This window comes from Micromonospora echinaurantiaca (assembly GCF_900090235.1).
Lineage (GTDB): Bacteria > Actinomycetota > Actinomycetes > Mycobacteriales > Micromonosporaceae > Micromonospora > Micromonospora echinaurantiaca.
Window position 1 is genome coordinate 4059554 of sequence record NZ_LT607750.1, and the last position, 54947, is coordinate 4114500.

At 74.5% G+C, this 54947-nt stretch carries 56 protein-coding genes and 1 pseudogene (2 of these 57 running past the window's edge); 27 read left to right on the forward strand and 30 right to left on the reverse strand.

The features are described from left to right. A protein-coding gene (gene pgsA, locus GA0070609_RS18260) for a phosphatidylinositol phosphate synthase (RefSeq protein ID WP_088994899.1) crosses the window boundary here: on the reverse strand, positions 1-383 show its 5' portion. The gene continues 250 nt to the left of window position 1, outside the view; 383 of the gene's 633 nt are visible here — the first part of the coding sequence; the start codon lies at positions 381-383; its stop codon lies off the left edge, out of view. 241 nt (positions 384-624) lie between these two features. Between pgsA and GA0070609_RS18265 the strand changes: the two genes are divergently transcribed. After that, on the forward strand, positions 625-2784 hold the full coding sequence (locus tag GA0070609_RS18265; RefSeq protein WP_088994900.1) for an elongation factor G-like protein EF-G2: 2160 nt from the start codon (positions 625-627) through the stop codon (positions 2782-2784). Positions 2785-2838: 54 nt separating this feature from the next. On the opposite strand, the gene GA0070609_RS18270 is transcribed toward GA0070609_RS18265, so the two are convergent. After that, complete coding sequence (locus GA0070609_RS18270) at positions 2839-3897, reverse strand: aldo/keto reductase (protein ID WP_088994901.1); 1059 nt, start codon at positions 3895-3897, stop codon at positions 2839-2841. Positions 3898-3946: 49 nt separating this feature from the next. Then, positions 3947-4459, reverse strand: a complete 513-nt coding sequence (locus GA0070609_RS18275; protein ID WP_172899528.1) for an HIT family protein — start codon at positions 4457-4459, stop codon at positions 3947-3949. A 173-nt stretch (positions 4460-4632) separates the two neighbouring features. On the opposite strand from GA0070609_RS18275, the gene GA0070609_RS18280 reads away from it, so the two are divergent. Then, positions 4633-5367 carry a D-Ala-D-Ala carboxypeptidase family metallohydrolase gene (locus tag GA0070609_RS18280; protein ID WP_088994903.1) on the forward strand — a complete coding sequence of 245 codons (735 nt, stop codon included), beginning with the start codon at positions 4633-4635 and terminating at the stop codon, positions 5365-5367. Positions 5368-5427: 60 nt separating this feature from the next. Here GA0070609_RS18280 and thrS read toward each other — a convergent pair whose 3' ends face one another. Further along, positions 5428-7437, reverse strand: a complete 2010-nt coding sequence (gene thrS / locus GA0070609_RS18285) for a threonine--tRNA ligase (protein ID WP_088994904.1) — start codon at positions 7435-7437, stop codon at positions 5428-5430. A 359-nt stretch (positions 7438-7796) separates the two neighbouring features. On the opposite strand from thrS, the gene GA0070609_RS18290 reads away from it, so the two are divergent. Then, entirely contained in the window at positions 7797-8804 is a 1008-nt protein-coding gene (locus GA0070609_RS18290; RefSeq protein WP_088997814.1) for a YcnI family protein, read from the forward strand. 210 nt (positions 8805-9014) lie between these two features. Here the strand turns inward: GA0070609_RS18290 and GA0070609_RS18295 are convergent, their stop codons facing one another. Continuing rightward, the gene (locus GA0070609_RS18295; RefSeq protein ID WP_088994905.1) at positions 9015-9935 is read right to left on the reverse strand and encodes an ADP-ribosylglycohydrolase family protein; all 921 of its coding nucleotides are present in this window, start codon (positions 9933-9935) and stop codon (positions 9015-9017) included. Positions 9936-10008: 73 nt separating this feature from the next. On the opposite strand from GA0070609_RS18295, the gene GA0070609_RS18300 reads away from it, so the two are divergent. After that, on the forward strand, positions 10009-10698 hold the full coding sequence (locus tag GA0070609_RS18300) for a response regulator transcription factor (RefSeq protein WP_088994906.1): 690 nt from the start codon (positions 10009-10011) through the stop codon (positions 10696-10698). A 29-nt stretch (positions 10699-10727) separates the two neighbouring features. Further along, the gene (locus tag GA0070609_RS18305) at positions 10728-12125 is read left to right on the forward strand and encodes a HAMP domain-containing sensor histidine kinase (protein ID WP_172899364.1); all 1398 of its coding nucleotides are present in this window, start codon (positions 10728-10730) and stop codon (positions 12123-12125) included. A gap of 501 nt (positions 12126-12626) precedes the next feature. Here the strand turns inward: GA0070609_RS18305 and GA0070609_RS18310 are convergent. Continuing rightward, complete coding sequence (locus tag GA0070609_RS18310; protein ID WP_088994907.1) at positions 12627-13652, reverse strand: adenosine deaminase; 1026 nt, start codon at positions 13650-13652, stop codon at positions 12627-12629. Next, positions 13649-14443, reverse strand: coding sequence for a trans-aconitate 2-methyltransferase (locus GA0070609_RS18315; protein ID WP_088994908.1), 795 nt, complete (start codon positions 14441-14443; stop codon positions 13649-13651). Before GA0070609_RS18315 ends, GA0070609_RS18310 begins: the two co-directional genes overlap by 4 nt. 84 nt (positions 14444-14527) lie before the next feature. On the opposite strand from GA0070609_RS18315, the gene GA0070609_RS18320 reads away from it, so the two are divergent. After that, positions 14528-15511, forward strand: a complete 984-nt coding sequence (locus GA0070609_RS18320) for an aldo/keto reductase (RefSeq protein ID WP_088994909.1) — start codon at positions 14528-14530, stop codon at positions 15509-15511. A 46-nt stretch (positions 15512-15557) separates the two neighbouring features. Next, positions 15558-15752 carry a hypothetical protein gene (locus tag GA0070609_RS18325; protein ID WP_088994910.1) on the forward strand — a complete coding sequence of 65 codons (195 nt, stop codon included), beginning with the start codon at positions 15558-15560 and terminating at the stop codon, positions 15750-15752. Between the two features lie 234 nt (positions 15753-15986). Here GA0070609_RS18325 and GA0070609_RS18330 read toward each other — a convergent pair whose 3' ends face one another. From GA0070609_RS18330 to GA0070609_RS18360, 7 genes are all read right to left on the reverse strand, one after another. Then, positions 15987-16190: a cold-shock protein gene (locus GA0070609_RS18330; protein ID WP_007075740.1), complete on the reverse strand. Its 204-nt coding sequence runs from the start codon at positions 16188-16190 to the stop codon at positions 15987-15989. A 285-nt stretch (positions 16191-16475) separates the two neighbouring features. Then, complete coding sequence (locus tag GA0070609_RS18335; RefSeq protein WP_393350764.1) at positions 16476-16736, reverse strand: DUF4235 domain-containing protein; 261 nt, start codon at positions 16734-16736, stop codon at positions 16476-16478. 8 nt (positions 16737-16744) lie between these two features. Further along, positions 16745-17089: a DUF3618 domain-containing protein gene (locus GA0070609_RS18340; RefSeq protein WP_088994912.1), complete on the reverse strand. Its 345-nt coding sequence runs from the start codon at positions 17087-17089 to the stop codon at positions 16745-16747. Further along, positions 17086-17520 carry a phage holin family protein gene (locus GA0070609_RS18345; RefSeq protein ID WP_088994913.1) on the reverse strand — a complete coding sequence of 145 codons (435 nt, stop codon included), beginning with the start codon at positions 17518-17520 and terminating at the stop codon, positions 17086-17088. Before GA0070609_RS18345 ends, GA0070609_RS18340 begins: the two co-directional genes overlap by 4 nt. 316 nt (positions 17521-17836) lie before the next feature. Further along, the gene (locus GA0070609_RS18350) at positions 17837-19033 is read right to left on the reverse strand and encodes a mechanosensitive ion channel family protein (protein ID WP_088994914.1); all 1197 of its coding nucleotides are present in this window, start codon (positions 19031-19033) and stop codon (positions 17837-17839) included. A gap of 79 nt (positions 19034-19112) precedes the next feature. Next, the gene (locus GA0070609_RS18355; protein ID WP_088994915.1) at positions 19113-19934 is read right to left on the reverse strand and encodes a DUF1206 domain-containing protein; all 822 of its coding nucleotides are present in this window, start codon (positions 19932-19934) and stop codon (positions 19113-19115) included. A 61-nt stretch (positions 19935-19995) separates the two neighbouring features. After that, positions 19996-20361 carry a hypothetical protein gene (locus GA0070609_RS18360; protein ID WP_088994916.1) on the reverse strand — a complete coding sequence of 122 codons (366 nt, stop codon included), beginning with the start codon at positions 20359-20361 and terminating at the stop codon, positions 19996-19998. A 119-nt stretch (positions 20362-20480) separates the two neighbouring features. Between GA0070609_RS18360 and GA0070609_RS18365 the strand changes: the two genes are divergently transcribed. Both GA0070609_RS18365 and GA0070609_RS18370 read left to right on the forward strand, forming a co-directional pair. Beyond that, complete coding sequence (locus GA0070609_RS18365) at positions 20481-21707, forward strand: cysteine desulfurase-like protein (protein ID WP_088994917.1); 1227 nt, start codon at positions 20481-20483, stop codon at positions 21705-21707. Beyond that, the gene (locus GA0070609_RS18370; protein ID WP_088994918.1) at positions 21704-21991 is read left to right on the forward strand and encodes a GNAT family N-acetyltransferase; all 288 of its coding nucleotides are present in this window, start codon (positions 21704-21706) and stop codon (positions 21989-21991) included. The genes GA0070609_RS18365 and GA0070609_RS18370 overlap by 4 nt, the downstream gene beginning before the upstream one ends. Positions 21992-22035: 44 nt before the next feature. Here the strand turns inward: GA0070609_RS18370 and GA0070609_RS18375 are convergent, their stop codons facing one another. Beyond that, on the reverse strand, positions 22036-23532 hold the full coding sequence (locus tag GA0070609_RS18375) for a glycoside hydrolase family 3 protein (RefSeq protein WP_088994919.1): 1497 nt from the start codon (positions 23530-23532) through the stop codon (positions 22036-22038). 138 nt (positions 23533-23670) lie between these two features. Here GA0070609_RS18375 and GA0070609_RS34905 point away from each other — a divergent pair, with 138 nt between their 5' ends. From GA0070609_RS34905 to GA0070609_RS18390, 4 genes are all read left to right on the forward strand, one after another. Next, positions 23671-23793 carry a hypothetical protein gene (locus GA0070609_RS34905; RefSeq protein WP_255562330.1) on the forward strand — a complete coding sequence of 41 codons (123 nt, stop codon included), beginning with the start codon at positions 23671-23673 and terminating at the stop codon, positions 23791-23793. A 97-nt stretch (positions 23794-23890) separates the two neighbouring features. Next, the gene (locus GA0070609_RS18380) at positions 23891-24841 is read left to right on the forward strand and encodes a TIGR03557 family F420-dependent LLM class oxidoreductase (protein WP_088994920.1); all 951 of its coding nucleotides are present in this window, start codon (positions 23891-23893) and stop codon (positions 24839-24841) included. A gap of 100 nt (positions 24842-24941) precedes the next feature. Continuing rightward, positions 24942-26573: a RecQ family ATP-dependent DNA helicase gene (locus GA0070609_RS18385; protein WP_088994921.1), complete on the forward strand. Its 1632-nt coding sequence runs from the start codon at positions 24942-24944 to the stop codon at positions 26571-26573. A gap of 70 nt (positions 26574-26643) precedes the next feature. Then, the gene (locus tag GA0070609_RS18390) at positions 26644-27147 is read left to right on the forward strand and encodes a hypothetical protein (protein ID WP_088994922.1); all 504 of its coding nucleotides are present in this window, start codon (positions 26644-26646) and stop codon (positions 27145-27147) included. Between the two features lie 62 nt (positions 27148-27209). Here GA0070609_RS18390 and GA0070609_RS18395 read toward each other — a convergent pair whose 3' ends face one another. Then, positions 27210-27974 (reverse strand): ABC transporter permease, encoded by a 765-nt coding sequence (locus tag GA0070609_RS18395; protein ID WP_088994923.1) that lies wholly within the window; start codon positions 27972-27974, stop codon positions 27210-27212. Next, on the reverse strand, positions 27967-28929 hold the full coding sequence (locus GA0070609_RS18400; protein ID WP_088994924.1) for an ATP-binding cassette domain-containing protein: 963 nt from the start codon (positions 28927-28929) through the stop codon (positions 27967-27969). Before GA0070609_RS18400 ends, GA0070609_RS18395 begins: the two co-directional genes overlap by 8 nt. A 96-nt stretch (positions 28930-29025) precedes the next feature. Here GA0070609_RS18400 and GA0070609_RS18405 point away from each other — a divergent pair, with 96 nt between their 5' ends. The 3 genes from GA0070609_RS18405 (at position 29026) to GA0070609_RS18415 (ending at position 32044) form a co-directional block, all read left to right on the forward strand. After that, on the forward strand, positions 29026-29778 hold the full coding sequence (locus GA0070609_RS18405; protein WP_088994925.1) for a TetR/AcrR family transcriptional regulator: 753 nt from the start codon (positions 29026-29028) through the stop codon (positions 29776-29778). 136 nt (positions 29779-29914) lie between these two features. Beyond that, on the forward strand, positions 29915-30919 hold the full coding sequence (locus GA0070609_RS18410) for an AraC-like ligand-binding domain-containing protein (protein ID WP_088994926.1): 1005 nt from the start codon (positions 29915-29917) through the stop codon (positions 30917-30919). A 90-nt stretch (positions 30920-31009) separates the two neighbouring features. Next, complete coding sequence (locus GA0070609_RS18415; RefSeq protein WP_088994927.1) at positions 31010-32044, forward strand: AraC-like ligand-binding domain-containing protein; 1035 nt, start codon at positions 31010-31012, stop codon at positions 32042-32044. Positions 32045-32220: 176 nt separating this feature from the next. On the opposite strand, the gene GA0070609_RS18420 is transcribed toward GA0070609_RS18415, so the two are convergent. From GA0070609_RS18420 to GA0070609_RS18455, 8 genes and pseudogenes are all read right to left on the reverse strand, one after another. Further along, positions 32221-33204, reverse strand: a complete 984-nt coding sequence (locus GA0070609_RS18420; protein ID WP_088994928.1) for a DNA topoisomerase IB — start codon at positions 33202-33204, stop codon at positions 32221-32223. Then, a complete protein-coding gene (locus GA0070609_RS18425) occupies positions 33188-34141 on the reverse strand; it encodes a glycosyltransferase family 9 protein (protein WP_088994929.1) in 954 nt (317 codons plus the stop codon). Before GA0070609_RS18425 ends, GA0070609_RS18420 begins: the two co-directional genes overlap by 17 nt. Next, positions 34138-34839, reverse strand: a complete 702-nt coding sequence (locus GA0070609_RS18430) for an SDR family oxidoreductase (RefSeq protein ID WP_088994930.1) — start codon at positions 34837-34839, stop codon at positions 34138-34140. The genes GA0070609_RS18425 and GA0070609_RS18430 overlap by 4 nt, the downstream gene beginning before the upstream one ends. 184 nt (positions 34840-35023) lie before the next feature. Beyond that, positions 35024-36434, reverse strand: a pseudogene (locus GA0070609_RS18435) (PfkB family carbohydrate kinase); the annotation flags it as partial. Positions 36435-36445: 11 nt separating this feature from the next. After that, a complete protein-coding gene (locus GA0070609_RS18440) occupies positions 36446-37129 on the reverse strand; it encodes a D-sedoheptulose-7-phosphate isomerase (RefSeq protein ID WP_088994932.1) in 684 nt (227 codons plus the stop codon). Beyond that, entirely contained in the window at positions 37129-38346 is a 1218-nt protein-coding gene (locus GA0070609_RS18445) for a glycosyltransferase (RefSeq protein ID WP_088994933.1), read from the reverse strand. The genes GA0070609_RS18440 and GA0070609_RS18445 overlap by 1 nt, the downstream gene beginning before the upstream one ends. After that, complete coding sequence (locus tag GA0070609_RS18450; RefSeq protein ID WP_088994934.1) at positions 38331-39308, reverse strand: glycosyltransferase family protein; 978 nt, start codon at positions 39306-39308, stop codon at positions 38331-38333. The genes GA0070609_RS18445 and GA0070609_RS18450 overlap by 16 nt, the downstream gene beginning before the upstream one ends. After that, positions 39305-41113, reverse strand: coding sequence for an HAD-IIIA family hydrolase (locus GA0070609_RS18455; RefSeq protein WP_088994935.1), 1809 nt, complete (start codon positions 41111-41113; stop codon positions 39305-39307). The genes GA0070609_RS18450 and GA0070609_RS18455 overlap by 4 nt, the downstream gene beginning before the upstream one ends. A gap of 153 nt (positions 41114-41266) precedes the next feature. On the opposite strand from GA0070609_RS18455, the gene GA0070609_RS18460 reads away from it, so the two are divergent. The 3 genes from GA0070609_RS18460 to GA0070609_RS18470 all read left to right on the forward strand — a co-directional run bounded on the left by GA0070609_RS18460 (position 41267) and on the right by GA0070609_RS18470 (position 43593). Continuing rightward, positions 41267-41695 carry an SRPBCC family protein gene (locus tag GA0070609_RS18460; protein ID WP_331716879.1) on the forward strand — a complete coding sequence of 143 codons (429 nt, stop codon included), beginning with the start codon at positions 41267-41269 and terminating at the stop codon, positions 41693-41695. Further along, a complete protein-coding gene (locus GA0070609_RS18465; RefSeq protein WP_088994937.1) occupies positions 41692-42693 on the forward strand; it encodes an SDR family oxidoreductase in 1002 nt (333 codons plus the stop codon). The genes GA0070609_RS18460 and GA0070609_RS18465 overlap by 4 nt, the downstream gene beginning before the upstream one ends. Positions 42694-42825: 132 nt before the next feature. Next, positions 42826-43593, forward strand: a complete 768-nt coding sequence (locus tag GA0070609_RS18470) for a polyprenol monophosphomannose synthase (RefSeq protein WP_088994938.1) — start codon at positions 42826-42828, stop codon at positions 43591-43593. 191 nt (positions 43594-43784) lie between these two features. On the opposite strand, the gene GA0070609_RS18475 is transcribed toward GA0070609_RS18470, so the two are convergent. After that, positions 43785-45389 carry a phytoene desaturase family protein gene (locus GA0070609_RS18475; RefSeq protein WP_088994939.1) on the reverse strand — a complete coding sequence of 535 codons (1605 nt, stop codon included), beginning with the start codon at positions 45387-45389 and terminating at the stop codon, positions 43785-43787. Between the two features lie 72 nt (positions 45390-45461). Here GA0070609_RS18475 and GA0070609_RS18480 point away from each other — a divergent pair, with 72 nt between their 5' ends. Next, positions 45462-46895 carry an aldehyde dehydrogenase family protein gene (locus tag GA0070609_RS18480; RefSeq protein ID WP_088994940.1) on the forward strand — a complete coding sequence of 478 codons (1434 nt, stop codon included), beginning with the start codon at positions 45462-45464 and terminating at the stop codon, positions 46893-46895. Positions 46896-46953: 58 nt separating this feature from the next. Here the strand turns inward: GA0070609_RS18480 and GA0070609_RS18485 are convergent, their stop codons facing one another. Beyond that, the gene (locus tag GA0070609_RS18485; protein ID WP_088994941.1) at positions 46954-47373 is read right to left on the reverse strand and encodes a ChaB family protein; all 420 of its coding nucleotides are present in this window, start codon (positions 47371-47373) and stop codon (positions 46954-46956) included. 173 nt (positions 47374-47546) lie between these two features. Between GA0070609_RS18485 and GA0070609_RS18490 the strand changes: the two genes are divergently transcribed. From GA0070609_RS18490 to GA0070609_RS18505, 4 genes are all read left to right on the forward strand, one after another. After that, on the forward strand, positions 47547-48527 hold the full coding sequence (locus GA0070609_RS18490) for a YihY/virulence factor BrkB family protein (RefSeq protein ID WP_088994942.1): 981 nt from the start codon (positions 47547-47549) through the stop codon (positions 48525-48527). Positions 48528-48573: 46 nt separating this feature from the next. After that, positions 48574-48990 carry a DUF2795 domain-containing protein gene (locus tag GA0070609_RS18495; RefSeq protein ID WP_088994943.1) on the forward strand — a complete coding sequence of 139 codons (417 nt, stop codon included), beginning with the start codon at positions 48574-48576 and terminating at the stop codon, positions 48988-48990. 52 nt (positions 48991-49042) lie between these two features. Beyond that, a complete protein-coding gene (locus tag GA0070609_RS18500) occupies positions 49043-49504 on the forward strand; it encodes an SRPBCC family protein (protein WP_088994944.1) in 462 nt (153 codons plus the stop codon). Positions 49505-49673: 169 nt separating this feature from the next. Then, positions 49674-49934: a hypothetical protein gene (locus GA0070609_RS18505; RefSeq protein ID WP_088994945.1), complete on the forward strand. Its 261-nt coding sequence runs from the start codon at positions 49674-49676 to the stop codon at positions 49932-49934. A gap of 72 nt (positions 49935-50006) precedes the next feature. Here the strand turns inward: GA0070609_RS18505 and GA0070609_RS18510 are convergent, their stop codons facing one another. Further along, positions 50007-51254 carry an MFS transporter gene (locus GA0070609_RS18510; protein WP_088994946.1) on the reverse strand — a complete coding sequence of 416 codons (1248 nt, stop codon included), beginning with the start codon at positions 51252-51254 and terminating at the stop codon, positions 50007-50009. Between the two features lie 152 nt (positions 51255-51406). On the opposite strand from GA0070609_RS18510, the gene GA0070609_RS18515 reads away from it, so the two are divergent. Continuing rightward, positions 51407-51619 (forward strand): hypothetical protein, encoded by a 213-nt coding sequence (locus GA0070609_RS18515; RefSeq protein ID WP_088994947.1) that lies wholly within the window; start codon positions 51407-51409, stop codon positions 51617-51619. Here the strand turns inward: GA0070609_RS18515 and GA0070609_RS18520 are convergent. Then, a complete protein-coding gene (locus GA0070609_RS18520; protein WP_088994948.1) occupies positions 51616-52065 on the reverse strand; it encodes a hypothetical protein in 450 nt (149 codons plus the stop codon). The two genes, GA0070609_RS18515 and GA0070609_RS18520, sit on opposite strands and share 4 nt — an antisense overlap. A gap of 162 nt (positions 52066-52227) precedes the next feature. On the opposite strand from GA0070609_RS18520, the gene GA0070609_RS18525 reads away from it, so the two are divergent. After that, positions 52228-52605, forward strand: a complete 378-nt coding sequence (locus tag GA0070609_RS18525) for a DUF6401 family natural product biosynthesis protein (protein WP_088994949.1) — start codon at positions 52228-52230, stop codon at positions 52603-52605. 141 nt (positions 52606-52746) lie between these two features. Here the strand turns inward: GA0070609_RS18525 and GA0070609_RS18530 are convergent, their stop codons facing one another. After that, the gene (locus GA0070609_RS18530; protein WP_088994950.1) at positions 52747-53589 is read right to left on the reverse strand and encodes a mechanosensitive ion channel family protein; all 843 of its coding nucleotides are present in this window, start codon (positions 53587-53589) and stop codon (positions 52747-52749) included. 189 nt (positions 53590-53778) lie between these two features. On the opposite strand from GA0070609_RS18530, the gene GA0070609_RS18535 reads away from it, so the two are divergent. Then, positions 53779-54947, forward strand: the 5' portion of a protein-coding gene (locus GA0070609_RS18535; RefSeq protein ID WP_088994951.1) for an ATP-binding SpoIIE family protein phosphatase. Its footprint extends 961 nt past the window's final position; only the first 1169 of its 2130 coding nucleotides appear in the window; the start codon lies at positions 53779-53781; its stop codon lies beyond the right edge, outside the window.

The window sequence follows — 54947 nt, forward strand, 5'->3', positions numbered from 1 at the left end:
CCGGCGGCCAGGCAGAGCAGCGCGGCGGCGACCCCGGAGTACTGGTGCTCGGTGGCCAGCCAGTACGCCACGGCGCCGAAGACCGCGCTGTCGGCGACCCGGTCCATGCTCGAGTCGAGGAACGCGCCGAACCGGGTGGAGCCCCCGCTCATCCGGGCCATCGTCCCGTCGAGCAGGTCGGTGAGCGCGAAGACGGTGACGATCAGGGCCCCGGCGACCAGATGACCGCGGGCACCGAAGCCGAGTGCGCCGACGAGCACCCCGAGGGTGCCCGCCACGGTGACCGCGTTGGGAGTTACGCCCGCTCGGAGCAGGCCGCGTGCGACCGGCTCGACGACACGGGCCATCCCCGCGCGAGCCGACACTTGGAAGATCTTCGCCATGGCGGTCCCACGATAACGGTCCGGCCAGCACCGGCTCTACGGCCGGTCAGGCGAGCCGCCCTTGTGCCGGCCGGGCATCGGGTGTGAGATCGAGCCGGGAGGTGAGCCAACTCACCCGCCCGCCCGTCACGTACCCGGAATCCAGCAGACAGCGGAGGATATCGCCGCGGGACCCGCCCCGGGCCGCTTCCCCGTCGCGCGCGGCGGTCGCCACCACCACCGGCTGAGGGAGGTGCGCCCCATGGCGCAGAAGAATCAGGAGAAGGGGATCACCGGCGCGCCGGTGGTGACCGAACCCGGCAGGGTCCGCAACGTGGTGCTCGTCGGGCACTCCGGCGCGGGCAAGACGACCCTGGTCGAGGCGCTGCTCACGGCGAGCGGCACGATCACCCGGGCCGGCACGGTCACCGACGGCACCACGGTCTGCGACCACGACCCGGCGGCGGTACGCCAGCAGCGCTCGGTGAGCCTGGCCTGCGCGCCGCTGCTGCACGACGGCATCAAGGTCAACCTGCTGGACACCCCCGGTTACGCCGACTTCGTCGGTGAGCTGCGCGCCGGCCTGCGGGCCGCCGACGCCGCGCTCTTCGTGGTCTCCGCCGTGGACGGGATGGACGCCGCCACCGCCGCCCTGTGGGAGGAGTGCGCCGCGGTCGACATGCCCCGGGCGGTCGCCGTGAGCCGGCTCGACCACCCCCGGGCCGACTTCGACGAGGCGGTGGCGCTCTGCCAGCGGGTGTTCGGCGACAACGTGCTCCCGCTCTACCTGCCGATGCTCGGCGACGACGGCGTCTCCACCGTCGGTCTGCTGGGCCTGATCACCCGGCGGGTCTTCGACTACACCGCCGGCCACCCGCCGGTGGTCCGCGACCCGGACCCGGAGCACCTGCCGGCCATCGCCGAGTCCCGCAACGAGCTGATCGAGGGGATCATCGCCGAGAGCGAGGACGAGTCCCTGATGGACCGCTACCTCGGCGGCGAGGAGATCGGCACCGAGATCCTCATCGAGGACCTGGAGAAGGCGGTCGCCCGCGGCCACTTCTACCCGGTGGTGCCGGTCTGCGCGGAGACCGGCGTCGGGCTGGACGCGCTGCTGGAGGTGCTCACCGCCGGCTTCCCGTCGCCGCTGGAGCACGAACTGCCGGCGGTGAGCGGGGTGGACGGCTCGCCCCGCCCGCCGCTGACCTGCGACCCGGACGGCCCGCTGGTGGCCGAGGTGGTCAAGACCACCATCGACCGGCACGTCGGCCGGGTCTCCCTGGTCCGGGTCTTCTCCGGCACCCTGCGGCCCGAGCAGACGGTGCACGTCTCCGGGCACGGCCTGGCCGAACGCGGTCACCCCGACCACGACGCCGACGAGCGGGTCGGGCACATCTACACCCCGCTGGGCGCGAGCCTGCGCGAGGTGGCCAGTTGCGTGGCCGGCGACATCTGCGCGATCACCAAGTCGGGCAGCGCGGAGACCGGCGACACCATCTCGGCCAAGGACGAGCCGCTGCTGATCGCCCCCTGGGAGATGCCCGAACCGCTGCTGCCGGTGGCGATCGTCGCGAAGAGCCGGGCCGACGAGGACGCGCTGGCCCGCAACCTGGCCCGGCTGGTCGCCGGCGACCCGACCATGCGGCTGGACCGCAACGCCGAGACCCACCAGCTGGTGCTCTGGTGCATGGGCGAGGCGCACGCCGACGTGGTGCTGGAGCGGCTGCGCGCCGGCGGGGTCGAGCTGGACACCGAGCCGGTCCGGGTGTCCCTGCGGGAGACGCTGACCGCCCCGGCCAAGGGGCACGGCCGGCACGTCAAGCAGTCCGGTGGGCACGGCCAGTACGCCGTCTGCGACATCGAGGTGGAGCCGCTGCCGCGCGGCGCCGGCTTCGAGTTCGTCGACCGGGTGGTCGGCGGGGCGGTGCCGCACAACTACATCCCCTCGGTGGAGAAGGGCGTACGCGCCCAGATGGAGCGCGGCCTGGTGGCCGGTCACCCGGTGGTCGACCTGCGGGTGACCCTCTTCGACGGCAAGGCGCACAGCGTCGACTCCTCCGACGCGGCCTTCCAGACCGCCGGCGCGCTGGCCCTCAAGGACGCGGCCGAGAAGGCCCAGCCGGTGCTGCTGGAGCCGGTCGACGAGGTGGTCATCCGGGTACCCGACTCGGCGGTCGGCTCGGTGATGGGCGACCTGTCCGGTAGGCGCGGCCGGGTGCTCGGCACCGAACCGGACCCGGACGGCGAGGGGCGCACCCTGGTGCGCGCCGAGGTGCCCGCCACCGAGCTGCTCCGGTACGCCGTCGAGCTGCGCTCGATGACCTCGGGCACCGGCACCTTCCGCCGCGAGTTCGCCCGCTACGAGCCGATGCCCAGCCACCTGGCCGACCAGATCCGCAAGGAACACGCCAACCGCACCTGACCCGGACCATCCGCGCCCGCCCCGGCGGCTCCGGCGCTCGGGGCGGGGGTGGGGTCACGGGTGGGTGGCGGGGAGGGTGGGGCTGGGCCAGTAGGGCCGGTCGGCGGAGCGCAGCGCCGCCGCGCGCAGGGCCGCCAGCTGGCGTTCCACCTCGGCGAACTGGTCCGGCGGCAGCGGCCCCCAGCGCAGCGCGCCGGCGTTCTCCTCGACCTGGGCGACGGTACGGCAGCCGGGGATCGGCACGCTCCGGCCGCTGCGCGCCCAGATCCAGCCCAACGCGCCCTGGGCCAGGGTGCGCCCGTCGCCGGTGAGCGCCGCCCGCACCGCGGTGACCCGGCGCAGCCACTCCGGCGCCGGCCGGCCGCCGCGGAACCACTCCAGCCAGCCCGGCGCGACCCCGCGCACGTCGTCGCGGGGCAGCGTGGAGCCGGCGGTGTACTTGCCGGTGAGCAGCCCCATCCCGAGCGGCCCCCGGACGACGCTGGCCAGGTCGTACTTGTCGCAGACGGCGAGCAGCTCGGGGGCGTCGCGGAGCACCGAGAGGGCGTGCTGCACGGCGGTGGCGCGCGGGGCGCCGTGGCCGAACGCGGCGGCCCGGTCGGGGCGGTCGGTGCTCCAGCCGTACGCCCGGATCAGGCCGTCGGCGACCAGGTCCTCCAGGGTGCCGACCAGCGCCTCGGCCCGGGGCACCGGCAGGTCGGCCAGGTGCAGCTGGTAGAGGTCGATCCGGTCGGTGTCCAGCCGGCGCAGCGAGTCGTGCACGGCCCGCCGCAGGTACGCCGGGGAGGCGTCCTCCCCGGTCGCCTGCCGGGTCGCCTCGTCGAAGGTGTAGCCCCACTTGGTGGCGATCACCGCCTCGTCCCGCCGGCCGGCGAGCGCGCGGCCGAGGATCCGCTCGCCGTGGCCCGCCCCGTACGTGTCGGCGGTGTCGAAGAGGGTGACGCCGAGGTCGAGCGCGCGCCGTACGGCCCGGACCGACTCCTCGTCGTCGACCGCGCCCCAACCCAGCGGCTGGCTGCCCTCGGCCCACGGGCCACCGATCGCCCAGCACCCCATGCCGAGGGCACTGACCTCGATGCCGCTGCGGCCCAACGTCCGCGTGCTGACTGCCATCGGCAGATCGTGCCACCCGGCGGGCCCGGACGGGTGGTACGCGGCCGATTCAGGACGGCCAGGCGCGGGCCAGCAGTTCCCGGGTGTCGCCGAGCAGTTGGGGCAGCACCTTGGTGCGGCCGATCACCGGCATGAAGTTGGCGTCGCCGCCCCAGCGCGGCACCACATGCTGGTGCAGGTGCGCGGCGATCCCGGCCCCGGCCACGCCGCCCTGGTTCATCCCGAGGTTGAACCCGTGGGCGTTGCTGACCTTGCGGATCACCCGCATCGCGGTCTGCGTGTAGGTCGCCAGCTCGCCGGTCTCCGCCGCGTCCAGGTCGGTGTAGTCGGCGACGTGCCGGTAGGGACAGACCAGCAGGTGACCCGGGTTGTACGGGTAGAGGTTGAGCACCACGAAGACGTGCTCGCCCCGCGCCACCACCAGGCTCTCCTCCGGCGGCCGCCCCGGCGCCAGGCAGAACGGGCAACCGGTGGGCTTCTCGTAGCCGCCCTCGGGTCGGTCCTCGCCGGAGATGTAGGTCATCCGGTGCGGCGTCCAGAGCCGCTCCAGGCCGTCGGCCATGCCGCTGTCCGTGTGCCGTTCCGCCCCTGTCACAAGCCGATCCTACGGACCCGGCCCGGCCGGCGGCGATGCCCGCCGGCGGGATGTCCGTTCCTGCAAGTTGTTGACGGATCGAAGCGCGCCCCTGAAAATTCCATGCATTCAGATACTTCCATTTACCGATGGAGGGCTCCATGATCCGACGGCTCGGCAGGTTCTTCGCGGCGCTCGCGCTGGCCGCCGCCACCACGGTGGTCGGCGTCACCCTCACCCCCGGGGCGGCGCACGCCGACGGCTGCTACACCTGGGGACGCACGCTGTCCCAGGGGATGTCCGGCGAGGACGTCCGGCAACTCCAGATCCGCGTCTCCGGCTACCCCGGCTACGGCGCGGTGATCGGCCTCGACGGCGCGTACGGCCCGGCCACCGCGGCGGCGGTGACCCGCTTCCAGCAGGCGTACGGCCTGAGCGCGGACGGCATCGCCGGCCCGCAGACCTTCAACAAGATCTACGCGTTGCAGGACGACGACTGCACCCCGGTCAACTTCAGCTACGCGGAATGGAACAAGTGCAACAGCACCTGGTCCGGCGGAGCGGTCTCGGCCAGCACCGCCAAGTTCAACGCGCGGGTGTCGATGTGGAAGCTCCAGGCCATGCGGCACGCCCTCGGCGACGTGCCGATCTACCTCAGCAGTGGCTTCCGCAGCTACACCTGCAACAGCGCGGTCGGCGGGGCCTCCAACAGCCGGCACCTCTACGGCGACGGAATCGACCTGACCGGGTCTCCCTCGTTCTGCCGGCTGGCGCAGCAGGCCCGCTACCACGGCTTCACCAACATCCTCGGACCCGGCTACCCGGGTCACAACGACCACACCCACCTGGGTAACAGCCCGAGCCGGTCCTGGTCCGCGCCGACCTGCGGGATCTGACGGCTGACTATTCGTCGACGAAGGCCCCCCGCGGCGCGGGGGGCCTTCGTCACGCCAGGGTCAGGCGGCCGACGGCCCGATGTTGCTCCGCGTGGTGACCACGTCCAGCACGTGGGCGACCGCCTCGGCCATCGGCACCCCGTTGCGCTGCGAGCCGTCCCGGTAGCGGAACGAGACGGTGCCGACCGCCACGTCGTCGTCGCCGGCGATCACCATGAACGGGATCTTCTGCTGCTGGGCGGTGCGGATCTTCTTCTGCATCCGGTCGTCGCCGGTGTCGACCTCGGCCCGGATCCCCTCGGCACGCAGCGCCGCGACGAACCCGTGCAGGTAGTCGGCGTGCTCGTCGCGGATCGGGATGCCGACCACCTGCACCGGGGACAGCCAGGCCGGGAAGGCGCCGGCGTAGTGCTCGGTGAGCACCCCGACGAACCGCTCGATCGAGCCGAACTTGGCGCAGTGAATCATCACCGGCTGCTGCCGGGTGCCGTCGGCCGCCTGGTACTCCAGCCCGAAGCCCTTGGGCTGGTTGAAGTCGTACTGGATGGTCGACATCTGCCAGGTACGGCCGATCGCGTCCTTGGCCTGCACCGAGATCTTCGGGCCGTAGAAGGCCGCGCCGCCCGGGTCGGGGACGAGTTCCAGCCCGGTCTCCTTCGCGCACTGCTCCAGCACCGCGGTCGCGGTCGCCCAGTCCTCCTCCGAGCCGACGAACTTGTCCGGGCGGGACTCGTCCCGGGTCGACAGCTCCAGGTAGAAGTCGGTGATGCCGAAGTCGCGCAGCAGGCCGAGCACGAACGCCAGCAGGTGCTTGACCTCGGCCGGCGCCTGCTCCTTGGTGCAGTACGAGTGCGAGTCGTCCTGGGTGAAGCCGCGCACCCGGGTGAGCCCGTGGATGACGCCCGACTTCTCGTACCGGTAGACCGACCCGAACTCGAACAGCCGCATCGGCAGCTCACGGTAGGACCGCCCGCGCGACCTGTAGATCAGGTTGTGCATCGGGCAGTTCATCGCCTTGAGGTAGTAGTCGCTGCCCTCCATCTGCATCGGAGGGAACATCGTGTCCTTGTAGTAGGGCAGGTGGCCCGAGGTGTGGAAGAGGCCTTCCTTCGAGATGTGCGGCGTCCCGACGTACTGGAAGCCCTCCTCGATGTGGCGGGCCCGGACGTAGTCCTCCATCTCCCGCTTGAGCACACCACCCTTGGGGTGGAAGACCGCCAGCCCGGAGCCGATCTCGTCGGGGAAGCTGAACAGGTCGAGGTCCGCACCGAGCTTGCGGTGGTCGCGCCGGGCGGCCTCCTCCAACAGCTTCAGGTACGCCTTGAGCTCGTCCCGGGTCGGCCAGGCGGTGCCGTACACCCGCTGCAGCTGGGGGTTCTTCTCCGACCCACGCCAGTACGCGGCGGCCGAGCGCATCAGCTTGAACGCCCCGATCAGCCGGGTGTTCGGCAGGTGCGGGCCGCGGCACAGGTCCGACCAGCAGACCTTGTCCTCGTTCGCGGCCAGGTTGTCGTAGATGGTCAGCTCGCCGCCGCCGACCTCCATCACCTCGGACGAGTCCAGGCCCTCGCCCTTGACGTCGATCAGCTCCAGCTTGAACGGCTCGGCGGCCAGCTCGGCCTTCGCCTCGTCCAGGCTGCGGAACCGCCGCCGGCGGAACCGCTGGCCGGACTTGATGATCTCCTGCATCCGCTTCTCGAGCCGGGTCAGGTCGTCCGGCTGGAACGGCTTGTCGACCGCGAAGTCGTAGTAGAAGCCGTTCTCGATCGGCGGGCCGATGCCGAGCTTGGCCTCCGGGAAGATGTCCTGCACGGCCTGGGCGAGCACGTGCGCGGTGGAGTGGCGCAGCACGTTCAGCCCGTCCGGGGAGTCCAGGCTGACCGGCTCGACCTCGGTGTCGACGGCCGGCATCCAGTCCAGGTCGTGCAGCACGTCCTGCGGGTCGCGGACCACGACGATCGCCTTCGGCCCGGCGGCGGGCAGCCCGGCCGCGGCCACCGCGTCGGCCGCCGTGGTCCCGGCGGCGACGACGACGGGGTCGGCCACGGCGGGGGTACGGGGTGCGGACACGGTGACTCCTCCAGCAGACGGAACGGATGTACGCCGACACGCGGCTCCTGCCGATGCTATCGGTCGTGCTCGCCGGCACGGTCGGCGACGCCCACCGCCCGACGGTCGGTCGTCGACCCGCCCGACGCCCGGCGAGTGGCGGCCGGCGGCCGGCGTGCGGCAGCGGCAACGGGCGGTCGGCCCACGGGCGCGCCCCGGGCGATCGGTGGGCGGACGCGCCCGGGCTGTCCGGGCGCCGGTCGCCGCAGGGGAACCGTGGGCGGCAACCGGGCGGTTGAACCATTTCGGCGCGGGATCCGAACTACCGGGTGTGGCCGGAAACCGGTGCCGGCCGCGTGGAGACGGATGGGGACCCGAAGATGGCGATGACACGCGGCCTGGGCCGTCGGGCCGGGGCGGTGGCCGCCCTGGCCGCGGCCGGCGTGCTGGTCTGGCCCGCCACGGCGGACGCGGCGGACGTGACGACCAACCCGACGCAGGCCCGGCAGGGCGACGCGGTGAAGCTGGAGTTCGTGGTGCCCGAGGAGCGGCCCGGCACCCGGACCGACCGGATCGAGGTCCGCCTGCCGGCCGACGCGCCGATCGCCGAGGTGTACCCGATGTCGGTCGACGGCTGGGCGCCCCGGATCGTCACCCGCCGGCTGGACCAGCCGGTGACCGACCTGCACGGTATCCGGCTCGACACGGTCACCAGCGCGGTGACCTGGACCCGGATGCCCGGATACGGCGCCGCCCCGGCTCGGCTCACCCTCTCCATGGGGCCGCTGCCGCAGGTCGACCGGCTCACCTTCCAGGTGATCCAGACGTACGCCGACGGCACGGTGGTGCGCTGGGCCGATCCGGCCGGTGCCCACCGGGCGCCGGTGCTGGCCCTGTCCCCCGCCGCGCCCGGAGCGGTCGCCGGGCACGCCGGCCACGGAGCCCGACCGGCCGGCGGCACGGACGCCGGAGGCGCGGCGCCCGGGTTGGCCGCCGGCGGTGGCGCGCCCGCGCCGGGGGCCGGGGCGGACGACGGCGGAAACGCCGACGCGCTGCTCGCCGCGGGCCTGCTCGCCGGGCTGGGCGGCGGGGCGGCGATCGGTTGGCTGGCCAGCCGGTGGCGCCGCCGCGAGCCGGCCGCCCCGATCGACCGGTCCGTGCTCGACGAGGAGCCATCCGCGCCGGCCGGCACCCGAGCGGTGGCACCCCTGGGCGCCGACCCGACCCCGGAGGTCCCGGCCACCGACAGCCCGACCCCGGCCGGCGGCAGTCCGGCGCCGGCCGGCGACGACGGTCCGGCACCCCGACCGGCGGAGTTGCCGCAGGACGAGACGGCTGCGGGATCGCGGCCGCCGGTCGGTGCGGTACGCGGTTCGGCCCCGATCTGAGCCGACCCGCACCAGGCCGGCCAGCGTCACCCACCCGCGGTCGACCTGTCCGCACAGCCCGCGAGCCGCGCGCAGCAGCCGGTCTCGGCCAGGCCGAGCGGCACGGCCCAGCCGAGCGGCACCGGCCCAGCCGAGCGGCACGGCCCGGCGAAGCGACACCCGCCCGCGGCGCGACACCGGCCCGGCGGACCGACCCGGCCAGCCGCACAGTCAGTCCAGCCAGTCCGGCAGCGGCTCGCGGGCGGCCAGCCACTCCGAGGGCACGCCACCCGGGGTGCCGACGCCGGTGTGCGCGGCCACCACCGCGCCGGCGATCGCCGCCGTGGTGTCGACGTCGCCGCCCGCCTCGACGCAGGCGCGGATCGCCGCCGGGTAGTCGTCCAGGTGCACCGCGGCCACCCAGAGGGTGAAGGCGACGGTGTCCTGGGCGGTCACCCGGGAGCCGTTGCCGAGCGCGTCGACCACCGCCGGCAGCGGCCGGCCGAGCAGTTCCACCGCGCGGCGTACGCCCCGGTGCACCTCGCTGCCCGGGTCGAGCAGCGCGGCCACCGCGGCGAGCAGCCGGTCCGGCGCCGGCCGGTACCCGTCCAACCGGGCGCGGGTGGCCAGCGCGGCGGCCACCGCCACCGCGACCGCCCCGGCGATCCCCTCCGGATGGGCGTGGGTCACCTCGGCCGACGCCCGGGCCTGGGCGGCCGCCCGGGTCGTCGAGTCGGCGAACCACGCGCCCAGCGGGCCGACCCGCATCGCCGCGCCGTTGCCGCACGAGCCCTGCCCGTCGAAGGCGGACGCGGCGGCCACCGGCCACGGCGTGCCGGTGCGGATCAGCCGCAGAATCGTCACCGCGCCCGGCCCGTACCCCCGATAGGGCTCGCACCGCTCGGCGAAGGCCGCGGCGAGCGCGTCCCGGTCGATCCGGCCGGCGTCGGCCAGGGCGGCCACCACCGAGCAGGCCATCTCGGTGTCGTCGGTCCACTCCCAGGGCGGCGGGGGCAGCTTCCCGGCGGCCAGGTCGGCCGGGTGCCGGCCGGGGACGAAGAACTGCGAGCCGAGCGCGTCGCCGACCGAGAGACCGGCGAGGCTGTCCCGGGCGAGGGCCAGGCGGGTGTCGGAAAAGAGGGTGAAGGACATCGTTGTACCAGCTTGCCGGGTTGGCAGGAGCGCCGCAACGCGATCAACTTGCCACGGGCAGTACCGTCTTGGGGTGGCCACCGTGCTCCTGGTCGAAGATGATCACGTCGTACGCGGCGCGATGCTGCGGTCCCTCGCCGACCGGGGGCACGCCGTGCACGCCGTCGGCACCGCGCTGGACGCGCTGCGCCGGGTCGCCGCCGAGACACCCGATCTCGTCGTGCTCGACCTCGGCCTGCCCGACCTGGACGGCTCGGACGCGCTGCGGATGCTGCGCGGCATCACCGACGTACCGATCATCATCGCCACCGCCCGGGACGACGAGCAGTCGGTGGTCCGCCTGCTGCGCGCCGGCGCCGACGACTACATGGTCAAGCCGTTCACCGGCGCGCACCTGGACGCCCGGATCACCACCGTGCTGCGCCGGGCGGGCCGGGCCAGCCGGAGCGTCCAGCCGGCCGTGCACGTCGTCGGTGGGCTCCGGGTGGACGTCGGGGAGCGCAGCGCCCACCTCGACGGTGAGCCGCTGGCGCTGACCCGCAAGGAATTCGACCTGTTGGCGTATCTCGCCGCACGTCCGGGCCGGGTAGTGTCCCGCCGGGAGCTCTTGGAGGAGGTATGGCGGCAGCCATCGGTCGGCGAGGATCAGACCATCGACGTTCACCTGTACTGGCTGCGCCGCAAAATGGGCGAGTCCGCGGCGAAGCCGCGCTACCTGCGCACCGTGCGGGGGGTCGGCTTCCGGCTGGTGGCGCCGGACTGAGGATCACGCTGGCCCTGCTCACGGCCGGCATGTGCGCCCTGGCGGCGCTCGCCTTCCTGATCCCCCTCGGTGCGGTCCTCGGCGACCGTACCCAGGACGAGGCGGTGGCGGACGCCGCCCGGCGCGGCGCGCTGGTGACCGGGGCGCTCGCGGTCAGCACCGACCCGGCGGTGGTGCTCCGGGCCGTCGAGGCCAGCGGCGACGACCCGGCGACCCGGCCGGTGGTGCACGGGCTGGGCCTGAACGAGTCGGCGGGCCGGGCCCGCCCGGCGGACCTGGACCGGGCCCGGTCCGAACGCCGCTCGCTGGTCGTCGACGTGGCCGGCGGCGTGGTCCGGCTCGACCCGGTGGTGCTCGGCGAGCGGACGGCCGTGGTCGAGGTGTTCGTGCCCGAGTCGGACGGCGGCCTCGGCGGACGCTGGCTGCTGCTGTTCGGAGTGGCCGCCGCGCTGACCGGTGCGGCGGTGCTGGTGGTCGACCGGGTCGCCGCGCGGGCCGTCGAGTCGGCCCAGGGCCTGGCCAGGGCGGCGCTCGCGGTGGGCGACGGCGATCTGGGCGTACGCGTCGAGCCGAGCGGGCCGCGCGAGCTGGCCGAGGCCGGGCACGCCTTCAACCGGATGGCCGACCGGCTGGTGGTCTCCCGCACCGACGAGCGGGAGCTGGTGGCGGACCTGTCGCACCGGCTGCGCACCCCGCTGACCGTGCTGCGCCTAGACGCCGAGGCGTTGGAGTCCGACGACACCAGCGTGGGCACGTTCAGCGAGGCGGAGCTGGACCGCCGGCGCACCATCCGCCGGATCCGGCAGGCGATCGTCACCCTCGAGGGCGAGATCGACGTACTGATCAAGACCACCCGCAAGGCGGTCACCCACGAGACCGGGCCGGCCATGTGCGACGTCAGCGAGGTGGTCCGGGACCGGATGGTGTTCTGGGCGGCGCTCGCCGGCGACCAGAACCGCCCGCACCGGGTGATCGGCGCCCAGCTGCGCATCCCCGCCCCGGTGCCGCGGGCCGAACTGGCCGCCGCGCTGGACGCGGTGATCGGCAACGTGTTCCGGTACACCCCCCAGGGCACCGCGTTCGAGGTGGCGGTCTCCCGGCGGGACGGCTACGTGGCGATCCGCATCGACGACGCCGGGCCCGGGATCGCCAACCCCGACCGGGCGCTGCGCCGGGGCGCCAGCGACCAGGGCTCGACCGGCCTCGGGCTGGACATCGCCAAGCGGGTGGCGTTGCAGGCCAACGGCTCGGTGAGCATCGACCGGGCCCGGCTGGGCGGAGCCAGCGTGGTGATGCTCCTCGCCGACCCGGAGGCGGCGCCGCGTCAGGTCAACCGGTTCGGGCTGGTCGGCCGGATGGCCCGGGAGGCGCGGGAGCAGAAGAGCGCCGGCCGCCGCTGGCCCTGCCAGCGCCCCTCCGCCGGCTGAACGCCTCGGCTACCGAATCGCCGCACGAACGCGGTCGCCGGCCGCGGCCGGGATTGGCCGGTGGCCGGCTGTGGGCCGGCGCAAGTCTTCCTTAGGTCTCGGTTAACGACGCCGCGGCGCCGGCCTGGGACTGCCACGATTCAGGTACGAACCCATCAGTTCCACCGGATGTTGCCCCGTGCACCCACCGCCGGTGGAGCCGTGCGCGCGGCGGGAGAAACGGTCCCCCCACACCTGCTCCCGCCGCGCGCCCACCTCCTCCCCGTTCCACCCGGCCGTCCCGCGCCGGCCGTGCCGAGGAAGATCGCGCTCGAACATGGATGTAGTGGCCTCCCGTCGGGAGGCCACTACATCCTGGTTGTAGCGCGATCTTGGCCGGGATCCGGGCAAGTTCTCCCGCTCTTGGCCGGCGTCCGGGCAGGATGTCGCTCGGTCCCGGCTGGGACCGCAGGGGTTCGGACGACCGCCGCGGCGGGCGGTGGAGGGTGCGGCGGGGGCCGGTCAGTGACGGTGGGTGGCCAGGTAGGCGTCGATCTCGGCGTCGATCCGCTGCTTTCCGGCCGGGTCGAGGAACGAGGCGGTCACCGCGTTGCGGGCCAACGCGGCCAGCCCCTCCGGGCCGACGTCCAGCAGCCAGGCCGCGACCGCGTACTCGTCGTTGAGGGTGGTGCCGAACATCGGCGGGTCGTCGGAGTTGATGGTGACCAGCAGCCCGGCCTCGACCAGCTGCCGCAGCGGGTGCTCGTCGAGGCTGGCCACGGCCCGGGTGCGGACGTTCGAGGTCGGGCAGACCTCCAGCGCGATCTGCCGCTCGGCCAGGTGGCTGAGCAGCTCCGGGTCCTGCGCGGCGGAGATGCCGTGCCCGATCCGCTCCGCGCCGAGGTCGCGCAGCGCGTCCCAGACGGTCTGCGGGCCGGTGGTCTCCCCGGCGTGCGGCACCGACCGCAGCCCGGCCGCCCGGGCCTGGTCGAAGTACGGCTTGAACTGCGGCCGCGGCACGCCGATCTCGGGGCCGCCCAGGCCGAAGCTGATCAGCCCGTCCGGCTTCTCCGCCAGGCTGATCCGCAGGGTCTCCTCGGCCGCCGGCAGGCCGGCCTCGCCCGGGATGTCGAAGCACCAGCGCAGCTCGATGCCGAAGTCCGCGGCGGCCCGCTTGCGGGCGTCCTCGATCGCCTCGCAGAACGCCGGCGCCGGGATTCCCCGGTGCACGTGCGAGTAGGGCGTGACGGTCAGCTCGGCGTAGCGGACCTGCTGGCGGGCCAGCTCCCGGGCCACCTCGTGGGTGAGCAGCCAGACGTCGTCCTGGTCCCGGATCAGGTCCACGACGGTGAGGTAGACCTCGATGAAGTGGGCGAAGTCGCGGAACGCGAAGTAGTCGGCCAGCGCCGCCGGGTCGGCCGGCACCGGGCTGCGCCCCTCGTGGCGGGCGGCCAGCTCGGCGACGATCCGGGGCGAGGCGGAGCCGACGTGGTGCACGTGCAGCTCCACCTTGGGCAGTCCGGCGATGAACGTGGGCAGGTCGGTCACAGGTTCTCCTCGGCACGGGCGCCGGTACGGGCCACGACGAAGACGCGGCGGAACGGGAAGTACACCTGACCCTGCCGCACCGGGTACGCCTGCGCGAGGCGTACCCCCAGCTCGGCCCGGAAGTCCGCCCACCCGGCGGCGTCCAGGGCGGCCCGGACGGGGCGCAGCGCGGTCCCCTCCATCCAGGCCAGTACGGGGTGGTCCGCGTCGGCGCGGGCCGGCAGCAGGTGCACGTAGGTAGTCTCCCAGGCGTCCACCGCGCAGCCGGCACCGGTCAGCAGCCGGGCGTAGTCGACCGGGTCGTCCACCGGGGCCTCGCGCAGTAGCGGGGCCAGCTCGGCGCGCCAGGCCGGACGGCCGGCGACCTCGCGCAGCGCCCGGTGCGAGGGAGCGTCGAAGTTTCCCGGCACCTGTACGGCCAGCCACGCCGCGGCGGGCAGTTCCCGGGCCCAGCGGGTGAGCAGCTCCTGGTGGCTGGGGACCCACTGGAGCACCGCGTTGGCCACCACCACGTCCACATCCGGGTCGGGACGCCAGTCCCGCACGTCGGCGACGGCGAAGCCGACCGGGGCGGCCAGGTCGGCGGCCCGTTCGATCATCTCGGGCGACGAGTCCAGCCCGACCACCCGGCTGGCCGGCCAGCGGGTGGCCAGGGTGGCGGTCAGCCGGCCGGGCCCACAGCCGAGGTCGACCACCGCACGCGGCCGGTCGGCCGCCACCCGGGCCAGCAGGTCGTGGAACGGCCGGGAGCGCTCGTCGCCGTAGCGCAGGTACGTCGTCGGATCCCACATGCCAGCCTCCCAAACCGTACGTCCGTCTTGTTAACGGTACGGGTGGTTGAGCGGGCCGGCAAGAGTCTCACTAGGCTCTCCGGTATGGAGCAGCGCACCTTCCACCGGCTCGGCCGGGACGTCGGCGTGATCGGCCTCGGCGCCTGGCAGCTCGGCGCCGACTGGGGCACGGTCAGCGAGGACGACGCGATGGGTGTGCTGACCGCCGCCGTCGAGGCCGGCGTGACCTTCCTGGACACCGCCGACGTCTACGGCGACGGGCGCAGCGAGCAGCTGATCGGCCGGTTCCTGCGCGACCACCCGGACGCCGGGCTGACCGTGGCCACCAAGATAGGCCGGCGGGTGCCGCAGACGCCCGAGGCGTACACCCTGGCGAACTTTCGCGCGTGGACCGACCGGTCTCGGGCCAACCTCGGAATGGACACCCTCGACCTGGTGCAGTTGCACTGCCCGCCGACCGCCGTCTTCGCCGACGACAAGGTCTTCGACGCGCTGGACACCCTGGTCGCCGAGAAGCGGATCGCCGGCTACGGGGTCAGCGTGGAGACCTGCGACCAGGCGCTCACCGCGATCGCCCGGCCCGGCGTGGCGAGCGTGCAGATCATCCTCAACGCGCTGCGGCTCAAGCCGCTGGAGCGGGTGCTGCCGGCCGCCGCAGCCGCCGGGGTGGGCATCATCGCCCGGGTGCCGCTGGCCAGCGGGCTGCTCTCCGGCCGCTACGACGAGCACACCACCTTCGCCCCCGACGACCACCGCAGCTACAACCGGCACGGCGAGGCGTTCGACGTCGGCGAGACGTTCTCCGGGGTCGACTTCGAGCTGGGGCTGGAAGCCGTACGCCGGCTGGTGCCGCTGGTCGGCGCGGACCGCACGATGGCGCAGTTCGCGCTGCGCTGGGTCGTCGACCAGCCCGGGGTCACCGTGGTCATCCCCGGTGCCCGGGACGCCGGGCAGGCCGGGCGCAACGCCGCCGTGGCCGGCCTGGCGCCGCTGTCGGCGGCCGAGCAGGCCGCCGTACGGGAGGTCTACGACGAGCTGATCCGGCCGCGGGTGCACGACCGGTGGTGAGCACGGCGGGCACCGACCGGAACCGCGTCCGGGCAGGGGTACGGCGGTGAGGGGCTGGTTCCGGCTCACCCTCGGGCTGCTCGCCGTGGTCGTCGGCGCGGTCTGGACGGTGCAGGGCCTGGGGTACGTCGAGGACAGCGTGATGACCGACCAGCGGGTCTGGGCGGTGGCCGGCCCGGTGGTCGTCCTGGTTGGACTGGTCGTGCTCTGGTTCGGCCTGCGCGCCCGCCGCCGGCGCTGACCCGGCGCGCGACCCGGCCAGCCCGCGCCGCCCACCGCGATCCGGCAAGCCGCGCCGCCCACCGCGACCGGGTCAGGCGCGACCCGGCCAGCCGCGATCCGACCGAGCGCGCACGAGCCGCCGACGCAACCGCGCCGGAGACGCGGAAAGCCCCGTATCCCTGGGGATACGGGGCTTCACGTCGATCCGAGGGGCCGGATCACCCACTGGCCGACGGGCGCCGGCCGGCGCTGCTCAGATCGGGCGGACCTGCTCAGCCTGCGGGCCCTTCTGGCCCTGGGCGATCTCGAACTCCACCCGCTGGTTCTCCTCCAGCGTGCGGTAGCCGCTGGTCTGGATGGCCGAGAAGTGGACGAACACGTCAGCACCCCCGCCGTCGACGGTGATGAAGCCGAAGCCCTTGTCAGCGTTGAACCACTTCACGGTTCCCTGCGCCATGTGTATCTCCTTCTAAAACTGGCGGCCGAGCACGCCGTGCGGCCGGTTGGCCGTTTTCGAGCAGCGGTGCCTGAGGCGGCCCCCACGAAGGAGACTTCTCTCAACCCACGCCATCTCTCAACAGCGTGGAACAGCAAACCACGTACGCAAAAACTCTGCACAGCCTACCCGACGAAATTCTCCGACATGTGACCTGACGGATGCCGGAGATCCGCTGGGTGGGCGCTTACCGCCATGCGAAAGGCCCCCTCACCGACCGGCTCGGGGGCCCCACGCGAACTCGTCTCAGTCCGGCCAGTGGCCGGTCAGCCGGCGTACGCCGACCGCGCCGCCACGGTCCACTGCGGCCCGGACGACCGCGAAGATGGCGCCCTGCAACGCCGCCGCGGCCAGCACCTCGCCCCAGCCGCGGTCCTCGTCGGTGGCGCTGGGCGCCTCGCCGTCGCCCGCGGTCAGCTTCCAGACCTGCCGGAAGATGGCGCCGGCGACGGTACCGGCGGCGAGGCCCAGCAGGACCCCGACCGGCTTGTACGCGGCCCTGTTGATACTCCTGCTCACCTACGCCTCCCCCGGATGATCAACAACACGATCGCGGCGGCCACCGCGCCGGCCGCCAGCGCGGCGAGCGGCGCCGGGTTGCGGCGTACCGCCTGGCTCCGCTCCTGCGCCTGGGTCCGGGCGACCTGCGCCTTCTGGGTGGCCTGCCCGCGCACCCGGGCCATGGTCTGCGCCGCCTGCTCCCGCATCCGCTCCTTCGCCTGGTCGGCCGAGGACCGCAGGCGGGCCTTGACGTCGGCCTTCGCGGCCAACGCCTCCATTGTCTCGCCCAGCTCGACCCGGGTCCGCCGGATCTCCTCGCGGAGCGCCTCGGTGTCCGGGCCCCTGCCGTTGCCGGTCATCCCCGTCCCCTGTCCTTCACCGCTGCGGCGACGGTGTCCACGTCTGCCCGGACGCTGCGCACCGTGGCCGCGGGCACCGGCGGGACCGCACGGCTGACCTGCTTCTTGCCGATCAGGGCGAGGACGCCGGCCACCAGGAACAGCGCCACCGCCACGATCAGGGCGGCGAGCCAGGCGGGCATGGCCAGGTCCAGCAGCAGGATCGCGGTGGCGACCAGGGCACCGAGACCGTAGAGCGCCAGCGCCCCGCCACCGCCGAAGAGGCCGATGCCGATGCCGGCGTGCTTGCCCTTCTGGGCCAGCTCCGCCCGGGCCAGTGCCAGCTCGTCGCGGACCAGCCGGGAGACCTGCTCCGCGGCCCGCTGCACCAGCTCGGCGGTGGACGGCTCGCTCCCGTTGCGGGATGTGCGGGCGTTCGCCACGTCAGCCATGCTGTCCTCCTTTCATCATCACCGCGCTGTATGCCCGGAGTCGCCGCCCGTCAATCCTGGGTGCGACCGCCGGAGGGCCCGGACCACCGCGTCCCGGGAACCGGCCGGTGCCGGCGCGGGATCAACGGCGTCGCGCAGCGTCCCCACGAATCGCCCGGTCAAACTTCCCGAGCCGGCGGGATGGACGCGCTCCGCGCAGGCGGCACCATCCATGCCCACCCCTCCCAACGCCCCCCACCCCGTCAGGTCACGACCGGGCCGCACGGACGAGCCCCCGGCCGCGGGGCGGCCGGGGGCTCGTCCGGATCGGTGGCGGTCAGCGGCGGGCGTCGACCGGTTCCTCCGGGCCGACGAACGCCTCGCTGCGCGCGTCGCCGTCGTCGCTGCCGCCGAACACCCGGGCGTCGTCGGGCGGGTCACCCTCCACCCGGCGGCGGACCGGCCGGCGCGGCTGCACCCACTGCCACGGCAGGCTGCCGCCGGCGTCGCCGACCTCGGCGCGCATCCGGGGCAGGGCGGTCGGGCGCTGGTCCCGCACCCAGGCGACCAGGTGCTCGCGCACCAGGCAGCGCAGGTCCCAGAGGCTGCCCGCGTCAGCGGCGCTGACCAGCGCGCGGACGGTGATCGTGCCGCCGGTGGCGTCGGTCACCTGGAGGACACAGACCCGGCGGTCCCACAGGTCGCTGCTCTCCACCAGCCGGCGCAGTTCCTCCCGCATCGCCTGCACCGGGATCGCCCAGTCCACGTCGAACTCGGCGGTGCCCAGCACCGCCGCCTCGGTGCGGGTCCAGTTCTGGAACGGGGTGCTGGTGAAGTACGAGGTGGGCAGGATGAGCCGCCGGTCGTCCCAGATCTGGACCACCACGTAGGTCAGCGTCAGCTCCTCGATCCGGCCCCACTCCCCCTCGACGACGACCACGTCGTCGAGGCGTACCGCGTCGCTGAAGGCGAGCTGGAGGCCGGCGAAGACGTTGCCCAGCAGGCTCTGCGCGGCCAGCGCGGCGACCACACCGGCGACACCGGCCGAGGTCAGCACGCCGGCGCCGATGCCGCGCACGCTGGGGAAGGTCATCAGCATCACGCCGACGGCCAGCACCACGATCACCGCGATGGTCAGCCGGCGCAGCATCACCACCTGGGTTCGCACCCGGCGGGCGTGCCGGTTGTCCGGCACGTCGACCCGGAACCGGGCGAGCGCGGTGTCCTCCACCACCACCAGCAGCGCGGCGACCAGCCAGGCCACGCTGGCGATCACCGCGAGCACCAGCAGGTGCAGCAGCACCTGCCGCCAGTCGGTGCCGACCGCGTACCCGGTGCTGAACCGGACGGCGAACTGGACCGCGAGCACCGTGGCGACCACCTGGAACGGTCGGTGCGCGTGGTCGGTGAGTTCGGTCATCAGCAGCGAGCGCCGGCCGAGCCGGCGGATCACCCGGTGCACCACCTCGACCAGGGTGAGTGCGATCGCCGCCGCGGCGAGCGCGGCGACGATCGTACCGAGGTAACTCTGCACAGGTACTGCTCCCTCCAACCGGGCGGTGGTGCTACGGGCAAAGGCCCAATGGTGCCCGGCTGACCCGGAATCGACCAGTTCAGACCTTCCGGTAGCGGGACTGGAGGAAGCAGAAGATGCCGAAGGCGGCGATACCGAGGGCGACCAGGGTGAGGAGGACCTGGCCGTACGACTGCTCGCGCAGCGTACGCAGCGCGGCGTCCAGGCCACGGGCCTTCTCCGGGTCGTAGTTCACCGCGGCCACGATCACCAGCAGGCCCGCGATGCCGTACGCGATGCCCTTGGCGACGTAGCCGGCGATGCCGAGTCGGCGCGCCAACTGCCGGGTGCGGGGCCGCATCTCGCCGAGCTTGAGGTGCTTCTCGAAGCGCTTGACGAGCCCGTAGATCACCAGACCGACGCCGATCGCGGCGAGCACCAGCCCGGCCAGCCCGACCAGCCAGCGGCCGCCGCTGGACTCCATCGCCCGCCCGGTGAGCGCCTCCTGCTGGTCGGCGCTGTTCGAGCCGGCGTCGGAGAACACCTTGTAGGCGGTCCAGGCGAAGTAGAGGTAGACGAGGGTCCGGCCGAGCGACGCCAGCCGCTCCCAGACCCGTTCCTTGCCCCGCTCGACGCGGTGCCCGACGGCCGCCTCCAGCGCCTGCCAGATGGCCATGGCGAGCAGGCCGACGGCGATCGCGACGACCAGGAACCTGCCCAGCGGCTGGGCGGCGAGGGTACGCAGCGCGCCGGACTGGTCGCCGTCGTCGGCGGAGTTGCCGAACGCGATCTGCAGCGCCAACCAGGCGAAGAGCAGGTGCACGATGCCGTAGCCGATGAAACCGACCCGGGCCAGTAGTTCGAGCCACCGGCTGTTCGCCGTGCGGGCGGCGGTGGCTTCCGCGTTCCAGGTGAGTGACATGGCGCCACAATCTCCGAACGCGAAGATTTCCAAACGTCGAGCCACCGCCGCCCCGGCCCGGTCAGCTCCCCGGGTTGCGGGAAACGCGGATCTTGACCTCCTGGTCGGTGACGCTGTCCACGGTCACCCCGAGGCCGCCGACCTCGGCGGCCTGCTGGCCGACGGTGAGCGTCAACTGCTCGCCGGCGACCTCGACGGTCACCTGGTCGCCCTGTGCGCCGATCAGCTTCGCCTCGACGCCGAGGATGGTGGCGCTGGCGTCGACGCCGCGGTCGAAGGTGACCGTGCAGGCGTCCAGCCCGCAGTCGGTGGAGGCGCCGTCGGAGCTGCAACCGGCCAGCACGGCGACGCCGAGCGCCAGGCCGGCCAGCAGGCCGGCGGCCCGGCGGGTGGGGGTCAGCGGAAAGTCAACGCGTCGGTTCGTCACCCGGCCAAGGGTACGAGACACCGGCGACCCCGGCCGCCCGCGGTGATCAACCCGCCGGCCCGCCGGCCCCGCTCCGGTCGGCGCGACCGCTGCTCGCGGGTCGGGTTAGGGTCCCGGGCATGCCGTTCGACATCGCCCGGACCCGGGCCGCGTACCCCGCACTGGCCGAGGGCTTCGTCCACTTCGACGGAGCCGGAGGCACCCAGACCGCCGGCCCGGTGATCGACGCGGTGAGCGCGGCGATGCGGGCGGCGACCGGCAACCGCAGCGCCGCGTTCACCCCCGGCCGGCGGTCGCTGGAGCAGGTGGCGACGGCCCGCGCCGCGGTGGCCGACCTGCTCGGCGCGGAACCCGACGGGGTGGTGCTCGGCCCGAGCGCGACCGCGCTCACCTACACCCTGGCCCGTACGCTCGGCGCCGGCTGGCGACCGCGCGACGAGGTGGTGGTCTCCCGGCTCGACCACGACGCGAACGTGCGCCCGTGGGTGCAGGCCGCCGAGGCGGCCGGCGCCACCGTGCGCTGGGCGGAGTTCGACCGGGACACCGGCGAACTGCCCGCCGGCCAGTACGCCGACCTGGTCGGCGAGCGGACCCGGCTGGTCGCGGTGACCGCTGGCAGCAACGCCGTCGGCACCGTCCCGGACGTGGCCGCGATCGCCAAGACCGCGCACGCGGTGGGGGCCCTGGTCTGCGTCGACGGGGTGCACGCGGTGCCGCACGGCCCCACCGACCTCGCCTCGCTGGGCGCCGACTTCCTGGTCACCAGCGCCTACAAGTGGTCCGGGCCGCACCTGGCGGCGATGGCCGCCGACCCGGCCCGCTGGGAGCGGCTGCGCCCGGCGAAGCTGGTGCCCTCCTCGGACGCCGTGCCGGACCGCTTCGAGTTCGGTACCCCCAGCTTCCCGTTGCTGGCCGGGGTCGCCGCGGCGGTGGACCACCTGGCCGGGCTGGACCCGGCCGCCACCGGCACCCGCCGGGAGCGGCTGCGGGCCAGCCTCGCCGCCGCTCAGGCGTACGAGGAGTCGCTGCTGGACCGGCTGCTGGCCGGCCTGGCCGCACTGCCCGGGGTGCGGGTGCTCGCCGCGCCGGCCCGCCGCTGCCCGACGGTTTCGTTCCGGGTCGACGGGCTCTCCCCCGCGCGGACCCAGGCCGCCCTGGGTGCGGCGGGCTGCTGCCTCTCCGCCGGCGACTACTACGCCTACGAGTACTTCCAGGCGCTCGGGCTGCGCGACAGCGGCGGGGCGGTGCGGGCCAGCATCTACCACTACAACACCGCCGACGAGGTGGACCGGTTGCTCACCGAACTGGGCCGGCTGGCCGACGGCGGGGGCAGAATGGCCGGGTGAGCACCCTGGTCGAGGACAATCCCGCCAAGCACCGTTTCGAGATCCTGGTCGACGACGCGCTGGCCGGGTTCACCGCCTACCTCCCGCGCGGCGAGGTGCTGCTCTTCAGCCACACCGAGGTGGAACCGCGGTTCCAGAACATGGGTGTCGGCGCGGCGCTGATCCGGGCGACCCTGGACCAGGTGCGCGAGCGCGGCGGCCGGGTGGTGCCCCAGTGCCCGTTCATGGCCGCCTTCATCGACCGCCACCCCGAGTACAACGACCTGGTCGTCGCCCGCCCCTGACCGGCTCCACTCCGCCCCGTCGGCGCGGCCGTCCGGGCGGCTGGTCAGCGGCCGGCGAGCAGGTCGGCGGCGGCGCGGGCACCGGCCCGGGTGGCACCGTGCGTGGCGACGTGCACCGCCCCGGCGACCAGGGCGGGCACCCCCAGCTCCACCACCACCGCGTCCGGCCGGGCGGCCAGCGCCCGGTCCACCGCGGCCCGCATCCAGCCGTGCCGGTGCAGGTCGCGCACCACCAGCACGACCGGCCGGTCAGCCGCGGCGGCGGTCGGGTCGGCGGGCACGGTGGCCTCGGCGTAGCGGACGGTGGTGGTGCCGGGCAGCAGGTCGGCCAGCGGGGCGCCGATGCCCCAGGGGGTCTCGGCGCCGATGGCGATGTTGCGCGGCGGCTCGAGCTCCACCACGTACGCGGCGGCGGCCAGCGGCAGCGCGCCCCGACCCGCCGGGGTGGTGGTGACCCGCAGCGCCCGGCGGGCGGCGGCCAGCCCGACGGCCGAGCCCTCGGCGCCGGTGGCGGTCCGGGGCGGCCGGTCGGCGCGGGCCGCGACGGTCCAGGCGGCGAGCTGGCCGACCCGCTTGGCCGCCTCGGCGAGGCGCTCCTCGGGTAGCTCGCCGGAGACCACCGCGGCGACGATGGCGTCCCGCAGTTCCCGGGCGGCGGCCTCGTCGGCCCGCTCACCGCCGATGCAGATCGCGTCGGCGCCGGCGGCGAGCGCGCGGACCGCCGCGCCGGCGAAGCCGTACCGGTCGGCGACCGCGCGCATCTCGACCGCGTCGGTGACCACCACGCCGCTGAAGCCGAGCTCGTCGCGGAGCAGGCCGCTGAGGATCCGGTCGCTGAGGGTGGCCGGCAGCTCCGGGTCCAGCGCGGGAACCAGCAGGTGACCGGTCATCACCGCCTGCACCCCGGCGGCCACCGCGGCCCGGAACGGGGCCAGCTCCACGGCGTCCAGCCGGGCCCGGTCGCCGGTGATCCGGGGCAGGTCGTGGTGCGAGTCGACCCGGGTGTCGCCGTGCCCCGGGAAGTGCTTCGCGCAGGCGGCCACCCCGCCGGACTGCAGACCCCGGACCCAGGCGGCGGTGTGCCGGGCGACCAGTGCCGGATCGGCGCCGAACGACCGGACACCGATCACCGGGTTCGCCGGGTTGGAGTTGACGTCCGCGTCCGGGGCGTAGTCCAGGGTGATCCCGAGCCCGGCCAGCTCCCCGCCCAGGTCGCGGGCGACCTCCTCGGTCAGCGCCGGGTCGTCGACCGCGCCCAGGGCGTGGTTGCCCGGCCGGGAGCTGCCCCGACCGGACTCGATCCGGGTGACGTCGCCGGCCTCCTCGTCGATCGCGACGATGACGTCCGGCCGCTCGGCGCGCAGGGTGGCGGTGAGCGCGGCGACCTGCGCCGGGTCGACCACGTTGCGGGCGAAGAGGACCACCGAGCCGAGGCCCTCGCCGAGCCAGCGGCAGATCCAGGGGGGTGGGGTGGTGCCGACGAATCCGGGCTGCAGGACGGCGGATGCCAGTGCCGCCAGGTTGCCCGTTCGCTCGATCATGCAGCCCCCCGTTACCCCCGTCCGCACCGCCCGTGGCGGCCCCGCCACCCGGCGGTGCTGCCATGGTCACACCGGTCGGTCAAATAGTCAATAAACCTTACAGTTGCCCTCCGGCCGCGGGCTGGGGAGAGTGCGGGGATGGATCCCGCGCTGCTGGCCGACGCGACGAGCCCGGCCGACGTCCCCGGCGTACGCCTGCTCGGCGTGGTGGTGGGCGGCCTGCTGCTGCTGGCCGCGATCCGGGCGATGTTCCGGCGCTGACCGCCGGCCGCGGGCGCCACGGGTGTGGGCGGCGACCGCCGGGGTACCGGTTCCCTCGTTGACCAGGTGCGCGACCGCGACGCGGCGAGGGGGAACCATGAAGATCGGATACTTCCTGTCCTGTGAGGAGTTCACGCCGGCCGAGCTGCTGGAGCAGGCGCGCGGCGCCGAGCGGGCCGGCTTCGAGGGACTGTGGATCTCCGACCACTACCACCCGTGGGTGGACGCGCAGGGGCAGAGCCCCTTCGTCTGGTCGATGATCGGCGCGCTCAGCCAGGTCTGCCGGCTGCCGGTGACCACCGCGGTCACCTGCCCGACCGTGCGCATCCACCCGGCGGTGCTCGCCCAGGCGGCGGCGACCAGCGCGGTGCTGCACTCCGGGCGGTTCGTGCTCGGCGTGGGCTCCGGCGAGGCGCTCAACGAGCACATCCTCGGTGACGCCTGGCCGCAGACCGACGTGCGGCTGGAGATGCTGGAGGAGGCGGTCGCGGTGATGCGCGAGCTGTGGCAGGGCGGCTTCGTCAACCACCACGGCCGGCACTACACCGTCGAGCACGCCCGGATCTACACGCTGCCGGAGACCCCGCCGCAGGTCTACGTCTCCGGTTTCGGCCCGAAGGCGGTCGACCTGGCGGCCCGGATCGGCGACGGCTACGTCAGCACCATGCCCGACGCCGAGCTGGTCCGCCGGTTCCGCGACGGCGGCGGGGGCGCCAAGCCGTGCCAGGCCGGCTTCAAGGCCGCGTACGCGGACAGCGAGGAGGAGGGGATGCGCATCGCGTACGAGCGGTGGCCGAACGCCGGGGTGCCGGGCGAGCTGTCCCAGGTACTCCCCTCGCCGCGGCACTTCGAGCAGGCCGCCCAGCTGGTCAAGCCGGAGATGATGAAGGAGTCCTTCGTCTGCGGCAACAGCGCCGAGGCGCACCTGGAGATGATCGACCAGTACGCCAAGGCCGGTTTCGACGAGGTCTACGTGGCCAACACCGGCCCGAACTCCGCCGGCCTGTTCGACCTCTACCAGCGCGAGGTGCTCCCCCGGCTGCGCTGACCCGCGGCCACCCCGGTCCCGGACCGGTCGTAGACCCGCCGCTCACGCCACCCCGGACCGGCGTTTCGCCGGTGATCAGCCCGGGTACCTCCGGCCCTCGATGAAGCTGACCACGCACTCGAGGACGTTGCGCCGCGCGGCGCGCAGCCTGTTCGGCTGGACCGCGCTGCGCCCCAACCAACTGGCCGCCATGCGCGCGGTGATGAAGCGACGCGACGCCCTGGTGGTGCTGCCCACCGGGGCCGGCAAGTCGGCGATCTACCAGATCCCGGCGAGCCTGATCCCCGGCCCGACGGTGGTGATCTCCCCACTGCTCGCCCTGCAGCAGGACCAGATCGCGGCGCTCAACGAACGCCAGCGGCCGGAGCTGCGCGCGGTGCGGATCAGCTCGGACGAGTCGCCCGCCCAGCAGGCGGAGGCGATCGCCGAGATCCGCGCCGGCCGGGCGGAGTTCCTCTTCATCACCCCGGAACAGCTCGCCAACCCGGACCGGATGGCCGAGGTGCGGTCGCTGCGCCCCGGCCTGGTGGCGATCGACGAGGCGCACTGCATCTCCGCCTGGGGCCACGACTTCCGCCCCGACTACCTGGCGCTCGGCCACCTCGTCGAGGGCATCGGCCGGCCGCCGGTGGTCGCGCTGACCGCCACCGCCTCACCGCCGGTACGCGACGACCTCGTCACCCGGCTGCGGCTGCGCGACCCCGAGGTGGTGGTCTCCGGGCTGGACCGGCCCAACCTGTTCCTGGAGGTTGCCCACTGCCCCACCGAGGACTACCGGTGGCGGCGGTTGATCGCCCTGCTCCGCGACGACCAGCGACCCGGCATCATCTACGTGCCCACCCGCCGCGCCGCCGAGGAGCTGGCCGCCCGGCTCACCGACGCCGGTTTCCCGGCGCAGTACTACCACGGCGGCATGCCGGCCGGCGCCCGCGCCGAGCTGCACGAGGCGTTCCTCGCCGACCGGGTGCCGATCATGGTGGCCACCTCGGCGTTCGGCATGGGCATCGACAAGCCGAACATCGCCTGGGTGGTCCACATGGCACTGCCCGACTCGCCGGACAGCTACTTCCAGGAGATCGGCCGGGCCGGCCGGGACGGCGAACCGGCCCGGGTGCTGCTGCTCTGGCAGGCCGAGGACGTCGGGCTGCAGCGGTTCTTCACCGGTGGGCTGCCCGACGCCACCGAGCTGCGGGACCTGGCCGCGCTGCTGCGCCGCAAGCCGACCAGCAAGAAGGAGCTGCGCGAGCTGACCGGCCTCGGACCGCGCAAGCTCGGCCAGTACCTGGCCCTGCTGGAGCATATCGGCGCGGCCGAGCCGCATGGCCGGCAGCGGATCGGCGCGCCCCGCTACTCGCCCACCCCGGTCGACGCGGCGGCAGCCGCCCTGGCCGAGGCGGAGCGGCAGCAGAGCGTCACCCGGTCCCGGACCGACATGATGCGGGCCTTCGCCGAGACCACCGCGTGCCGGGGACAGACCCTGCTGGCCTACTTCGGCGAGCAGATGACCCAGGTCTGCGGGCACTGCGACAACTGCCACGCCGGCACCAGCACGCCGGACAACGGGGCGGTCGGGCCGTTCCCGGTGCACAGCCAGGTGCGCCACCCGGAGTGGGGGCCCGGGCTGGTGCTCAGCTACGACGACGACCGGATGACGGTTCTCTTCGACGAGGTGGGGTACAAGACCCTGTCCGTCAGCGTGGTGTCCGAACAGGGCCTGTTGACACTGGACTAGCCTGGGCCGGGCGCCGTCGCCGGGCCCACGGACGTGAACGACGAGCAGGACAGGCGGAAGGGGCGTTGCCGTGATCGAGCAGCCGGCGTACACCGGATTCGGTTTCTCCGACGAGGAGTGGGGGCTGCTGGTCGGCCTGCCGCAGTCGGTGCTGACCGCGGCGAGCGCCGCCGAGTCGGACGGCACCCGGCGCACCAGGGCCGAGAACGCGGCCGGGCTGGAGACCGTGTCGGCCGGCCGCGAGTCGGCCAGCCCGCTGGTCGCGGCGGTGGCCGGCGAGATCGTCACCCGGGTCGGCGACCCGGAGGCCGGCGAGGAACTGCCGGTCATCGAGCCGGCGGACCCGCAGGCGATGATCGACGACGTGCTGGGCCGGGCGAAGGCGGCCGCCGCGCTGCTGGCCCAGCGGGTGGACGAGGGGCAGGCCGGGGCGTACAAGCACTGGCTGGTGGAGATCGCCGACCAGGTGGTGGGCGCGGCGTCCACCGGCGGCATCCTGGGCCTCGGCGGGGACGCGGTCAGCCCCTCCGAGCGGCGGTTCCGGGACCGGCTCGCGCAGGTCCTCAACGACTGACCGGGCACGTACCCAGGCGGCGCCGGACCAGGGTCCGGCGCCGCCGTCGTCCGTGCTCCGGCTCAGCCGACCCGCCGCCGGAACAGCACCGCGGCGAGCGCCATCGCGACCAGCAGGATGCCGAGGCACCAGGCCACCGCCCGGGCCGGCGCGGAGCCGGCCGGGGTGTCCAGCAACAGCGCCCGCAGCGTCTCGATGACCGGGGTGACCGGTTGGTGGTCGGCGAACCCGCGCAGCCAGCCCGGCATCGTCTCCACCGGCACGAACGCGCTGCTCGGGTAGGGCAGGAACATCACCAGGAAGGTGAACCCGCTGGCGGCCTCCGGCGTGCGGGCCAGCAGCCCGAACGCCGCCGACAGCCAGGAGACGGCCAGCAGGAACAGCAGCAGCACGCCGAGGGCGGCCAGCCAGTTCAGCGGGTCGCGGGTCGGCCGGAAGCCGATGGCGACCGCGACCGCGAGCACCAGCACGGTGGAGACCAGGTTGCGCGCCACGCTGGCCACCACGTGGCCGGCGAGGATCGCGGTGGCGCTGACGTCCATGGTGCGGAACCGCTCCACCACGCCGTTGGTGAGGTCCGTGGTCACGCTCACCGCCGTGCCGGCCGCGCCGAAGCCGGCGCAGAGCAGCAGCACGCCGGGGACCACGTAGGTGACGTACGCGGTGCCGGTGTCGATCGCGCCGCCGAAGAGGTAGACGAAGAGCACCATCAGGATCACCGGCAGCAGCAGCGACGTGAGCAGCGCGTCGACGTTGCGCCGGGAGAGCCGTACGCAGCGGCCGATCATCACGGTGGTGCCGGCGCGCCGCGCGGTCAGCTCAGACATGGGCGACCTCCCGGTCGGCGGTCACCGGTCGCCCGGTGAGGGTGAGGAAGACGTCGTCGAGGGTGGCGCTGCGCACGGTGAACGCGGCCACCGCCCGCCGGTCCGGGTCCACCTCGTCGAGCAGGTCGCGGATGCCCGGCGCGCTGCCGTCGGTGGCCACCTCCAGGTCCCGCCGGGCCGGGTCCCGGTGGGTCACCCGGTCGCCGAGTCCCCGGTCGACCGCGGCGAAGCTGGCCGCGTCGCGCAGGGTCAGCTGCAGGCGCTGCGCCCCGTACCGGTGCTTCAGCTCGGCGGCGGTGCCCTCGGCGGCGAGCCGGCCGCCGTGCAGCACCGCGACCCGGTCGGCGAGCCGGTCGGCCTCCTCCAGGTACTGAGTGGTGAGCAGCACGCTCACCCCGGTCGCGGCCAGTTCGCCGACCACGTCCCAGAGCGCCTGCCGGCTGCGCGGGTCCAGGCCGGTGGTCGGCTCGTCGAGGAAGATCACCGAGGGTTCGCCGACCAGGCTGGCGGCCAGGTCGAGCCGGCGGCGCATCCCGCCGGAGTAGGTGGCGACCCGGCGGCCGGCCGCGTCGACCAGGTCGAACCGCTCCAGCAGTTCGGCCGCCCGCCGGCGGGCCCCGGCCCGGCTCCGCCCGGCCAGCCGGGCCATCATCTCCAGGTTCTCCCGGCCGGTCTGGCCGTCGTCGAGCGCCGCGTGCTGGCCGGCGAGGCTGATCACCCGCCGTACCCGTCGCTGCTCACGGACCACGTCGTGCCCGTCCACCCGGGCGGTGCCGCCGTCCGGCGCGGTCAGGGTGGCCAGGATCCGCACCGTGGTGGTCTTGCCGGCCCCGTTCGGGCCGAGCAGCGCGTGGACGGTGCCCCGGGCGACCCGCATGGTCAGCCGGTCGAGTACGGCGACGCCGCCGTACGACTTGCAGAGGTCGACGGTCTCCACCGCCGGAGGCGCTGTCATGTCTCACCCTCCGTGTTCTGCGTATGTCATACGCTTTACTGCGTAGACCATACGCAGAAGCTAGGATGGCGGTCAAGCCCGGACCGAGAGGTGAGGATGAGCGACTCCGACGTCGACCTGCCCGAGAGCATCGAGCTCGCCTGGGGCCTACGCGAACGCCCTGGCAAGGGGCCGAAGCGGAGCCTCACCCTGGGGCAGGTGCTCGCCGCCGGCATCAAGGTCGCCGAGGCCGACGGTCTCGCCGCGGTGTCGATGAGCCGGGTGGCGAGCGAACTGGGCGTGGCGACGATGTCGCTCTACCGCTACGTGCCGGCCAAGCTCGACCTGCTCGAACTGATGGCGGACGCCGCGTACGGGGCACCGCCGGAGCCCCGCCGACCGGACGAGGGGTGGCGGCCGGCGCTGGCCCGGTGGGCCGCCGGGAACATCGAGGCCATCCGGCGGCACCCGTGGATCCGGCACGTGCCGGTCGGTGGCCCGCCGATGGGCCCGAACGGGGTGCGCTGGCTGGAGCACGGGCTGGCCGCGCTGCGCGGCACCGGCCTGCGCGCCGACGAACGGGTCTCCACCGTCCTGCTGGTCAGCGGGTACGCCCGCAACTGGGCGACGCTCACCGCCGACCTCGCCGAGGCGGCGGCCCGGGCCGGGCAGAGCCCCGAGGAGTTGGGCGTGCGCTACTGGCAGCAGTTGGAACGACTCACCCGGGGCGGCTCCTACCCGGGGATCCGGCAACTGTTCACCGAGGAGATCGTCGAGGACACCGAGGAGTTCGACGCCGAGTGGCGGTTCGGTCTCGACCGGTTGCTCGACGGCATCGAGGTCCTCGTCCAGGCCCGGTCCGCCGCCTGAGTCCCGGCCGCCCGCATGGAACGGCCGCCCGCGTGGCCCGGCCGCCCGCAGGGTCAGGCCCCCCGCGTGGTCGGGCCGTCTGGCCCGGCCCGGCGGGTTCGACGAGAATGTCCCGGGACCAGGCAAGGAGATCCAGATGGCGGCACTTCAGGTCGAGATGGTGGACACCACAGTGGTGTCACCGGCCGACCGCTTCCCGCTGTTCGTGGAGCTCGCCGGCCGGGCGTCCGCGCCGGTCGCCCTCACCAGCGACCACGCCGACGACTTCCGCGGCCGGGCCCGCACGGTCGCCCTGGGCGCCGTCGCGCTCACCCGGTTCCGGTACCAGTCGCTGGTCGGCCGGCGGACCCCGCGGCTCATCCGCCAGGCGGATCCGGAGGTCTTCCAGGTCGCCCTGACCGTGAGCGGGCGGTCGTCGATCAGCGCCAGCCGGCGCGGGGCCGCGATACCGGTCGGCGACTTCACCCTGATCGACTGGGGCCGCCCGCACACGCTGGAGCACGCCGGGGCGGCCGGCGGACCCGACCCGGCCGGCGCGGTCACCGCCGTCGTCCCGCGTACGCTGCTGCCGCTCGACCCGGACCGGGTGGCCCACCTCAGCGCGGCCCGGATGTCCGGCTCGGACGGTCCCGGCCTGCTCCTGGCCCGGCACCTGCACCACGTCACCGGGCATCCCGAGCAGTTCCGTCCGGCCGACGCGCCGTACCTGGCCGAGGTCACCGTGAGCCTGATCTCCGCGCTGCTGGCCCGCCACCTCGACGTCGAGGACCGGCTGCCGGTGGACGTCCGGCAGCGGGCGCTGCTGAGCCAGGTCCGCGACTTCATCGAGCGGCACCTGGACGACCCGGCGCTGAGTCCGCAACTGGTCGCCGACGCCCACCACGTCTCGCTCCGCACGCTGCACCGGCTCTTCCAGGCCGAGGACGAGACGGTGGCCGGCCTGATCCGGACCCGCCGGCTGCACCGGTGCCGGCGCGAGCTGGGCGATCCGCTGCTGCGCCAGCAGCCGGTCCACCTCATCGCCCGGCGCTGGGGGTTCACCGACAAGGCACACTTCAGCCGGATCTTCCGGGCCGAGTACGGGTTGAGTCCGCGGGCGTACCGGGAGTCGCACCGGGGCGGTTCGCCACCGCCGGACTGACCCGCGGACGGCACGGATGGTCAACCGCAGCGGGCCCGGCGCGGGCGGCCCCGGCGTGGACAATAAGGTGCCGTACGGGAGGAGGAGCGGATGCTGCACCAGAGCACCGTCGACACCACGGTGGTGGCGCCGGCCGACCGGTTCGGCATGTGGCTCGACCTGGTCGCGCGCTCCACGGCGCCGCTGCGGATCCGCACCGAGCACACGCACGACTTCCCGGCCCGGGCCGAGTTCGTCGACCTGGGGCCGATCCAGCTGGCCACCTACCGGTACCCCTCGCTGGACGCCACCCGCACCGGCAAGCTGGTCCGCCAGTCGGACCCGGAGTGCTACCTGCTGGCGCTGACCGTCGACGGCGAGAGCGCGGCCAGTCAGGCTGGCCGGCGCAGCACCCTGCGGCCGGGCGAGTTCACCTTCTACGACGGCTCCCGCCCGCACGACGTCAGCCATCACGGCGCGGACCACGGGCGGCGGCTGGCGAACTCGGTCGTGGCGATCATCCCGCACAGCGCGCTGCCGCTGCCCCCGCAGCGGCTGAGCCCGCTGCTCGGCGGCCGGATGTCCGGCACCGACGGGATCGGCGCGCTGCTGGCCCAGTACCTGCTCCAGGTGACCACCCACCCCGAGCAGTACCACGCCAGCGACGCCGCCCGGCTCGGCACCATCGGGCTCGACCTGGCGTCCACCCTGCTCGGTCGGCACCTGGTGGCCGAGGACGCCGTCCCGGCCGAGGTGCGCCGCCGGGCCCTGCTCACCCAGATCCAGGCGTACGTCCAGCGGCACCTCGGCGACGCGACGCTGAGTCCCCAGGTCATCGCGGACGCCCACCACATCTCGCTGCGGACGCTGCACCGGCTCTTCGAGGCGGAGGAGTCCACGGTCGCCGGGTACGTGCGCGACCTGCGGCTGGCCCGCTGCCGCCACGACCTGCTCGACCCGGCCCTGCGCCAGCAGCCGATCCAGGCCATCGCGGCGCGCTGGGGCTTCCGCGACAAGGCCCACTTCAGTCGGGTGTTCCGGGCCACCCATGGGATGGCGCCGCAGACCTGGCGCAGCGCGCGGGCCGAGCCGGCACGGATCGTCAACAGCTCGGCGCCCGCGGTCAACTCGGACCCGGCAGACTGAGCCCCGACGCGGTCGATCCGCCGGCGCTGCCGCCCGGCGCGGTCGCCCGCGAACGGGGGCCGTGGCGAGGCGCCCGCCGTCCGTGGCGGCGGCGGGCGGTCGCCCGGTGTCTCGTCCGGCGGGACGTCCTGACCCCGGCTCCGCCGCGCCTCCCCCAGGACCGTCGGCGGAGCCGGTCAGGCCTCCTCCAACAGCTCCAGCACCACCCGCTCGGCGTGCTCGCGCGGCGCGTCGCGCTCCACCCGGACCAGCACGCCGTCGTGGTAGAGGTCGACCACCCGCGGGTCCACGTACGAGGTGCGGGCCACCGTCGGGGTGTTGCCGAGCAGCTCGGCGACCTCACGCATCACCGCGGCGACCGCCCGCTTGCGGGCGGTGGCGGAGCGCTGCGTACCAGCCGTGGCGAGCTGGGTGGCCGCCAGCACGGTGGCGTGCCAGGTACGGAAGTCCTTGGCGGTCATCTCCCCGCCGCTGGCGTCGCGCAGGTAGTCGTTGACCTCGTCGCTGCGCACGTCCCGCCAGTCCCGGCCGTCCCAGTAGCCGAAGAGCCGGTCCGCCCGGCGGCGCCGGCGGCGCAGGTTGATCAGCACCCGGCACAGCTCCGGATCCTCGATCCGGCGGACCTGCTCGATGCCACCCTTGGCCGGGAACTCGAAGACCACGCAGCCGCCCCGGGACCGGGCGTGCTCCGGGCGCAGGGTGGCCACCCCGAAGGTGGGGTCGTCGCCGGCCGCGTACTGGTCGCTGCCGACCCGGAACATGCCCATGTCCAGCAGCCGGGTGACCGTGGCCAGCACCCGGTCCCGGCACAGGCCCCGGCAGTGCAGGTCCTCCGTCACCCGCTTGCGCAGCACCGGCAGCCGGCGGGCCACCTCCAGCACGTGGTCGAACTTCGCCTCGTCCCGCCGCTGCCGCCAGACCGGGTGGTAGAGGTACTGCTTGCGCCCGGCCGCGTCGATGCCGGTCGCCTGGATGTGCCCGTTGGGGTACGGCGAGATCCAGACGTCCTGCCAGGCCGGCGGGATGACCAGCTCGCGCAGCCGGGCCAGCTCGTCGGGGTCACGGACCGGCTGGCCGGCCGGGTCGACGAAGAGCCAGCCCTTGCCGCGCCGGCGACGCCCGTACCCCGGCCTGCCCGGATCACTACGCCGCAACCGCACCGGAGACCCGCACCGCCCGTTCCACCTCGTCCACGGCGGCCAGCACCTCGTCGACGCCGACGGCCGCCAACGTCGGGTGGCTTCCTACCCCGTCCCACGCCGGGTCATCCCTGCTCGCGGCCCAGATCACCCGGTGCCACGGCCGGTCCGGCGGCGGCCCCCACCGGGCCGGGGCCACCGGGCCGAACAGCACCACCGACGCGGTGCGGTAGCCGGTGGCGAGGTGCGCCACGCCGGTGTCGCCGCTGACCACCAGCCGGGCGTACGCGACCAGGGCGGCCAGCTCGCCGAGGTTCGTCTCGCCGGCCAGCACCGCGTCCCCCGGCAGACCGGCCAGCCGCGCGACCCGTTCGGCGACGCTCCGCTCGCCGGCACTGCCGGTCACCACCACCCGGTGCCCCCGGCCGGTCAGCTCGCGGCCCAGCGCGGCGAACCGCTCGGGTGGCCATCGTTTCGCCACGATCTTGGAGCCCGGGTGCAGCACGGTGACCCCGGTCGGGATTCCGTCCGGGGTGGGGCGGTGCAGTTCGAGGTTGGTGCGGTCGGTGGGGATGTCGTACCAGGCCAGTAGGTGGCACCAGCGGTCGATCTCGTGGTCGTCGTCGCGCCAGGCGGGGCCGTCATGGTGTCCGGCGTCGGGGTTGGTGTGGGCGAGCAGTCGGCGTGGTCGGGTGGTGGCGAGCATGCGGTGGGACTGGGGTCCGCGGCCGTGCAGGTTGACGGCGATGTCGGGGGGTGGGCCGGTCCAGGTGAGGGGGTCGAGGCCGGGGGTGTGGAGGTGGTGGTCGATGCCGCCGATGAGGTTGACCAGTGGGGCCAGCCAGCCCGGTGCGGCGAGGGTGATCTCGTGGTCGGGGTGGGTTGCGCGGAGGGCGCGGAGGGCGGGTGTGGCGGTGGCGAGGTCGCCGACGCCGAGGGCGCGGAGGGTGAGGATCACGGGTAGCTGGTTTCTTGGTCGGCGCAGACGATCATTTCGCGGATGGCGCAGCCGGCGGGTTGGGTGAGGGCGAACATGATGGCGTTGGCGGTGTCGGCGGGGTCGTTGAGGTGGGCGTCGGGGCCGGGTTGGTAGGTGGGGTCGCGGTCGTCGAAGAAGGCGGTGCGCATGCCGCCGGGGATGAGCAGGGTGACGCTGATGGTGCCGGCGAGTTCGGCGGCGAGGGCGCGGGTGAAGCCGACGACGCCGAACTTGGCGGCGCAGTAGGCGGTGGCGTCGCTGACGGCCTTGATGCCGAGGGTGGAGGCGACGGTGACGATGGTGCCGCGGGAGGCCTGCAGGAACGGCAGCGCGGCGCGGACCACTGCGGCGGTGGCGAGCAGGTCGACGGTGACGATCCGGTCCCAGGTCTCGCCGGGGACGTCGGCGAGTTTGCCGGGGACGTCGATACCGGCCGCGGTGACCACCGCGTCCAGGCCACCGGAGCGTTCGGCCAACTGGCGGGTGGCGGCCTCGGCGGCCCGGGTGTCGGCCAGGTCGCACTCCACCCACGGCACCCCGTCCGCCGGCGGCCGCCGGTCCAGCACCAGCGGCCGGCCGCCGGCCCGCGCCACCGCGGTGACCACCGCCGCGCCCAGCCCGCTCGACCCGCCCGTGATCAGGACGGTCGGCCCGGCGCCGGGCGGCCCGCCGCTCACCGGGTCCCGTCCGACGAGGTCGGCCGGCGGGCGGACGTCCCGGTCGGCGGCACGGTGTCGGTGAGCCGCCGGTCCGGGCCGGGCGGTGGCGCACCGGCCGCTCCCGACGCCGGACCGGCCTCCGGCCCGTGCTCGGCGGCCGGATGCCCGGCCGAGGCGGCGCAGCAGGCGTCGCCGGACCGGCCACCGGTGGACCGGGCGGCGGCGATCATCGCGGTGGTGGAGCGGCCGTCCAGGTAGGGCACCACCACGGTGTGCCCACCCCAGCGACGCAGGATCTCCGCCTCCGGCAGCGCGGAGGTGTCCCCGGCGCCGGTGGCGTAGTCCCCGCCCTTGACCCAGATGTCCGGGCGCAGCCAGGACAGTGCCGCGTGCGGGGTCGCCTCGTCGAAGATCATCACCGCGTCGACGCAGCTCATCGCCGCCAGCAGCCGCGCTCGGTCGCCCTGCGGGATGACCGGCCGGTCCGGTCCCTTCAGGCCGCGCACGCTGGTGTCGGAGTTGAGGCAGACCACCAGGCAGTCGCCGAGCTGGCGGGCGGCCTGCAACGTCGCCACGTGACCGGCGTGCAGCAGGTCGAAGCACCCGCCGGTGGCCACCACGGTGCCGCCCGCCGCGCGGACCCGGGCGACCACGGTGGCGGCCGAGGTCACCCCGACCCCGTCGCCCGTGCTGATCACCGACACCGGCGCCGGACCGGCCGGCGGGGGCAGCGCGGTCGCCACTCCCCCGTTCGCCACGTACGCCGACGCCTCGCCGACCGCCTCCTGCACCGCCTCGGAGACCAGCGCGCCCCGGGCCAGCGCCAGGCTCGCGGTGGCCGCGAACCGGTCCCCGGCCCCGCAGGTGTCCCCCTCGGCGGCGGCCGGCGACGGCACCACCAACGGCGTCGACCCGGCGTGGCAGAGCAGCGCGCCGTCCCCGCCCAGGGTCACCGCCACCGCGCCGGCCCGCCAGCGCCGCCGCAGCCCCTGCGCGCCCCGGGACGCGGTGGCCAGCCGGGACGCCCCCGGCGGGATCGGCACCAGTTCCCGCACCTCCGCCTCGTTCGGGGTGGCCAGGTGCACTCCGGGCACCGCGGCCGGGCCCCGCGGGTGCGGGTCCCACACCACCGGCGCGCGGGTGGCGGCCAGCGCCGCGCGCAGCGCCGGCTGCCGGGCCACCCCCCGGCCGTAGTCGCTGACCAGCACGGCGGAGGCGGTGGCGAGCACCCGGAGCACCTCCTCGGACGGCTCGCCCGGCTCGCCGGGCCGACCGCCCCGGTCGTGGCGCAGCAGCACCCGACCGCGGGCCCGCAGCCGGATCTTCTCGGGCGTGGCGCCGGCCAGCCGCAGCGGGTACACCTGCACGCCGGCGGCGGTGAGCAGCGAACTCAGCCGGGCGCCCCCGGCGTCGTCGGCCAGCGCGGTGACCAGCACCACCTCCGCGCCCTGAGCGGCGGCGAAGACCGCGGCCAGGCCGGCGCCGCCGGGTCGGTCGACGTACCCGGTCTCGTCCAGCACCGGCACCGGAGAGTCCGGACAGAGCCGGTTCACCACCCCCTCGACGTCCCGGTCGAGCAGGGTGTCACCGACCACCACCACGGGTCCCGCCACGCTTGCCCCCCTCACGCCTCGACCTGTCCGCCGTCGAGCACCACCTCGACCCCGGTCCGCACCGGCCGTCCGGAGCGGGTGTGCCCGGTGGGCGCCCGGCGCCGGTTCGCCGGCGCGGCGAGCACGGCCGGCAGCGCCTGCTCGACGTACTCGCAGAGCAGGTGGGTGGAGACGAGGTGGAGTTCCTGGACGACCTGGCTGTCGGGTGAGGGGACGGCGAGGACGTCGTCGCAGAGGTCGGCGAGGGGGTTGGGGGTGGGGCCGGTGAAGGCCCAGCAGCGTAGGCCGGTGTCGTGGGCGGCGTGGGCGGCGGTGAGGAGGTTGGTGCTGGTGCCGCTGGTGGTCAGCAGGAGGAGGATGTCGTCGGGTCGGCCGTGGGCGCGGACTTGGCGGGCGAAGATTTCGTCGTAGCCGTAGTCGTTGCCGATGGCGGTGAGGGCGCTGGTTTCGGCGTGCAGGGCGATGGCGGACAGGGGTTGGCGGTCGTCGTGGAGTTTGCCGACGAGTTCGGCGGTGAGGTGTTGGGCTTCGGCGGCGCTGCCGCCGTTGCCGGCCACCAGCAGCCGACCGCCGTCCACCAGCCGGCGGGCCAGGGTCTCACCCCACCGGGCCAGCAACTGTTCGCACTCCCGGTACGGCAGCAGCGCCGCGGCCAGGTTCGCCAGGTGGGCGTCGAGCAGGGTGCCCGCCGTCATCAGGCCACCACCCCGGTGGGCCGGCGCACCGCGGCCACCTCGGCGTAGACCTCGGCGAGCCGTTCCGCGGTCGCCGCCCAGGAGTAGCGCCGCCGGGCCCGTTCGAGCGCCGCCGTGGCGTACGCGAACCGGCGGATCCGGTCGTCGAGCAGGCGTTGCAGCGCGGTGCCGAGCGCCCGCGGGTCCCGGGCCGGCACCAGGTCCCCGGTGACCCCGTCGACCACGGTGTCCTTGATGCCGCCCACGGCGGTGCCGACCACCGGCACCCCGCAGGCCATCGCCTCCAGCGGGGTGAGCCCGAACGGCTCGTACCAGGGGGCGGCCACCAGCACGTCGGCCGACCGGTACCAGCGGCCCATCTCCTCCCGGGGCACCGCGCCGACCAGGCGGACCCGGTCGGCCACCCCGCAGGTGCCGGCGAGCGCCCGCAGCCGGCGGGCGTACGGGTCGGTCTCCAGCAGGCCGGCCGGTGGGCCGCCCACCACCACGCACTCGGCGTCCGGCACCAGCGCCATCGCCCGGATCACGGTCTGGAAGCCCTTGCGCTCCACCAGCCGGCCGACGGTGAGGATCCGCGGCCGGCCCGGCTCGCGGTCGGCGACCGGGCCGAGCGGGGCGAAGGTGCCCAGGTTGACCCCGGACGGGATGACCGTCATCCGGGACCGGGGCACCCCCATCCGGACCAGTTCGCCGACCTCGTCCTGGCACTGCGCGATGACCCGGTCGACGGAGCCGCCCAGTTCCCGCTCGTACGCCACCCGCCGGGCTGGGCTGGTGTCCTGCACGCCCTGGTAGCGCCGCTTCACCGTGCCGAGCGCGTGGTAGGTCTGCACCACCGGCACGCCGGTCTGGTGGCTGGCGGCCAGCGCGGCGAGGCCACTCATCCAGAAGTGCGCGTGGATCACCTCGGGCGCCCAGTCGTCCCCCCGCCAGCGCTGCACCAGCCAGCGGCTGAAGTCCTTCATGTGCGGCAGCAGCGCGTCCTTGGCCACCGGTTCGGCCGGCCCGGCCGGCACGTGCACCACGTCGTAGCCGTCCGGGCTGCGTACCGTCACCGGCAGGTCGACCGCGTCGCGGCGGGTGTAGACCCGCACGTCGTGCCCGGCGGCGGCGAGCGCCGCGGAGAGTTCGGCGACGTGCGTGTTCTGGCCACCGGCGTCCTCGCCGCCGAGGATGGCGAGCGGGCTGGCGTGCTCCGAGATCATCGCGATGCGCATACTTCCTCCTCCAGCAGCCGGTCCCAGTCGGCGAGGAAACGGTCGAGGCCGTAGCGGTCCCGCGCGGCCAGCCGGGCCTCGGCGCCCGCCCGGCGCGCCTCCGCCGGCTCCGCCATGAACCGGCGGGCGGCGTCCAGCAGGACGTCGACCCGGGTGGACAGCGCACCGGCTCCCGGTGGCACCGCCATCACCGCCTCGGTGGTGGCCAGCGCGACGACCGGCATGCCGATCGCCATCGCCTCGATCAGGCTCAGCCCGAGCGAGGTCCACCGGCACAGGTGCAGGTACGCGCGCCGCCGGGCCAGCTCGGTGTGCATCCGGGCCTGCGGCACGTCGTCGTGGACGGTGACCCGGTCGCCGGGCAGGCCCAGCCGGTCGGGCAGCCCGGCCACCCCCATGCCGAAGACGTCCAGCGGAGCGATCTCGGCGAACCGGGGCAGCAGGTCGGTGCCGGTGACCCGCCAGCGGCGCACCGGCTCGTTGATCACCACGGCGAGCCGGTCCAGCTCGCCGGTGTACTCCACCGTCGGGGCCACGATGCCGTGGTCCACCACGGTGGTCCGGGTCGCGCCGGTGTCCCAGAACAGCTCGTTGAACCCGGTCACGTGGGCGATGAGCAGGTCGTCGCGGTCGGCCATCGGGTGCCGGCTGTTGGGCACCTGGCCGTCCTTGGGGGTGTTGTGTTCGACGTAGATGGCGGGCAGGTCGCGGCCGGGTCGGCGGCCGAGCCATTGGGTGGCGAGGTCGAGTTCCTCGGGGCGTTGCAGGATGACCAGGTCGACGTCGGTGGTGGCGAGGTGGTCGGGGGTGACCTCGACGGCGGTGTCGGGCCAGGGGTAGGTGCGGGCGCGGCCGAGGCCGTAGGGGCCGCGGTCGGGGGTGACCGGGATCAGGTAGTGGTGCTTGCCGTGCACGAAGGAGGTGGTCCAGGAGCCGTGCACGTGCCACAGCAGGACGTTCATCGGCCGCTCCCGCCGGCGACGCCGACCGGTGCCGTGCCGGCCCGCGCGGGTGGCGGCCGACCGTCCGTTCCGGTCCGTGCGTCCGGCCGTCCCGCCGGGCGTACGCCGAGCAGCCGCAGCGCGTCGAGGACCTGCTCCGGCCGGAGCCCGCTGAGGCAGGGGTGGCCGAGGACCGGGCAGCGGGCGGCCCGGGTGTCCCGGCAGGCGGCGGTGGCGTCGCCGAGCCGGACGGTGGGCACCCGCCACGGGCCCCACTGTCCGAACGGGACGGTCGGTGCGAAGAGGCTCACCACCGGCGTGCCGAACGCGGCCGCCAGGTGCGCCGGCCCGGTGTTCCCGACCACCAGGGCCCCGGCCCGGGCCACCACGGTGGCGAGTTCGGCCAGCTCGGTCCGCCCGCCGAGGTCGACCGCCCCGGCGGCGGCGACCCGGGCGGTCAGCTCGGTCTCGTCCGGCCCGCCGGTGACCACCACCCGGTGACCGGCGGCGACCAGCGTCGAGGCGATCCGCTCGGCCAGTTCCGGCGGGCAGCCCCGGGCCTGCGCGGCCGAGCCGGGGTGCAGCAGCACGTAGCCCGGATCGCCGAGCCCCGCCGGGGGCGGTGGCAGCGCGTCCGGGCGGAGGCGGAGGGTGGGTTCGTCGTCGGTGAGGGCGTAACCCGCGGCGGCGGCGAGGGAGAGCGCGCGTTCCGGTTCGGGTATCCCGACCGGGACCCGGTGTCGGATGTCGAGGAGGCTGCCGGGGTAGTCGTCGCTGATCGCGGCGATCCGTGGCACGCCGGCCATGCGTAGCAGCAGGGCCAGGGGCAGCGGGGACTGATGGAAACTGGTGAAGATCACCGCCTCGTCCGCGCCGACGGCCGCCAGCCGACCGACCAACTCCCGCATGGCGGTGGGGTCGACCGGGTCGGGAGTGGCCTCGATCCAGGGCAGCGGATGCTCGATGATCTCGTCGACCCCGGGCAGCAACTGCGCCGCCGCGCGTCCGCGGGGCCCGCACAGCAGCACCACCCGGTCCGCGCCGGCCGCGACCGCCCGGATCCCCGGCCCGGTGACCAGCACATCACCAGCGGAATCCGACCGCACCACCAGCACCGTCCGCCCACGCCCCGACCGACCCGCCCCACCCACGCTCACCACGGAGGACGACTCCCGATACCCGGCCGGGTCGACCGCGGCCTGCCGGGACAGGATCAACTCCACCGCCGCCGGCAGATCCACCGCCACCTGCGGCGCCGCCGCCACCTCCTCCGGCCGCGTCACCGGCGTCGGCACGAGAATGCCCGACGCCCCCGCCGCCAACGCCGCCGAGATGTCCCGCCCGATGTCCCCGACCACCACACACCGCGCCGGCGTCGTCCCCAACTCCCGCGCCGCCGCCCACACCAACCCCGGCAACGGCTTGCGACACCCACACCCGTCACCATCATCATGCGGACACACCAACCACGCGTCGAACGACCCCACCAACGCCTCGACCCGCGCATGCACCGCCCGCATCTGCGCCTCGGTGAAGAACCCCCGCGCCAACCCCGACTGGTTCGTCACCACCGCCAACCGCAAACCCGCCGCCCGCAACCGATCCAACGCCACCCGCGCCCCCGGCACCGGCCGCACCTTCTCCGGATCACCGTTGAACGGCACGTCCTCCACCAACGTGCCGTCCCGATCCAGCAACACCGCGTCGAACAGGACGGGCCCGGACCGGTCAGCACCGGCGTTCACCCCGGCTGACCTGCGCTGATCCGGCTCCACCTGGTCCTGTCGCACGGCGGGCGGGTTCCCTGCGCCCCGGGGAGTAAACATCATCTTCGACGCGGTGCCGCACCGCGTACGCCCCGGGCGCCCGCACATCCGCCCGCGCTGGCCTTACCCGTCGCCCCGGAGAAGCTAACCCGACACGATCGTTAGCGGAGCCGGTGACGCGGGTATGGGGGCGCAGTGGCGATTGTGGAGAAAGTGATCGACGCACCGCCGGAGCAGGTGTGGGCGGTGCTGGCCGACGGCTGGACGTACAGCGACTGGGTGGTCGGGACGGTACACGTCCGCGACGTGGACGACGACTGGCCGCGGGTGGGCAGCGAACTGCATCACCGGGCCGGGCCGTGGCCGTTCTCGCTGGAGGACTCCTCGACGGTGCTCGGCTGCGAACCGCCGCAGCGGCTCACCATCAGGGCGGGGCTCTGGCCCGCCGGTGAGGCGATCGTGGCCTTCACCCTGGAGCCGCTCGGCGACGGTGCGACCCGGGTCCGCATCGGCGAGGACTTCGCGGCCGGACCGCTGCGCTGGGTGCGCAACAAGCTCAACGACCTGGTGCTGCACCAGCGCAACAAGGAGACGCTCAACCGGCTGGCCGACATCGCCACCCGGCAGAAGGCGGACGAATGACGCAGACCGTGGTGGTGACCGGGGCGAGCGCGGGCGTGGGCCGGGCGGTGGCCCGGGCGTACGCCGCGCGGGGCGCCCGGCTGGCGCTGCTGGCCCGGGGCGCGGCCGGACTGGCCGCCGCGGAGCGGGACTGCCGGGCCCTGGGCGCCGCCGACGTCCGCACCCACCGGGTCGACGTGGCCGACGCCGGCGCGGTGCAGCGGGCCGCCGACGACGTGGTGCACCGGCACGGCGGCATCGACGTGTGGGTCAACAACGCGATGGTCTCGGTCTTCGCGCCGGCGTGGGAGATCACCGCCGCGGAGTTCCGGCGGGTCACCGAGGTGAACTACCTCGGCACGGTGCACGGCACGCTGGCCGCGCTGCGGCACATGCGGGCGCACGGCCGGGGCGCGATCGTGCAGGTCGGCTCCGCGCTCGCCTACCGGGGGATCCCGCTGCAGTCGGCGTACTGCGCGGCGAAGCACGCCGTGCAGGGCTTCAACGACTCGCTCCGGGCCGAGCTGCTGCACGACTGCCCGGGGGTCACGCTGTCGATGGTGCAGCTGCCGGCGATCAACACCCCGCAGTTCTCCTGGGTACGCACCCGCCTCCCCCGCCACCCACAGCCGGTGCCGCCGATCTTCGCCCCGGAGGTGGCCGCCCGCGCCATCCTGTGGGCGGCCGACCACCACCCGCGCGAGCTGAACGTGGGCGGGCCGACCTGGCGGGCCCGCCTCGGGGACGCCCTGCTGCCCGGCCTGCTCGACCGCAAACTGGCCCGCGACGGCTACGACAGCCAGCAGACCGGCACCCCGGTCGACCCGGCCACCTGGCGGGACAACCTCGACCATCCCGGCGACGACGAGCGGGACCGGGGCGCGGCCGGCGTCTTCGCCGACCGGGCCCGCGGCAGGTCCGCCGCGCTCTGGGTCGGTACGCACAAGCCCGCCGTCTCCGGCCTGGTCCTCGCCGCTGTCGGGCTCGCTCTCACCGGGCTGGCTCGCCGCCGTCACTGACCGACAGCCGGCGCGCTGCCGGCCGACGTTCAGCCCGGCGCCGACCGCCCGGACGGGGGAGCCTTTTCCACCCGGATGTGGCAAGTGGCTACCCTCTCAGGGAGCCCTGTCCGCAAACCGAGGATGTCCGACATGATCGAACCCGTGCAGTTGCCCTCGCCCTGGCGGGACGCACGCCTGACCGTCGTGGTCCCCACCTACAACGAGGCGGGCAACCTTCCGGCGCTGGTCGAGCGGCTCATCGCCCTGCCGCTGCCGGGTCTGAAGATCCTGGTGGCGGACGACAACTCGCCCGACGGCACCGGCGAGGTGGCCGACAAGCTGGCGATCGAGCACCCGGAGCGGATCGAGGTCGTGCACCGGGCCGGCAAGGAGGGCCTCGGCCGGGCGTACGTGGACGGCATCGGGCGGGCGCTCGACGGCGGCGCCGAGTACGTGGCGCAGATGGACGCCGACCTGTCGCACCCGCCGGAGGCGCTGCCCGGCATGCTCGGCGCGCTGCTCTCCACCCAGGCCGGCGTGGTGATCGGCTCCCGGTACGTGCCGGGTGGCGAGCTGGACGAGAACTGGCCGCTGTACCGGCGGGCGCTCAGCGGCTGGGCGAACCTCTACGTGCACACCCTGCTGCGGGTGCGGATCCGCGACCTCACCGCCGGCTTCAAGATCTGGCGGGCGGACGCGCTGCGGGACATCGGGCTGGAGCGGGTGCAGTCCAACGGCTACAGCTTCCAGGTGGAGATGCACTACCTCGCCACCAAGCTGGGGCACACCATCCTGGAGGTGCCGATCCGCTTCGAGGAGCGGCGCGACGGCACGTCCAAGATGACCACCGCCACCAAGATCGAAAGCGCGCTGATGCCGTTCAAGCTGCGCAGCAAGCACCGCCACATCGAGCGCTGACCCGGCGGCCGGGTCGACGCGGGCAACCGGCCGCCGCTGATCCGTCCTCGACATCAGCTCCACAGGGTCCGGCCGGGCATCGGACGCCACGGCCTGCCGAGTTCGGCCGCGCCGCCTCCGCCGTGCGCCACCGCTCAGCCGGGCCACGACGTCGCCCGGCTGGCCGGCGGTGGACCGGTCCGTCGGGTGGGTCAGTGGTAGACGGCACGGTGGGCGGCGTCGACGACCGCCGCGTACAGCCGGCCGGTGCCGGCCCGGTCGCGGGCCAGCGCGGCCCGCGCGGCGTTCGCGCCCGGCGCGCCGTGCACCCCGCCGCCGGGGTGCGCCGACGCGCTGGCCAGGAACAACCGGTCCACCGGCGTGTCCGCGCGACCCAGGCCGGGGATCGGGCGCAGGAACAGCTGCTGGTACGCGGCCGAGGTGCCGCCGCCCACCGCGCCGCCGACCAGGCTCGGATCGCCCGCCTCCAGGTCGGCCGGCCCGGCCACGTGCCGGCCGACGATCAGGCTGCGAAAACCGGGGGCGGCCGCCTCCAGCACGTCCTCCATCCGCTCCACCTGCGTGGCGATCTCCTCCGCCCGCCAGTGTCGGCGGAACGGCAGGTGGGTGTACGACCAGAGCGACTCGGTGCCCGGCGGCGAGTGGCTCGGCTCGGCCACCGACATCTGCCCGACCAGCAGGAACGGGTCGCGCGGCAGCTCGGAGCGGGCCAGCGCGGCGGCGTAGCTGGTCAGCCCGTCCAGGTCCGTGCGGAGGTGGACGGTGCCGGCGGTGGCCACCGCCGGGTTGCTCCACGGCACCGGCGCCGACAGCGCCCAGTCCACCTTCAGCGTCGAGCCGTCCCAGCGGAAGTGCGCCAGGTCCTCCACCAGCCGGGGCGGCAGCGCCGCCGCGCCGACCAGGTCGAGGTAGAGCGCCGGGGCCGGCACGTCGGCGAGCACCGCACGGCGGGCCCGCCACAGCGACCCGCCGACCGTGCGCACCCCCATCGCCCGGCCGCGGGCGGTCAGCACCCGGTCCACCCGGGCGCCGTAGAGGATCCGCCCACCCCGCTCGGTCAGCCGGTCCACCAGCGCGTCGGTGATCCGCTGCGCACCACCGGCCGGCACCGGCCAGCCGACCTGCTGGCCGAGCATCGCCAGCAGCCAGCCGTACACCCCGGAGCCGGCCTCCTCGGGGGACAGGTCGGTGTGCAGGGCGCAGCCGGCCAGCAACGCCGGACCGCCGGCGCCGTCGAAGAGTTCGTCGCCGAGCTTGCGCACCGGCACCACCAGCCGCCGGGCCAGCCGGAGCGCGCCGGCGACCCGCAGCCGGCGCAGCAGCGTGAGGCCGCCGCGCACCGGCGGGAACGGCGTGGTGATGGTGTCCAGCATCGGCTCGGCGACCTCGAGCCAGTCGGTGTACGCGTTCAACCAGCGCTTGCCGTCGCCGGGCGCGAACGCCTCCAGTGAGGCCGCGGTGACCTCCGGGTCCCGGTTGAGCACCGCCGCCCGGTTGTCGGGGAACAGGTGGGCCAGCACGTCCGGGGCGTTCCGCCAGCTCAGGCCGTACCGCTGCAGGTCCAGCCGGCGCAGCACCGGCGAGGCGTAGCCGAGCGGGTAGAACGAGCTGTAGAGGTCGCTCAGGTAGCCGGGGGCGGTCACCTGGGCGGAGCGGACCGCGCCGCCGGGCGCCGCGGTGGCCTCCAGCACCAGGACGTCCCAGCCCGCGTCGGCCAGCATGTTGGCGGCCACCAGGCCGTTGTGGCCGGCCCCCACGACGACGGCGTCCGCGCTTCCCGCGCCGGTGGAACTCATCCGATCCGCCTACCCGACGCGGAACCGGGCGAAACGCGTTTGCCTCGCCCGGGCTGGGGCATCCACTGCCGCATGTACACGGTTGCGCAGCTGATAGGTGGCGTGTGGGGCGCGGGTGGCGAAGGGGGCGAGCTGGTCGTACACGACCCGGCGGACGGCACCCCGGTGACCACCGTGCCGTTGGCCACGGCGGACGAGGTCGGCAAGGCGGTGGAGGCGGCGCGCGGCGTCGCGACGGAGTGGGCGACGAGCGACCCGGCCGAGCGGGCCGCGGCGCTGCACCGGGCGGCGGACGCGGTGGCGGCGGTCGCCGACCAGCTGGCCGAGGCGACCACGGCCGAGATGGGCAAGCCGCTGGCGGACGCCCGCGGCGGCGTCGAGGCGGGAATCGGCACGCTGCGACAGTACGCGGAACTCGCCCCGGTGCGGGGCGGGCGCACCCTGCACGGCGGCCACCACGCGCTCGACTTCATGGTGCCGCAGCCACGCGGCGTGGTCGCCGCGATCACCCCGTGGAACGACCCGGTGGCGGTCTCCTGCGGGCTGCTCGGCGCGGCTCTGGTGACCGGGAACGTGGTGCTCTACAAGCCGAGCGAGCGCACCCCGGCCACCGGCTGGCTGCTGGCGAAGGCGCTGGACAGCGCGCTGCCCGCCGGGGTGCTGTCGCTGCTGACCGGCGGCCCCGAGGTCGGCGCGGCGCTGGCCGCCCAGGAGGTCGACGTGGTGGCCCACGTCGGCTCCACCGCCACCGGCCGGGCGATCGCGGCCGCCGCCGCCGGGACCGGTGCCAAGGTGCTGCTGGAGAACGGCGGCAGCGACCCGCTGGTCGTCGACGCCGACGTCGACCCGGTCTGGGCGGCCGGACAGGCGGCGACCGGGGCGTTCGCCAACGCCGGGCAGATCTGCGTCGCGGTGGAGCGGGTCTACGTGCACCGGGACGTGGCCGAGGACTTCGTCGAGGCGCTGGTGGACCGCGCCCGGGCGCTGCGTACCGGCCCGGGCCGCGACCCGGCGACCGAGCTCGGGCCACTGGTCGACCGGCGGCACCGCGACCACGTGCACGGCCAGGTGACCGCCGCGGTGGCCGAGGGCGCCCGGATCCGCACCGGCGGCACCCTGCCGGAGGGGCCCGGCGCGTTCTACCCGGCGACCGTGCTGGCCGACTGCCGGCACGACATGGCGGTGGTACGCGACGAGACGTTCGGCCCGGTCGTCCCGGTGGTGGTGGTCGACTCGTTCAGCGAGGCGTTGCGCTGCGCCGCCGACTCGCCGTACGGGTTGGCCGCGACGGTGCTGACCGGGTCGATGAGCCACGCCCAACGGGCCTGGCGGGAGCTGCCGGTGGGCACCGTGAAGGTGAACGCGGTCTTCGGCGGGGCGCCGGGCGGTGCCGCGCATCCGCGCCGCGGCAGCGGCCACGGCTTCGGGTACGGCCCGGAACTGCTGGACGAGTTCACCGCGACCAAGGCGGTGCACATCGAGGCACCGGGCGGCGGCCACTGGTGACACCAGGGGCGGCTGTCCGGATTGGATAGCCGCCCCTTTCGTCGTACGCCGGAATCTGTCACCGGCTCCGCGACCGGCCGCTCTCCCGGGCCTTGGCGGTCTGCCGGTTGTTCGCCTTCTCGATCGCCTTGACCAGTTCCGGCTTGGTCATGCTGGACCGGCCGGGGACGTCGAGCTTGCGGGCGACCTTCATGAGGTGGTCCTTGGTGGCGTTGGCGTCCACTCCACCGGCGGTGGGCGCCCGCCGCTCCGGGCCGCCGCCGGCCGCCTGCCGGTCGCTCGGGCCCTTGCGGCCCTTGGACTCCCAGTGGTCGCCCACCTTCTCGAACTCGTGCTTCACCGCGGCGAAGGCGGTCCGGTGCGCCCGCTCCCCCTCGCCGTAGGTCTCCACCGCCGAGTCGTGCGTCTTCTCCCACGTGCGCTGGGCCTTCGCCGGGGAGCGCCGCAGCGTGCTGGGCAGTACCTCGCGCCCGGGCATCTCGTCCTCCTCCGTTTCGACGGTTCCGTGTGACCTGTATGAGTTCCCGGTCATCCAGGACACAAACCGCGCCCCGGCGGCGGCCGTTTGCGGTCTTCCGGGCCTGGGTACCGGCGGGCCAGGCAACGCCGGATGGACCGGTCATCCGGCGGCCGGGGCACAGGGAGCGGGCCATGACGACGACAGAGCCCGGCGCGGCACTCGGCGCACAGCGCGGCCTGCGGATGCCCCGCCGGGTACGCCAACTGAGCTGGCGGACCTGGCGCGGAGTGCTGGTACGCAGCGCCCGCAACTTCATCGCCGACAACTGCGCGGACTGGGCCGCGGCGCTGACCTACTACGGCGTGCTGGCGCTCTTCCCGTCCACCATCGTGGTGGTCTCCCTGGTCGGGCTGGTCTCCGACGGCGAGCGGACCGTCGACACCGTCCTCGACCTGGCTCGCGAGATCGGCGCCGGGTCGGTGGTGGCCAACGAGAGCTTCGTCGGCGTGGTCCGCGACGTGGTCGACAAGGAGAGTTCGGCCGGGGTGCTGCTGAGCTTCGGGTTGCTCGGCGCCCTCTGGTCGGCCTCCGGGTTCATCGGGGCGTTCACCCGCGCCTCGAACGCCATCTACGGGGTGACCGAGGGGCGGCCGGTGTGGAAGCTGCGCCCGCTGCAGATCGGCCTGGCCGGGGTGTCGCTGGTCCTGCTGGCCGTGGTGGCCACCGGGCTGATCGTCAGCGGCCCGGTCACCGACGCGGTGGGCGACCTGGTCAACGCCGGCGGGCTGGCCCGGACGGTGTGGAGCGTCAGCAAGTGGCCGCTGCTCGCCGCGATCATGATGCTGCTGCTCTCCCTGCTTTTCTGGATCGCCCCCAACGTGCGGCAGCCCCGCTTCCGCTGGCTCACCCCGGGCGGCGCGGTGGCGCTGCTCTCCTGGGCGCTGGCCAGCTTCGGCTTCGGCCTGTACGTGGCCAACTTCGGCTCGTACGACGCCACCTACGGCAGCCTCGGTGCGGTGATCGCGTTCCTGGTCTGGCTCTACCTGTCCAACTCGGCGCTGATGCTGGGCGTGCAGATCAACGCCGAGCTGCAGCGTGGCCGGGCGCTGCAGGCCGGCGATCCGGACCCGGCGGAGCCGGTGCTGCCGCCGAAGCAGCCGGCCGGTACGTGACCGCTTGCCGGGTTTATCGCCGGTCCCCCCGGGTAGCGCAACAGGCATGGAGCGTGGCAACAGCAAGCACGGACCGAGGCTCGACGAACAGCTGAGCCAGGAGGTCAGCGGCCTCGTGCAGGGGCCGGGGACCGGTGGTTCCCGGGTCGACGAGGCCCGGGTGCCGGAACCGGCCGGCGAGGACCAACCGGAGGCGACCACCGCTCCGGCGGGCGAGCTGCGCAGCGGCGCCCCGAAGGGGATGAGCTCGCAGGACGTCGAGCGGCGCAGCCGGCTCGGGCGGTTCATCACCATGTCGGCCCTGCCCGGTGACCGCGCGGCGCTGATCGCCAACGCGCGGGACAACGACGCGCCGGACGACATCGTCGCCGAGCTGGAGCGCCTGCCGGACGGGACCCGGTACGAGACGGTCTCGGAGGTGTGGGCGGCGCTCGGCAACAAGAACGAGACGACCCGCTGGTGACCGGATCGCCCCACGATCCGGACCAGACCGGCGGAGAAGAGGAGGATGCCTGATGAGTGGCGTTACCGAACACGTGGACGTTTCCGTCCCGGTGCGCACCGCGTACGACCAGTGGACCCAGTTCGAGGAGTTCCCCCACTTCATGGAGGGGGTGCAGGAGGTTCGGCAGCTCTCCGACACGATGACCCACTGGACGGTCGAGATCGCCGGGGTGAAGCGGGAGTTCGACGCCGAGATCACCGAGCAGCTTCCGGACGAGCGGGTGGCCTGGCGGTCCACCGGCGGCACCCAGCAGGCCGGGGTGGTGACCTTCCACCGGCTGGACCCGGAGCACACCCGGGTCACCCTGCAGCTGGAGTTCGAGCCGCACGGCGTGGTCGAGCAGGCCGGCGACAAGCTCGGCATCGTCGACCGGCGCGCGAAGGGCGACCTGGAGCGGTTCAAGCAGTTCATCGAGCGGCGCGGTCAGGAGACCGGCGCCTGGCGCGGCAAGGTCGACCGGCCGCAGCCCTGACGACCCCTCGGAACCGAACTCGGATGGCCGCCGGCACTGCCGGCGGCCATCGCCGTGTCCAGGTCCGCAGCTTCGTCGCCGCGCCCTTCCTCGCCGCAGGGGCCCGGCCGGGCCGGTGGACCGGCCGGGCGTGTCGTTTGCGCCCACCGGGCCGGGGTACCGCGAAGGTATGACCCACGACAAGAAGGTGTGGCGGAACGAGGAACGGACTCCGCTGCAGGAACTGGACCGGGCCGTCGCGCGATCGACGCTGGACGGCCAGTCCGACGACGTGACCGCCAACGACGCCGGCGAGGAGGCCGCCTTCGGCCACGGGCCGGAGGCGGTGGATCGGGGCGGCGAACCGGCCGGGGCCGGCCGCGAACCCACCGACCGGGACCGCGCCTACCGCCCCTCCACCACCGGCCGCACCGGCCCCGACTCCCTGTAGCGGTCACCGGACCGTGGCCCGGCGCCGCCGCGGGGTCCGCCTCCCGGCGGGTCGTCGGCGCGCCGGGGCGGGTCAGCGGCGGCGGGTACTGGCGGTGTGCAGGGCGACCAGGGCGAGCGCCAGCAGGAGCAGCGCCGGGCCGAGCAGTTCCACCGAGGTGTTGCCGAGCAGCACCCCGATCCCGGCCGGGATCAGCGCCCCACCCAGCCCGGCCGTGCCGATCTGCAGCCCGATGGCCCGGTCCGCGTGCGCCGCGCCGACCCGGTCCGCCGTGGTGAGGGTGAGCAGCGGGAAGACCGGGGCGGCGGCGAAGCCGACGACGGCCAGCCCGGCCACGGCGAGCCAGGCCGGTCCGGGCAGCGCGATCAGCGCCGCGCCGGCCGCCATCCCGAGCAGACTCGCCCGCAGCACCGCCGGCGCGCCCAGCCGCTCGGCCACCACGCCCTGCACCACCCGGCCCACGAACAGGCTGCCCCAGTAGCCGGACACGCAGAGCCCGGCGACCGCCGCACCCAGCCCTCTCCCCTCGGTGAGCAGCAGGAACGCCCAGAGCCCGGCGGCCACCTCGATCGCCACGTAGACGGCGAACGCCAGCGCGCCGAACCAGACGGCCGGCAGGCGCAGCGTCTCGCGTACGCGGACCGGCGCGACCGCCACCGCGGACGGCGCACCGCCCGCTCCGGCGACCGGCACCCGGACCTCCGCCGGCAGGCCGCCCTCCCCCGGCGCGGCCGGCGCGGCACCGGGCACCGGTGCGCGGTCCCGCCACGCGCGCACGGTCAGCGCGAACGCCACGGCCAGCACGAGCTGGGCGGCGGCCACCACCGCGTACCCCCACCGCCAGGACAGCCCGGCGGTGAGCGCCCCCGTCATGATCAGCGGCCCGATCGCCACGCCGAGACCGAAGAAGGCGTGCATCCAGTTCATGTGCCGGGGGCCGAAGGCACCCGCCGCGTACGCGTTGAGCCCGGAGTCGATGGCGCCCGAGCCGAGTCCGAGCAGCAGCGCGCAGCCGACCATCAGGGCCAGCGCGGGCGTACTGGCGTACCCGGTGAGCGCCAGGCTGGCCAGCAGGGTGCTGCCGGCGAGCAGCCGGCCGACCCCGAGCCGGGCCAGCGTGAAGCCGGCCGCCACGCTGGAGCTGAGGTATCCGACGGTGCCCGCGGTGAGCACCAGGCCGACCGCCTCGGTGGGCACGCCGAAATCCACCCGGATCGACGGCCAGCCGACCCCGATCAGGCCGTCGGGCAGACCGAGGCTGACGAAGGCGAGGTAGGCGAGCAGGAGCAGGGCGGCGCGGGGTCGCGGGGTGATGGGCACGGACGACAATCCTGCCCGAGCCGCCGGCGTTCACCCGGGCCTCCCCCGCCGAGCCGGGAAATCCGGTCCGGACGGTCGGGAAAACGGACAGCTCATCCAGAATCGGCCGTTCGGCTGACGGCAAGCCCGGATCACCGCGCAAGACTTTCGGGATGCAACAGGGCTCCGGCATCCTCACCACGCGTCAGCGCCGCCTCGCCTGGCTGGGTTTCCTCCTCGCCGCCATCCAGGCTCCGGTCTCGGCCAAGCTGGTCTCGGACAGCTCCTGGCTGTTCAGCCTCTGCGTCGCGTTGATGGTGGCGACCGTGATCATCGCCGACGACGCGGCCCGGCGCCGGCCGGCCGACGCGCGCTCCGGCGACTAGCCCGCCGATCCCGGGCGCGCCTCGTGGCCGGGGCGGCCCCGGCTGCGGCGACGTTCCTTCATCTCCGCCTCGTACAGGTGCCGCCGGCCGCCGACCAGTTGGTCCCGGGCCTGCCGGTCCACGTCGCGGAAGAGCGCGTAGTAGCCGTCGTCGAAGTCCTCGACGATCTGGAAGGTCCACCGACCGGCGATCACGTTCCGGCCGAGCAGCTCGGTGGCGATCCGCTCGGCGATGTCCGGGTGCCCGGCGGAGCGGAACATCCGCACCGCGTCGTCGAGCATCAGGTCGGCGTGCCCGACCAGCTGGTGCAGCGAGTAGAGGTGGCCGCGGACCCGCTCCACGCACTCCAGCGCCTCGCTGAGCTTGCCGAGCGCGGCCACCGTCTCGTCGCTGACCCCGGCGGGTCGACGGTGGGCCTCGTCGGGTCCGTCCGCGTGCTGTCCCATCCGTCCCTCCCTGGTCTCGGCCGGCCCGGTCCGGGCGGTTCTCCTAGTGCCCCGCGGCCGCCCGGTTAAGCCCCTCGGCCGGCACCGGCCGCCCGGTGGAGGAACGACACCGCCCGAGCGGCCGAGGTCACCGGGGCGATCGGTTGGCTAACCTCGTTCCCCATGCGTGTGCCGTCGAACCGGGTCGCCGCCCGTGCCGTCGTCGACTCGGCGTGGTCCACCCTCGCCGCCCTGACCGCCGCGGTCGGCGCCGACGGCCTGGCCGCCGCGGCCGCCCGACCGGGCCTGCTCGCCCTGGTGGACCAGCACGCCGCCGCGGTGCGGGACAGCCTGGCCGGCGACCGCAGGCCGCTGAGCGCCGCCGCGCTCGCCGGCTACGCCGAGGGGGTGCGCTCGGCCGCCCTGGAGCACGGCTGGCAGCCGCCGGCCGGCCCGGTGGACTGGTCCGATCCCGACTGGCCACTCACCCGGCTGCTGGCGGTCTGCGCGCTGTTCCGCACGCTGGGCACGCCGGCCCCGGGTCCGCTTCCCGCACTCTGACGGCCCCGCTTCCGCTTCCCGCACCTTGACGGCGCCGCTTCCGCTTCCCGCACTCTGACGGCCCCGGAGCCACTTCCCGCGCTCTGACGACGCCGGGAGGGCGCCCGCCACCGGCGGACACCCTCCCGATCCGTGGGCGGATCAGCGCCGGAACTGCTGCGTCTCGTCGCTCGTCGCGCCGGACTGGTAGGTGCCACCGCCGGCCATCGTCTGCTCGCGCATGGGCTGCGCCGCCCGGTCGGCCATCTGCCGCTCCATGTCGCCGCGGCCGGCCGCCTGAGCCTGCCGGTGCGCCTGCACCGCCCGCGACTCCTCGGCCATCCGCTGCAGCCAGCGGTCCCAGCGGCTCTGCATCGGCCGCACCAGGCCACCGCCGACCCCGACGATCAGGATGCCGGCCACGGTGGCGAGCACCGCGACCAGTACCGGCGTGGTCACCGTCGTGGCGATGCCCACCTGGTTGAGCGCCGCGATCACGCCGAGCGCGATCACGAAGATCGCTGCCAGGTCGGCCAGGATCCGGCCGTACGACAGCCCGCCGAGCGCGCCGGCGACCAGGTCCCGGACGGCGTTGGCGATCGCGGCCGCCACCACCACGATGATGATCGCCACGAAGGCCCGCGGCAGCCAGGCGACCACGCCCGAGATCAGGTCACTGATCGCGTTCGGGCCCCAGACGCCGAAGGCGAACTGCAGGGTGAACAGCAGCACGGCGTAGTACGCCAGTTTCGCCAGGATGTCGCTGGCGTCGTACTTGGTGCGTTCCAGTGCGCGCTTGATGCCGCCGCGCTCGACGGCCCGGTCGAAGTTCACCCTTTCCAGTACCGTGTCCACGATCTTCAGGACGGCTCTGGCGATGAGCCATCCGACCACGAGGATCGCGATGAACGCGATGGCCCTCGGTATGAACAACAGCACCGACCTCCACATGTCGGCCACGGCATCGCCGATGTCGACCTGCCTGACCGCCAGGGTTTCCGGCATGATGTCCCTCCTGTCGCATGGTCTGCGCCGCGCGCTTACCCCGTCGCTCACCGGGCACGCCGCGCCGGTCACCACGTTTTTCCCGACATGTCGCGCCACACCGGCCGTGACCTGCATGAACAGGCATCCGACGCGACGCGCGGCGCATGATCCGGAATGCCGGACCGGTGCTCGGGCTAGGCTGCGGTCATGCCAGGAACGGTCGGGCGGGTCCCCACGCCACCAGCGCCGGTCTCGGGGGCACCGGCCGCCCCGGGTGCCGCGACCGCCGTCCTCGGCCACCACTGGGCGGGCACCTCGCTGGGCGCGCCGGAGGGTTGGGACCCCACCCTGCGCGCGGTGGTCGACGTGGTGCTGGCTTCCCCGGTGCCGATGGCCCTCACCCTGGGCGACGACTTCCTGCTGCTCTACAACGACGGGTACGCCGAGCTGATCGGCGACAAGCATCCGGAGGCGGTCGGCCGGCCGGCCCCGGAGGTGTTCGCCGAGATCTGGCGGGCTCCGGGCTTCGGTGACGCGGTCGAGCACACCTACCGCACCGGCGAGCCGTTCCTGGAGAGGGAGACCACCCTGCCGCTGCACCGCCGCGGCTCCGGGGTGGTCGAGCACGTCGTCTTCACCCGTGGCTACTCCGCGGTACGCGACGGCGCCGGCCGGATCGTCGGGGTGCTCGCGGTGGCAGCGGAGACCACCCAGGTCACCCAGCAGTTGCAGAGCCTCAGCGACTTCTCCGCCGCGCTCGCCGGCACCCTCACCCTGGACGACGTGGCCCGGGTCGCGCTGCGTTACGCGATCACCTCGTTCGACGCCGACCTGGTCACCTTCGCCGTCGACGAGGGCGGGGGCGGCTGGCGGCTGGTCCGGCGGATCCGCGGTGAGCTGCTGGACGAGGCCGACGAGCGGCTGCCGCCGTTGTGGCGGCGTACGCCGGCGGACTGGCCGGCCCCGGTGGTGGTCGCGGCGCGCAGCGGGGTGCCGCACTTCGCGGCGGACGGGCAGCCGCTGCGGGAGACCGCGGTGGACCGGCACGACCAGAAGATCCGGGCGCTGGCCACCGTGCCGCTGCGCGCCTCGGTGGTGCGCGGCGGGCTGGCGATCGGCTACCAGACCCCGCACAGCTGGTCGGCCGCCGAACGCGCGCTGCTGGCCGCCGCGGCCGAGCTGGCCGGCCAGGCGGCCGAGCGGGCCCGCCGGTTCGAGACCCAGCACGGCACCGCCCAGCTGCTGCAACGCAGCATGCTGCCGGAGCACCTGCCGGACCTGCCCCGGCTGCGGATCGCGGCCCGGTACGACCCCGGAGTGGACGGCAACGCCGCGGGCGGGGACTTCTACGACGCCTTCCTGCTGCCCGGCGGTGA

Coding starts and splice junctions, on each gene's coding strand:
- GA0070609_RS18275 (WP_172899528.1), bottom strand. CDS start 4,459: ATGGCCGACGGCCTGGAGCGGCTCTGGACGCCGCACCGGATGACCTAC.
- GA0070609_RS18290 (WP_088997814.1), top strand. CDS start 7,797: ATGGCGATGACACGCGGCCTGGGCCGTCGGGCCGGGGCGGTGGCCGCC.
- GA0070609_RS18465 (WP_088994937.1), top strand. CDS start 41,692: ATGACGCAGACCGTGGTGGTGACCGGGGCGAGCGCGGGCGTGGGCCGG.
- GA0070609_RS18380 (WP_088994920.1), top strand. CDS start 23,891: ATGAAGATCGGATACTTCCTGTCCTGTGAGGAGTTCACGCCGGCCGAG.
- GA0070609_RS18340 (WP_088994912.1), bottom strand. CDS start 17,089: ATGACCGGCAACGGCAGGGGCCCGGACACCGAGGCGCTCCGCGAGGAG.
- GA0070609_RS18400 (WP_088994924.1), bottom strand. CDS start 28,929: ATGACAGCGCCTCCGGCGGTGGAGACCGTCGACCTCTGCAAGTCGTAC.
- GA0070609_RS18415 (WP_088994927.1), top strand. CDS start 31,010: ATGCTGCACCAGAGCACCGTCGACACCACGGTGGTGGCGCCGGCCGAC.
- GA0070609_RS18345 (WP_088994913.1), bottom strand. CDS start 17,520: ATGGCTGACGTGGCGAACGCCCGCACATCCCGCAACGGGAGCGAGCCG.
- GA0070609_RS18320 (WP_088994909.1), top strand. CDS start 14,528: ATGGAGCAGCGCACCTTCCACCGGCTCGGCCGGGACGTCGGCGTGATC.
- GA0070609_RS18520 (WP_088994948.1), bottom strand. CDS start 52,065: ATGGGACAGCACGCGGACGGACCCGACGAGGCCCACCGTCGACCCGCC.
- GA0070609_RS18455 (WP_088994935.1), bottom strand. CDS start 41,113: ATGTTTACTCCCCGGGGCGCAGGGAACCCGCCCGCCGTGCGACAGGAC.
- GA0070609_RS18495 (WP_088994943.1), top strand. CDS start 48,574: ATGGAGCGTGGCAACAGCAAGCACGGACCGAGGCTCGACGAACAGCTG.
- GA0070609_RS18500 (WP_088994944.1), top strand. CDS start 49,043: ATGAGTGGCGTTACCGAACACGTGGACGTTTCCGTCCCGGTGCGCACC.
- GA0070609_RS18505 (WP_088994945.1), top strand. CDS start 49,674: ATGACCCACGACAAGAAGGTGTGGCGGAACGAGGAACGGACTCCGCTG.
- GA0070609_RS18445 (WP_088994933.1), bottom strand. CDS start 38,346: ATGCGCATCGCGATGATCTCGGAGCACGCCAGCCCGCTCGCCATCCTC.
- GA0070609_RS18295 (WP_088994905.1), bottom strand. CDS start 9,935: ATGTCCTTCACCCTCTTTTCCGACACCCGCCTGGCCCTCGCCCGGGAC.
- GA0070609_RS18470 (WP_088994938.1), top strand. CDS start 42,826: ATGATCGAACCCGTGCAGTTGCCCTCGCCCTGGCGGGACGCACGCCTG.
- GA0070609_RS18480 (WP_088994940.1), top strand. CDS start 45,462: ATGTACACGGTTGCGCAGCTGATAGGTGGCGTGTGGGGCGCGGGTGGC.
- GA0070609_RS18485 (WP_088994941.1), bottom strand. CDS start 47,373: ATGCCCGGGCGCGAGGTACTGCCCAGCACGCTGCGGCGCTCCCCGGCG.
- GA0070609_RS18395 (WP_088994923.1), bottom strand. CDS start 27,974: ATGTCTGAGCTGACCGCGCGGCGCGCCGGCACCACCGTGATGATCGGC.
- GA0070609_RS18530 (WP_088994950.1), bottom strand. CDS start 53,589: ATGCCGGAAACCCTGGCGGTCAGGCAGGTCGACATCGGCGATGCCGTG.
- GA0070609_RS18410 (WP_088994926.1), top strand. CDS start 29,915: ATGGCGGCACTTCAGGTCGAGATGGTGGACACCACAGTGGTGTCACCG.
- GA0070609_RS18490 (WP_088994942.1), top strand. CDS start 47,547: ATGACGACGACAGAGCCCGGCGCGGCACTCGGCGCACAGCGCGGCCTG.
- GA0070609_RS18270 (WP_088994901.1), bottom strand. CDS start 3,897: ATGGCAGTCAGCACGCGGACGTTGGGCCGCAGCGGCATCGAGGTCAGT.
- GA0070609_RS18515 (WP_088994947.1), top strand. CDS start 51,407: ATGCAACAGGGCTCCGGCATCCTCACCACGCGTCAGCGCCGCCTCGCC.
- GA0070609_RS18450 (WP_088994934.1), bottom strand. CDS start 39,308: ATGAACGTCCTGCTGTGGCACGTGCACGGCTCCTGGACCACCTCCTTC.
- GA0070609_RS18365 (WP_088994917.1), top strand. CDS start 20,481: ATGCCGTTCGACATCGCCCGGACCCGGGCCGCGTACCCCGCACTGGCC.
- GA0070609_RS18305 (WP_172899364.1), top strand. CDS start 10,728: ATGTGCGCCCTGGCGGCGCTCGCCTTCCTGATCCCCCTCGGTGCGGTC.
- GA0070609_RS18475 (WP_088994939.1), bottom strand. CDS start 45,389: ATGAGTTCCACCGGCGCGGGAAGCGCGGACGCCGTCGTCGTGGGGGCC.
- GA0070609_RS34905 (WP_255562330.1), top strand. CDS start 23,671: ATGGATCCCGCGCTGCTGGCCGACGCGACGAGCCCGGCCGACGTCCCC.
- GA0070609_RS18385 (WP_088994921.1), top strand. CDS start 24,942: ATGAAGCTGACCACGCACTCGAGGACGTTGCGCCGCGCGGCGCGCAGC.
- GA0070609_RS18355 (WP_088994915.1), bottom strand. CDS start 19,934: ATGTCACTCACCTGGAACGCGGAAGCCACCGCCGCCCGCACGGCGAAC.
- GA0070609_RS18280 (WP_088994903.1), top strand. CDS start 4,633: ATGATCCGACGGCTCGGCAGGTTCTTCGCGGCGCTCGCGCTGGCCGCC.
- GA0070609_RS18375 (WP_088994919.1), bottom strand. CDS start 23,532: ATGATCGAGCGAACGGGCAACCTGGCGGCACTGGCATCCGCCGTCCTG.
- GA0070609_RS18315 (WP_088994908.1), bottom strand. CDS start 14,443: ATGTGGGATCCGACGACGTACCTGCGCTACGGCGACGAGCGCTCCCGG.
- GA0070609_RS18525 (WP_088994949.1), top strand. CDS start 52,228: ATGCGTGTGCCGTCGAACCGGGTCGCCGCCCGTGCCGTCGTCGACTCG.
- GA0070609_RS18330 (WP_007075740.1), bottom strand. CDS start 16,190: ATGGCGCAGGGAACCGTGAAGTGGTTCAACGCTGACAAGGGCTTCGGC.
- GA0070609_RS18440 (WP_088994932.1), bottom strand. CDS start 37,129: ATGACGGCGGGCACCCTGCTCGACGCCCACCTGGCGAACCTGGCCGCG.
- GA0070609_RS18405 (WP_088994925.1), top strand. CDS start 29,026: ATGAGCGACTCCGACGTCGACCTGCCCGAGAGCATCGAGCTCGCCTGG.
- GA0070609_RS18265 (WP_088994900.1), top strand. CDS start 625: ATGGCGCAGAAGAATCAGGAGAAGGGGATCACCGGCGCGCCGGTGGTG.